Origin of the sequence: Albidovulum salinarum, from assembly GCF_025673475.1 — a bacterium.
In the GTDB taxonomy this organism is placed as follows: Bacteria; Pseudomonadota; Alphaproteobacteria; order Rhodobacterales; family Rhodobacteraceae; genus Albidovulum; species Albidovulum salinarum.
The window spans coordinates 52,620-110,290 of the sequence record NZ_JAOVQO010000018.1; the positions used below are offsets into that span (position 1 = coordinate 52,620).

Genomic DNA, 57,671 nt, shown 5'->3' on the forward strand with positions numbered 1-57,671 from the left:
CGCCGCCGATGGGGCGCAGGTCGAACATCACCGAGGCGAGCATCTGCGCCTCGGGGCTCGGGGTCTGAATCCAGCCGCGGAAATAGTCGCGCCAGACCCGGACCGGCTGGCGCCAGCGCGGATTCGTCGCCATCATGTCGCCGGGGCAGTAGACATAGCCGCAGGTGTCGAGCCCGTCCGAGACGACTTTCGCGAGCTTTTCGAAATAGGGCATATCCGACGCCGTCACCGCGTCGTCGAGCATCAGGCAGTTGTCCTGGTCGGAAACGCCGGTCTGCTCCTGCCGGCCCTGGCTGCCGCAGGCGAGCCAGAGATACGGAACCGGCGGCGGCCCGAGTTCCTTCTCCGCGAGCGCGAGAAGCCGCCGCGTCACCCCGTCGGCGATGTCGGTGATGAGCCGCGTCGTCACCTCGTGAGCGTTGTGACCGCCGACGAGCTGGCGCAGGAGGCCCGGAATCCGCGCCGTCGTCTCGGCCATCTCGGAGGCGCTTTCGGCCAGAGCGATGTCGCGGATCAAGACGGCGGAGCTCACCGCCTGGTGGCGGGTCAGGTCGGTCTGGGTGATCATGCCCCTGAGCCGCCCCGCCTCGGTCACCGGCACATGGCCGATCCGGCGTTCGAGCATCAGGTGCAGGATGTCGGTGCCAAGCGCCTCGGGCGAGAGCGAGGCCGGGTCCACGGTCATGATCTCGGCCACCGGGGTGGCCGGGTCGCGGCCCTCGCCCAGCAGCCGGTGCGAGAGGTCGCGGGTGGTGACAATGCCGAGAAGCACGCCGTCGGGATCGGTGACGCCGAGGCTCGAGACATTGGCCTCGCGCATCATCCGCGCGGCCTCGGCGGCCGGGGTCTCGGGCGCGCAGGCGACCGGGTCGCGCGCCATGAGTTCGCCGACGCGGCGGGTGGCGAGGTCGCTGCCGCGTGGCTCCGCACCGCGGCCGCGGCTGAAGAACTTGGCGAAGCTCTCGACGGAACTCACGAGCCGGCGGAACTCGGCCACCGGCAGCACCAGAAGCGTCGCAGCGCCCGTGGTGCGCGCCGTCGTCGCGGCGCGGCCGTCGCGCATCAGCCCGCGTTCGCCGAAGGAGTTTCGGGGGCCGAGAAGCGAGACGAGTGCGCCGTTGGAATCGAGAATCTCGACCCCGCCCGACTCGATCAGGAAGAGGCCGGGCAGCTTGGCGCCATGTCCGTAGATCTCGGCACCCGCGCCGAGCTGCCTGCGGCCGAAGGAGCCGGCGACCCGCGCCAGCTCGTCCTGCGGCAGACTGTCATAGGGATGGACCGTTTCGAGGAAAGCCTGAATGGTCCGAACGTCCTCGCTCACGTGGTCCTCCGTGTCCGGGGTGGCGCGCCCCGTAGAGGGACGCGCCTTGATTGTAGGAGATCAGTGGCCGGTGGCCGCGCCGGCGCCTTTCGGCACGCGGATCGATTCCACCAGTTCCTGGATCTCGGCCGGGGTCTCTTCGGTCGCGTTCGAGACAACGAAGGCGACGATGAAGTTGATGATCGCACCAACCGCACCAAAGGCCTCCGGCGAGATCCCGAACACCGGCGTTTCGGCGAAGGCCGTGCCCGGGATGAAGAACCAGCCCTTGTAGGCGAAGATGTAGAGCAGCGTCGAGATAAGACCCGCGAGCATCCCCGCGATGGCGCCCTGCTTGTTGATCCGCTTGGAGAAGATGCCAAGGAGGATCACCGGGAAGAGCGAAGCCGCCGCGATGCCGAAGGCCAGCGCCACGACCTGGGCCGCGAAGCCCGGCGGGTTGAGGCCGAGGATCGTCGCGATGACGATCGCCACCAGCATCGAGACCCGCGCCGCCATCAGTTCGCTCTTTTCCGAGATGTTCGGATTGAAGACGCCCTTGATGAGGTCGTGGGAGACGGCCGAGGAGATCGCCATCAGCAGGCCCGCCGCGGTCGAGAGCGCCGCGGCGAGACCGCCGGCGACCACGAGCGCGATGACCCAGCCCGGCAGGCCCGCGATTTCCGGGTTCGCGAGAACCATGATATCGCGGTCGAGCTTGGTCACTTCGTTGGTGGCTTCATCGGCGGTGAACTCGATCTTGCCGTCACCGTTCTTGTCCTCGATCGCCAGGAGGCCGGTGGCTTCCCAGTTCTTCATCCAGTTCGGACGCGCTTCCAGCTCGAGCGGCTGGGTGATGTCGCCACCCGGATAGACCGTGGTGATGAAGTTCAGACGGGCCATCGCGCCGACGGCCGGGGCCGTGGTGTAGAGGATCGCGATGAAGACCAGCGCCCAGCCAGCCGACCAGCGGGCATCGGCGACGCGCGGCACGGTGAAGAAGCGCACGATGACGTGCGGCAGGCCCGCGGTGCCGATCATCAGCGACGCGGTGTAGAGCACCATGTTCAGCGTGCTCGTGGTATGCGCCGTGTACTGGTTGAAGCCGAGTTGGGTCACCACCTCGTCGAGCTTGGCCAGAAGCGGCTGGCCGCTTTCCAGGTGCGTGCCGAAGAGGCCGAGCTGCGGCAGGAAATTGCCGGTGAGCTGCAGCGAGATGAAGATCGCCGGAATGGTGTAGGCGAAGATCAACACGACATACTGCGCCACCTGGGTATAGGTGATGCCCTTCATGCCGCCGAGCACCGCGTAGACCGCGACGATGCCCGCGCCGATCCAGAGACCGGTCGAGTAGCTGATGTTCAGGAAGCCCGAGAACGCCACGCCGACGCCCTTCATCTGGCCAATGACGTAGGTGATCGAGGCCGCGAGAAGGCAGATCACCGCCACGATGCGCGCCGCTTTCGAGTAGAAGCGGTCACCCACGAATTCCGGCACGGTGTACTTGCCGAACTTGCGCAGGTACGGCGCGAGCAGCAGCGCCAGAAGCACGTAGCCGCCGGTCCAGCCCATCAGGAACAGCGAGGTCTGGTAGCCGCCGAAGGCGAGCAGGCCCGCCATCGAGATGAACGAGGCCGCCGACATCCAGTCGGCCGCCGTGGCCATGCCGTTGACGACCGGATGGACGCCACGGCCGGCGGCATAGAACTCGCTCGTGGAGCCCGCGCGGGCCCAGATCGCGATGCCGACATAGAGCGCGAAGCTCAGGCCGACGACGATGATGTTAAGGGTATACTGTTCCATTCCGTCTTACTCCTCGACGCCGTGTTCGCGGTCGAGCTGGTTCATGCGCCAGGCATAGAAAAAGATCAGGACCAGAAAGACCAGGATCGAGCCCTGCTGGGCAAACCAGAAGCCGAGATCGGCGCCGCCGACATTGATGCCCATCAGCATCGGCCGCAGGATGATCCCGAAGCCGAAGGAGACCAGTGCCCAGATCACCAGACAGACCTGAATGAGCCGAATGTTGGCCTTCCAATAGGCGTTGGACGAAGATTTGTCCGCCATTTGTGTTACTCCCTTGAGTTCCCTCGTTTCCCGCCGGCGCCCCCTTCAGTCGGGGCGCCGTCTCCCTCAGGCCGTCACGCGGCGCAGGATGAGCCCGAGCGCCGAGGCGATCCCGGCGATGGAACCCATCGCGTCGACCGTCTCGAGCACCCCCATCTTGCGATAATGCGCGATCAGCGGCGCCGTCTGGGCGTGATAGGCCTTGAGCCTCTCGCGCACCGTCTCGGCATTGTCGTCGGCCCGGCGCTTGAACTCCGTGCCGCCGCATTTGTCACAAACGTCCGCCTTCGCGGGTCGCTTGTGGGTATCGTGGTATCCCTCTCCGCAACTGGCGCAGGTGAAGCGCCCTGCAACCCGGCCGACCATCGCCTCGTCGTCAACCTCGAGGCTGATCGCGGCCGAAACCTTCTGGCCGGCATCGGCCAGAAGCCCGTCCAGCGCCGCGGCCTGTCCGGCCGTGCGCGGGAACCCGTCGAGGATGACGCCGGCCTTCACATCCGGCTCGGCCATCCGGTCCTTGAGGATCGCCAGCACGATCTCGTCGGAGACGAGACCACCCGCCTCCATCACCGATTTCGCGGCGAGCCCGGCCGGCGTGCCCGCCGCGACCGCGGCGCGCAGCAGATCGCCGGTCGAGAGCTGGATCAGGCCAAACTCTTCCTCCAGCATCCGAGCCTGGGTGCCCTTGCCGGCACCCGGAGGCCCGAGCAGGATCAGTACGGCCGGAGTGGTAGTCGTATCGCTCATGCGCTCAGCCCCGGTTCATGCGGTTGTCGATGAGGTCGTCCACGACCGAGGGGTCGGCGAGCGTCGAGGTGTCGCCGAGCGCGCCGTAGTCGTTCTCGGCGATCTTCCTCAGGATCCGGCGCATGATCTTGCCCGAGCGGGTCTTGGGCAGGCCCGGCGCCCACTGGATAAGGTCGGGCGAGGCGATCGGGCCGATCTCGGTGCGGACCCACTTCACCAGTTCCTTGCGCAGATCGTCGGTCGGCTCGACGCCCTTCATCAGCGTGACATAGGCGTAGATGCCCTGGCCCTTGATCTCGTGCGGATAACCCACCACGGCGGCCTCGGCGACCTTCTCGTGCGCGACGAGCGCGCTTTCGACCTCGGCCGTGCCCATGCGGTGGCCCGAGACGTTGATCACGTCATCGACGCGGCCAGTGATCCAGTAATAGCCGTCCTCGTCCCGGCGGCAGCCGTCGCCGGTGAAGTAGTAGCCCTTGTACTGCTGGAAATAGGTTTCCTGGAAGCGCTGGTGGTCACCCCAGACGGTACGCATCTGGCCGGGCCAGCTGTCGCCGATGCAGAGGACGCCCTCTACGCCGTTGCCTTCGACCACCTTGCCGCTCTCGGCCTCGAGCACCACTGGCTTGACGCCGAAGAACGGCAGGGTCGCGGAACCCGGCTTGGTCTCGGTGGCGCCCGGCAGCGGCGTGATCAGGTGGCCGCCGGTCTCGGTCTGCCACCAAGTGTCGACGATCGGGCATTTGCCCTTGCCGACATGCTTGTCGTACCAGGTCCAGGCTTCCGGGTTGATCGGCTCGCCCACGGTGCCGAGAATCCGCAGGTCGCTGAGGTCGTGCTTCTCGACCCATTCCGGCCCCTGCCCCATCAGCGCGCGGATCGCGGTCGGCGCGGTGTAGAACTGGTTGACCTTGTGCTTGGCGCAGACCTCCCAGAAGCGACCGGCATCGGGATAGGTCGGCACGCCCTCGAACATCACCGTGGTCGCGCCGTTCGCGAGCGGCCCGTAGATGATGTAGCTGTGGCCGGTGACCCAGCCGACATCGGCGGTGCACCAGAAGATGTCGCCGTCCTTGTAGTCGAACGTGTACTGATGTGTCATTGCGGCATAGACGAGATAGCCGCCCGAAGTATGCACCACGCCCTTCGGCTTGCCGGTCGAGCCGGAGGTGTAGAGGATGAAGAGCGGGTCCTCCGCGCCCATCGGCCGCACCGGGCAATCGGGGGCGGCGGTCTGCATCAGCGCGAGCACGTCGACGTCGCGGCCATCGATCCAGGTCGTCTGGTCGCCGGTATGCTTGACGACGAGGCAGCGCACCCTGTCCGAACAATGCAGGAGTGCCGCGTCGGTGTTCGCCTTCAGCGGCGTCCGGCGGCCACCGCGCGGCGCGGTGTCGGCGGTGATGACGAGCTTGGCGCCGCAGTCATTGATCCGGTTGGCGAGCGCATCCGGCGAGAAGCCCGCGAAGACGATCGAATGGATCGCGCCGATCCGGGCGCAGGCGAGCATCGCGTAGGCCGCCTCGGGGATCATCGGCAGGTAGATCACCACGCGGTCTCCGCGCATCACGCCCTGGCTCAGGAACACGTTCGCCATGCGGCAGACGTTCTCGTGAAGCTCTCGGTAGGTGATGTGCTTGGCCGGCGTTGCCGGATCGTCCGGCTCCCAGATGATCGCGACCTGGTCGCCGCGGGTGTCAAGGTGACGGTCGATGCAGTTCGCCGCGACGTTGAGGACGCCGTCCTCGAACCACTTGATCGAGACCGAACCAAAGTCGAAGTTGGTGTCCTTCACCTTGCTGTAGGGCTGGATCCAGTCGAGGCGCTTGCCCTCCTCACCCCAGAAGGCGGCTGGGTCCGAGACCGACGTCTCGTACATGTTGCGGTAGCCGTCCGGTGTGACATGCGCGCTCTCAAATCCCGCCGGAATCGCCCGTTTCGCCGCTGTATCCGTTGCGCCCATCATCGCCTCCTGTGCCGATTTCCCCCCGGGAAGGCCCGCGACCAGCAGCGCAAAGCCACCAGAGGGCCGCGAAGCCCGCTCAGCCGCCACTGTAAACCATTGTCGGATTTTTGTGTAACCTATTTTATCTACTGGATTTTTTTGTAAAAAAATTGACAGATAATCGGAAAATTATGTAAATATTTTCGCACCAAAGCAACGATTGCCGTGGATTATCAATTCATTGGTTGTTGACGGATGCGAAGCGGCCGACGGAGCGCCCTGCCTTCAACCTCCAGGCTGTCCGGTCCCACATTCCGTGCAGATAGCCCGGCGAGGCGAATCAACCCGCGCTGACGGGGCCATGTGATTCGCGGTCAGGGCGATCCGGCCGGGCAAACGCGCCGCGCTTGCCGGCCCGGGCCGCGATTGGTACCGCTTGAACGCCACGAAAGATGCAAGCGGGGACCGGCGATGCGCGACAAGATCAATCCGATCCGCGAGACCGACGACGAGGCGCGCGGCCTTGCCCGCGAACTCCTGACCGCGGCGACAACCGCGGCTCTCGGGGTGATCGAGCCCGAGACAGGCGCACCATTCGTCAGCCGCATCGCCTTCGGCCTCGGTCCCGAGGGAAAGCCGATGACGCTGGTCTCCGACCTCGCGGTCCACGCCCGCGCGCTGCACACCGATCCGCGCGCCTCGCTGCTGATCGGCGAACCCGGAGCAAAGGGCGATCCGCTCACCCATCCGCGCCTCACGCTGCGGGCGAGCGCCCGCTTCTTCGCCCGCGAAGACGGTCGACGCGACGCGCTCCGGGCAGCGTGGCTCGGGCATCACCCCAAGGCGAAGCTCTACGTCGACTTCGCCGATTTCCACTTTGTCCTCTTCGACATAGCGGGCGGACTTCTCAACGGCGGCTTCGCGAAAGCCTATGCACTCGACTCGAATGACCTTAGAGTGACTTGAGACACGGAACCTCCGGCGCGGGAGCGCATCAGACCACATGACGCCCAGATCAGCGACGAGCGAGTATGGCTGACCGAGCGATTTGGCTGGACGAGATGTCGCGTCAGGGAAAGCGACTCGAGGCGGATCTCGTCGTTCGCCAGGTCGGGATCGCGCTGAGTTGCGTGCTGTTCGGCGTGCTCCTGCCGTTCTGGCTCGTGTTCTTCACCTACCTGCTCTGCGTCGGCTGCGACATCCTGCAACTCCGCCTGCAAGCGGCGTTCGCGGCCAACCCGACCCGGTTCCGGCATGCGCTGATCCTCGCCAATTCGACGGCCATCGTCGCGTTCTACTGCGTTCCGGCGCTTTTCCTCGCGATGATCCCCGGCCCGCTGGTCAAGTTCGCGGCGCTTCTGCCGCTCGTCGGGGCGCTCCTCAACGTGTCGATCGTACGATCGATTCATCTGCCAATGGGCATTCTCAGCAGCGTCCCGCCGGCGCTGGTCCTCTTGTGGATTCCGGCGCAAAGCCTTGGCGACCCAACGGCGGCGCATGTCGGTCTTGCGATCGCGGGTGGGGTCGCTCTGGTCGGCTACTTCATCGCCTCACTGGTGCAGAACCACCGCGCCCAGACCGCGCTCATTACCGCGATCGAGGATGCCAACGCCGCGAACCGCGCCAAGAGCCGGTTCCTTTCGGCGATGAGCCACGAGTTGCGGACCCCGCTCAACGGCGTGCTCGGGCACAGCCAGCTCCTGCGCGAGGCGGGCGATCTCGACACCGCGCGGCGCCACGCCGCGGAAGTTGAAGCCGCGGCGCGCATCCTGCGGATGCTGGCGGAGGACGTGATCGACCTCGCGTCGCTCAGCGAGGGCGAGATCCGGTTCCACCCGGTGACCGCCGCGATCCGCGCCGAACTAGAGGCGGTGGCGTCGATGAAGCTGCCGGTAAAGGGCGGAAAAGACCCGGTCATGTCGATCGAGATCGCCCCGGAAGTGCCGGAATTCGGACGCTTCGACCCGATCCTGTTGCGCAAGTGCCTGACCCATCTCAGCGCCGCCGTGATGTCGGACCATTCCTCGGACAGCCCGGCACGGATCGACATGCGCTGCTCACTGGCGCCGGGACGAATGGATCGGCTCCGGATCACCATCGCCGCGCGCGGTCCCGGCTGCGCGCCGGAGGACCGCGTCGCGATACCGGGCGGCGAAGGTCTCGCGACGACGCTCGTGCACCGCATCGCCGAAGTGATGGGCGCCCGCGCCGCGGTGCTGCGCGCGCCGGACGGCAGCCCCGTCGCGCGGATCGAGGTTCCCTTCGTGATGGTGCCAGACCCACCCGAGACCGGCGCCGAAAGCATCTACGGCCGGCTTCGCGTTCTGGTCGTCGACGACATCGCGACCAACCGCCTCATCGTCGTTCAGATGCTGCGCAGCCTGCGAATTGAGGCCTTCGAGGCCGAAAGTGGCGGCGACGCGCTCGACCGGCTCGCGGATGAGGAATTCGACCTCGTCCTTCTGGACATGAACATGCCCGACATGGACGGCGAGGCGACCTTCCGCGAGATCCGTACCGCGGGCACCGGCTGGGCAGGTATTCCCGTCGTCGCGCTCACCGCCGATGCCGCGGTCACACAGCGCGAACACTACATGGCGCTGGATCTGGACGGATTCATTTCGAAGCCCGTCGACAAGCGGCTTCTCTGGGCCGAGATCCTTTCCGCGGTACCACCGCCCCCCCCGCTCTAGAAGGGATCCGGGCGGCACTCGCGCCCGCCCGAACCGCCTAGGGCCGCGAACGACAGCTCAGATCGGATTGTCCATACGCACCTTCACCTGGACCCGCCCTTTCGACGCCGCCGCCCAGTTGAGCGTGACTTGCTGTTTCGTGGCACCCTGAGTGACCTGGACATAGGGCTGGTCCGAGCGCCGCTCACCTGACGGGCCGGTGATCATGCCCTCGGGCATCACCGACTCCACGGTACGTGCCCAGCCGCCGAACGGCAGATAGGCGCCGGCATCGACGATCCAGCTCGTTGCCGCGGAACTCTGGTTGAACTCGTAGATCACCGGGTTGGCAATCGACTGGGTGACCCCGGTGAAGGTGTTGCCCTCGAACCAGACGCTGCGCATCCGCCCGTTATCGAGCGACGCGTAGGTCGTATCCACCTTGTCGACCCTGTCGACCGAACCGTTGAACGACTTGAACACGTTCGCGGTGACGTTGAGGCTCTGGATGAAATGGCCCGCCCCATAGGGCTTGATCACGATCCAGCTGAACCACGGCGCGACGTCCGAGGCCGTGAATACGTTGCCGGTGATCGTCAGCCCGCCGAACGAGAGCTGGTTGAGAAAGCCCGGATCGACCTCGTGCTCGTTCGTCCATTCGACGAAGCAGTTGTCGATCGAATTGCCGGTGATCGTGGTCCTGAGATCGGTGCCGACCAGCACCAGCCCGGCTAGCCGCACCCCCGCGGCATTTCCGTCTCCCTGGAAGAAGTGGTTGCCGCTGATCAGGTTGCCGGCGCCCGTCATCACTGCGAAATGGCGGAAGTTGAGCGCCCGGCAGTCACGCACCTTGACGTCGTTGGCATTGGTGTTGAAGGCAATGCTCTGGCGATCCTGCGCCCGAAGCGGACCCTCGGCCGAAAGGAACTGGCAGCGGTCGATCATCAGCCCCTGGCAACCGCTCCCCGTCGACGTGATGCCGCGGCTCCTCGGGTTCGAGATGAAACTGTCGCGGATCTGGAAGACGATCCCCGACGGCGGCAGCAGGATCCCGCTCGAATATCCGTTGCAGGCGACGTCGATGTTTTCGAGCGCCATCTGCGACAGCGAGGCGAAGCCACCGAAATCGAGCGCATACTTGAACCGGGTGAATGTGTAGACTTGTGTGCCGGCCGCACCGCAGGGCGGCTTCGACAGCGTCAGCGTGCCGGCGCCGACATTGACCGACGTCACATATACCTCGCGCCCGACGCCGGTGCCCTCGACGAGCGCCCCGGCCGGGATGTTGGCGATGTTGGCGACCGAACTCAGAGTCGTCGGGTTCGCCGATGAAAAGTTCGCCTGCGAGGTCACGATCGTCGGAACCCAGGCCGGGCCGTCGATCACGTTGAACTGGCCGTTGCGGATCACCCTGCGGGTGGCGAAGGTGGTCTTGTTGTTGACTGCCGCCTGCATGTCGATCGGCGCGGTGACCTCGATCCGCCGCCCCTTGAGGTCGAGCGAGTCGTGGTCGGAAAAGTTCAGCAGCGCCTGGAACGCCTTCTTGAAGCCGAGTTCCTCGTCGCCGAAGGCCGCCGCGTAACTCGGCAGATCGAAGTTGCGGGTCAGAGCCAGCCTGCGGTTCACCGGCATCGTCACCCGGCCCTCGAACCGCACCGGCGCCTCGAGCGTGACATCGGCGTTGAGGTGATAGGTTCCGGCAGAAACGAGAAGCGTCCGACCCGCCGCATCGGCGGCGGCATCCGCCGCCTCGAAGGCCGCCGCGGCGTTGGTCACGCCGTCGCCCTTGGCGCCGTAGTCACGCACGTCGATCCAGTCCATCATTGTCCGCAGGAAGACCGAGGTCACGTCCTCGATCTCGATGTCGTCGATCCGGACCACGCCGCCGTTCGGGCCGGTGAGATCGAGCCCGAGATGCCCGTAGAGCGTGCCTTTGCCCCACTCCATGTCGACCCCGGTGCGATAGCCAGTGCCGACAATTGCCTCGACGGTTTCGACCCGTCCGTAGCTCGTGAGCTGGACACTCGGCCCGGTCTCGACGACGCCCGAAACATGAGCCCCGCCCGCGCCACCGGCCCAGCCCGCGATCCGCACGGCGGGAAGGTTGCCGCTCATCGCCTTGACCCGCGCCCTCACGCGCAGGTAGCAGCCGGGCAGCAGCGGCGTCTCGCCGGTGAAGCGCAGCTTGGTGACCGAGGTTGTCTTGACCACTTCGAGACAGGAACCGAAATCCTGTTCCGCCGTCACCAGCGCGGCCTCGGGCGATCCGGCCCACGTCGACGAGCCCGGCGTGCCATCGCCGCTCGACCAGACATCGAGCCCGTATTCGAAAGCGGGCGGCATGAGAACCAGCCCGTCTGTGATCGCCTTGTTCATCGCTTAAGACCCCTTGTCCTACTTGGCTTCCGATCGAGCTATCCCTGGGCCGACCGCAGCTGGCGGCCGAGAGCCTCCGCGCCGGAAGTCGTACCGGGAATGCTCGATTGGGGAAGGTTCCGGGCCGCTCAGGGCCTCGGCCCCAAGGTCTAGCGCAGACAGGTGAGGCGCGCGTTAGCCGGGCGTACGCTGTCCTCAGGCACCGACCTCGGGTGCGGCGACGGGGTGAACGCCGTTGATCCGCCAGCCGTTGCTGCTTCGCACCATGTCGTAATCGAAGAGGTGGAGCCGCCCTTCGCCATCGACGAAGCCCATCCGCTGCAGCATCCGCCCGCCCTCCTCACGCAGCCCGAGGTATCGGACCTCGCCGGGGCGCCAAATCATCGGGTAGCCTTGGCGCACCATGTTTGCGAAGTTCTCGGGCGTCTGGAACATGTGCCGGATCATCGGCGAGGCGAATCCGAACGCCTCCGCGAAATCGTCCACCGTGAAGGCTTCGATCTGCGCGCCGATCACGCCTCGGATGTCCGCACCGTCCTCTCCATGCGCAGGAAAGCTTGGGACGAGCAGCATAAGCACAAAGGCCGGACTGCAGAGCCAGTTCCGCATTTTGCCTCCCGTCACGCAGGTATTACATGAATGCAATATAGCCCCCACGGGCTTTCGGGACCAAACCGGCCCCGGACCGACCGGATTATGACACCATGGCATTCGCTTTCGAACTTGCAGACAGGAACGCCGCGAAGGCGGTTCGCCGGATCGTGCGCGACCGACTCGCGGCCTCAAGCGCGCTGATCGCGGATCGGTCGCTGCCGCCGGCCGAACTGGTCCACGAGCTGCGCAAGAACATCAAGAAATCGCGCGCGGCACTTCGACTCGTCCGCCCCGGCCTCAAGGCTTTCGGCCGCGAGAACGACGCGCTGAGGGAGGCCGCGCGCCTCATGGAGCCGCTGCGCGATGCCGACGTCTTGTCGCAGACCTTCGACCGGATCGCGGCCAAGCTCCATCTACCGCAGGCTACCCAGATCCGCCTCCGCGAGGCGCTTGCTGCACCGCAAGGTGACGCACCGGACACCGAGGCCGTTTACGCTGCCCATGCCGAGGCGATCAACGAGATCGCGGCCCGCGCCAAGGGCTGGAAAGCGCATGGCAGCGGCTTCGACGCGCTTTCCGGCGGGCTGGAACGGAGCTGGGAAGACGCCCGGGACGCGCTTGAGAAGGCCGCCAGTTCGCCCACGCCCGAACGGCTCCATCGCTGGCGCAGACGGGTCAAGGACCATTGGTACCACGCCCGCCTTCTGGCGCCGGTCTGGCCCGAGATGATGCATCCCCATGTCATGGCGGCGGACACGCTTGGCGAGATGCTCGGCGACGTGCGCGACCTCGCCACGCTGATCGAGGCGCTTGCCGGAATCGAGGGCGGTGACGAGGTCTGTGCCCAGGCCGCGCGCGAGGAAGCGCGACTGCGGACCGACGCATTCGCGCTCGGCTTGCGTTTCTTCAGGGAACCCGCGCACGGCCTGTCCCGCCGCTGGCGCGGCTGGTGGGAGATCTGGACCGACCGGTCCGGGCAGTCGTCCGAGTAACGAAACAGGGCGGCGTCAAGCACCGCCCCTTCGGCATCAGGCCGCGAGTTCGCCCGCCAGCGCCCGCTCGATGAGCGCCACGGTCTCGCCCACGCCGTAAAGCGCGATGAACCCGCCGAAGCGCGGTCCCTGGCTCGCACCGAGAAGCACCTCGTAAAGCGCCGTGAACCAGTCGCGCAGGGGCTCGAACCCGTGCTCCTTGCCGATGGCGAAGACCATCGACTGCAGCGCCTCGGCATCGAGCCCGCCGTCCCAAGCCCTGAGCCGGGCCACGAGTTCCTCCATCGCCACTCGCTCCTTGTCGGAGGGCGCGCGGAAGACCCGTGTCGGCGCGACGTGGTCGTTGAAGTACCGCACCGCGAATTCCGCGGCCTGGTCGAGCTGCGGGTTCGCCTCGGGCGTGGCCTCGGGGGCGTACCGCTTGATGAAGCCCCAGAGCCCCGACTTGTCCTTGGCTCCCGCCACGCTGGCGAGGTTGAGGAGCATCGCGAAGGGCACCACCATGTCCGAGGCCGGCGGGTTGCCGTTGTGGATGTGCCAGACCGGGTTCGCCAGCCGCTGGGCATCGTCCTGGTCGGGGAAGGCGCGCAGCTGCTGGTGATACTCGTCCACCGCCTTCGGAATCACGTCCCACCAGAGCCGCTTCGCGGTCTTCGGCTTCTGGTACATGAAATAGCCCAGGGACTCGGTCGAGGCATAGGTCAGCCACTCGTCGATCGTGAGGCCATTGCCCTTCGACTTCGAGATCTTCTGGCCTTGCTCGTCGAGGAAAAGCTCGTAGGTGAAATGCTCCGGCGCCTTGACGCCCAGAACCTCACAGATCCCGTCATAAATCGGCGTGTTGGTCGAGTGGTCCTTGCCGTACATCTCGAAATCGACGCCGAGTGCCGCCCAGCGCGCGCCGAAATCCGGCTTCCACTGCAGCTTCACCTGTCCGCCGGTCACGGGCAGCGTCCATTCGCGGCCCTCCTCGTCGTCGAAGGTGATCTCGCCCCGCGCCGCATCGACGTTCTTCATGGGGACATAGAGAACCCGGCCGGTTTCGGGATGGATCGGCAGGAAGCAGGAATAGGACTGCTGCCGCTCCTCCCGGAGCGAGGCCAGCATGATCTCCATGATCGCGTCGTACTTTTCGCAGCAGCGCAGCAGAATCTCGTCGAACCGGCCCGAACGGTAGAAGTCGGTGGCGGAGATGAACTCGTACTCGAAGCCGAAGGTGTCGAGGAAGCGCCTGAGCATCGCGTTGTTGTGATGGCCGAAGCTCTCGTATTCGCCGAACGGATCGGGGACCGAGGTCAGCGGCCGCTGCAGGTTTTCCTTCAGCATCGCCTGCTCGGGCACGTTGTCCGGCACCTTCCGCATCCCGTCGAGATCGTCGGAAAAGCAGATGAGCTTCGTCGGAATGTCCGAGATGATTTCGAACGCCCGGCGGATCATCGTCGTCCGCTGCACCTCGCCGAAGGTGCCGATATGCGGCAGTCCGCTCGGTCCGTAGCCGGTCTCGAACAGCACATAGCCCTTTTCCGGCGGCGCCTTCTCGTAGCGTTTCAGCACGCGGCGCGCTTCCTCGAAAGGCCAGGCTTTGGAGTTCATCGCGGCGTCGCGCAGAGGAGACATGACATTCATCCCGTAGAGACGGCACCCCATGTGCCGCAAGGTCCGTCTCCTATTGAACGGGGGGCGGATCGTCAATAATTTGCCTGGCAAAGCATGAAGGACAAAGACAGTGACCCATACCCTCCCCGCCTTCTCCGCCCAGGATGCGCTCGTCGCGATCATGGTCACGGTCTCGGTCTCGGATGAATCGATCCGCACCTCGGAACTCGTCGCCATCGAGCGGCAGGTGAATCACCTGCCGGTCTTCGCCGATTACGACATGGATGCGGTGAAGGAGGTCGCGCAGACCGTCTACCAGCTCATGGAGGAAGAGGACGGGCTCGACACGCTCTTCGCGATGGTGCGCGACGCGCTCCCCGAACGGCTCTGGGAGACCGCCTATGCGCTGGCCTGCGACGTGGCCGCCGCCGACGGCAAGCTGCGCCAGGCCGAACTGCGGCTCCTCGAGGAGGTCCGCCACGAACTGACCGTCGACCGCCTGCACGCCGCCGCCATCGAATGGGGCGCGCGGGTGCGGCACCTGACACTCTGACATCCGGCATGGTGACCGCTCCCCGGTAGATGGGCTAGACTGGCCGCGCAACCGATCCCAAGGAGGCCACCATGCTCTACTCCCTCGCCCATCTGGAACCCGAGAAGCTCGCCACGATCCAGCGGCTGGAGAATGAGATCGGCAGCCCGCTCCTCGCGATGGAGGGGGTCGAGGCCGATACCGCCACCCTGCCCGCCGAAAACGTGAAGAAGCTCAAGGATGCCGAGGAAGAGCTCGGGGTCATTCTCGTCGCCGTCAAGCCCAACTGAGCGCAAGTCCCTGACGCCACGCAGTCCAGTTTTTGCGGCCCGATAAGACCAGCCGCCGATCCGAATTGCCGCACCAGCCATGCTATGGTAGCGCGCGGACCGGAATCAGCGGGGACAGGACCATGAAGATCGTCGTAATGGGCGCCGGTGTGATCGGCGTGACGACTGCCTACTATCTCGCCCGTCAGGGCGCCGAGGTCGTGGTTCTCGACCGTCAGCCCGGTCCGGGGCTGGAGACGAGCTACGCCAATGCGGGCGAGCTTTCCTATGGCATGACCTCGCCCTGGGCCGCGCCCGGCGTGCCGATGAAGGCGCTGAAGTGGCTCTTCATGAAGCGCCGCCCCCTTTTCATCTGGCCGCTCATCAGCCCCAAGATGTGGAAATGGGGCGCGCAGATGCTGACCAACTGCAACGAGTCCGCCTATGCGCTCAATAAGTCGCGCATGGTCCGCATCTCGAACTATTCGCGCGACGTGATGCCCGAGCTCATCGCCGACACCGGTATCGACTATGACGGCCGAGAGCAGGGCACGTTGCAGCTCTTCCGCACCGAGAAGCAGCTCAAGGGCTCCAAGGCCGACCAGGAGGTTCTGGCCGAGTTCGACAGCCCCTTCGAGGTCCTCGACCGCGACGGCTGCATCGCCGCCGAACCCGCGCTCGCAGAGGTGAAGGACAAGTTCGTCGGTGGCCTCCGCCTCACCGCCGACCGCACCGGCGACTGCCGGTTGTTCACCATCGCACTCGCCGAGAAGGCGGCCGAACTCGGCGCGTCCTTCCACTACGGCCAGAAGATCGAGATGATCGCGGTCGAGGGCGAGAAGGTGAAGGGTGTCAGGACCGACAAGCTCGGCCTCGTCACCGGCGACGCCTATGTCTGCGCGCTCGGCAGCTACGCGCCGAACCTCCTCAACCCGATCGACATCCGTCTGCCTGTCTACCCGGTGAAGGGCTATTCGGTGACGCTGCCGGTCACCGACGACCGCTTCGCGCCACAATCGACGATCATGGACGAGACCCACAAGGTCGCGATCACCCGGCTCGGCGACCGCATCCGCGTCGCCGGCACCGCCGAGATCGCGGGTTATTCGAACCGCCTCGGGCCGCATGCAACCGACACCGTGCGCCATGTGATCGGCGACCTCTTCCCCAAGGGCGGCGACCTCAGCCAGGCCGAGGGCTGGACCGGGCTCCGGCCGATGACGCCGGACGGCACGCCGATCCTCGGCCCGTCGCGCTACCGCAACCTCTATCTCAACACCGGCCACGGAACGCTCGGCTGGACGATGGCGGCGGGTTCGGGCCGCGCGGTCGCCGATCTGGTGATGGGCAAGAAGCCCGAGATCGACTTCGACGGTCTGACCGCCGAGCGCTACGGGCGCTGACCCAGGCTTCAGGCGCGGACGTACTTCCGGGTGGCGTCATCCGCCACCCGGTAGTCCCAGGCAGTGCCATTCGCCGCCATCGCGGCATTGACGACCGCCTTCTGGGGTAGACGCGCCCAGACATCGGCCTCGATCGCCGCGAGGTCGAACCGACCGCCGGTGACGACCGCGTTCAACTCCGCCTCGATCCCGGCCACGGTGGGGTCGCCGGCGCGGTTTACCCATTCGCCCGGATCCTCGCGCAGATTGAAGAGCTGCGGCGCCGAGCGGTGGCAGTAGAGATATTTCCACGGCCCCTTCCGCACCATGAAGCTTGGCCGCATGATGCCCTCGCCGTGGTACTCGCCGATAACCGGCACCTCCTCCAGCGTCCCGCCCTCCAAAGCCGGCACCAGCGTGCGCCCCTCCATCGCCCGCGCCTGCTCCTGTCCGGCCAGATCGACCAGTGTCGCCGGCAGATCGAGCAGCGAGACTGGCGTCGTGATGTCGCGCCGCGCACCGCCGGGCATCGCCACGATCAGGGGAATGCGCGCCGACCACTCGTAGAGACTGCGCTTCTGGATCAGCCCCTTCTCGCCCAGCATCTCGCCATGATCCGAGGTGAAGATGACGATTGTGTCGTCGGTCAGACCCTGCTCGTCCAGCAAATCCATCAACTCGCCGACCTTGTCGTCGACATAATGCGCGAGCGCGGCAAAGCCCCGGCGCATCGCGATCAGGTGCTCCGGTTCCCGGATCGACTTCCGGTCGAGCCCGTACCAGCGGATGAAGGCCCGGTCGAAATCGGAGTACTTCGCATCCATATCCTCTGGATAGTGCGGCAGCGGCAGGTCGGCGTCCTTGTAAATCTCCCAGTAGCGGCGCGGCACCACATAGGGTGGATGCGGGTTGGTGAAGCTCACCGTCAGCATCCAGGGCCGGTCCTTCGGCGCATGGCGCAGGTATTCGAGCGACCGGAACTGCGTTTCCTCGTCATACTGCAGCTCGGCCGTCCATCCCGGCCCGATATTCTCCGCCCGGTATTGCGGCGCGAAGTCGAAGGCCATGGCCTCCGGATCGTCCTCGGGCAGCAGCGGATAGGACCAGAGGAAGCCCGACGGGTAGATATCGGTGTTCAGCCGTCTCGCATATCCATGCAACTGATCGGCACCGATGAAATGCATCTTGCCCGACAGCACCGCGTCATAGCCTGCATTCGTCAGGTAATGCGCGAAGGTGGGGATGAAGCTGGGGTAAGGATCGCCGTTGTCGTAGCACCCGGTCGTCGAGGTCAGAAGCCCGGTCATCAGGCAGGACCGCGCGGGCACGCAGATCGGGCTCGGTGTATAGGCGTTGGTGAAGTTCACCGCCCGGTCCGCCAACGCCGATATGTGCCGCGTGCGCGCGCCGCGATGGCCGCAGGCCTCCAGCATGAACGGCGTCATCTGGTCCGCGATGATCAGCAGGATGTTCGGCAAACCGCCATTCGTCGCCATGTCGCCCCCGTTTCCCGACGGGCCCGGTCAGGCCGGCGCTCCCGAGGTTATCCTGCCGACCGACCTGCGCCCTTCGCGCCCCTTCGCGACAAATGTGTCGCGATCAAGCCGAGTAGACTGCCGCCCAGCGTTCGATCAAGTCCTGCTGCAGCCGCCGCGAGCGGCCGATCCAGGCGCGGCTGCCCTCTGGCCGCTCGCGTTGCGCCTCCGGTACCGCATCGCGGCGAGCGATGTCGCCGGTGAAGATCGCGAAGGCGAGTTCCCGCTCGCCCGGCGCCGTCACATAGCCAGCAAGCGTCGAGACGAAGTTGAGCGTCCCGGTCTTGGCCACCGCCTTGACCGGCGGGTTGGCAACCCGGCGCCCCTTGCCGTCCTTGAACTTCACCGGCTTCATGAGCCCTTGGATCCCCGCCCCGCGACCGAGCCGCACAAGCACTTGCACCATGTCCGCCGCCGAGATCCGCGACGCCCCGGCCAGCCCCGAATGATCGGCGAACCGCGCCGTCGTCGTCCCGGCCTCGGCCCCGAGCCACGCCGCCATCTCGCGCCCCGAGGCGACATGGCTCGATGCACCCCGCCGGAGCGAGGCCGCCATGCCGACCGCCTCGGCGGTCATGTTGGTGGAATATTTCATCATGTCGCGCAGGATCGTGACCAACTCGCGGCTTTCCCGCTGCGCGACCACCGTGCCTGTCGGCATCGCCGTGGCCACCTCCGGCTCCGCCAGCGCCACGCCCTGCGCCCGCGCAAGCGTGTGGAACACGTCGCCGGCATAGAGGTCGGGCCGCCGCACCGGCAGCCAGCGGCTGCCCTCCTTGCCGAGCGCGGCACGCGCCACGGTCCATTCCTCGACCGAACCGCCGTTCTGGTAGGTATAGATCGGTCCCGACCGGTCCGCGACCTTCACCGTCGCCGAATGGACCTCGGGCGCGAACCGCGCGGCGCGGGCGTCCATGCCGACATTGTAGCCCGAGCCTTCACGCTTCCAGACGAAGTTCACCCGGTTGAAGTTCAGGTTCAGCCCCGACACCGCCGGATTGTAGCCGAGCCAGTCCGGCTGGCTGACGTCGATCGCCTCCAGATAGGGCAGCGCGCCGCCCCAGACGAGGAACCGCCCGCTCACCTCCCGGACCCCCGACGCCGCCAGAGCCGCCACCATGTCACCGAGATCGTCGGTCGAAAGCTCCGGATCGCCGCCGCCGGCGAGCACGAGATCGCCCTCCACCCTGCCGCCCGAGACTGGCCCCATCGCGATCAGCCGCGTCGTGAACCGGTGCGCCGCACCGAGATGGGCGAGCGCGTAAAGCGAGGTGATGACCTTCGCGGTCGAGGCCGGCGGCATCGGCCGGTCGCCGCCCCGCGCCTCCAGCACCTCGCCGGTCGCAGCATCGGCCACCACATAGCCAACGTCGCCCGTGAGCCGCGCCGCCGCGATGAGATCCGCGGCCACCGGCGCATTCGCCGGCGCACCGGCAAGCCCCGCCCGCGCCACCGGGCGCGGCGAGGACAGCGGCGCCTCGGCCCACGCGGCGCCCGCCCCGCAGGCCGCGAGACCGCTGAGCACGAAACGCCGCGAGACGCGGGTGGCTGGATCCTCCGTCATGGCGCAAATCTGGCGCAGCCCGCCGCGCACGGCAAGCCCCCGCCGCCGTCAGCGGCTGTCCGTGTCGCCTTTGCGCCAGTCACCACGCGCCCGGATCGCGCTCGACGACAGGCGCAGCATGGGCATGTCGAGGAAGCACCAGGCCGGTGTCATGCGACGCGGCAAGAGCCGCGCGGTCTCCGCCGGCAGCCGGTAGCGCGCATATTCCTCCGCCGCCCGCGCGCCCCGCGCGGCCAGCCGCGTGTCCGGCCGCGCGAAGATCCCGACGGGCACGTTCTGCATGATCCAGTCCCAGTCCTTCCAGAGGTGGAACTGGGCAAGGTTGTCGGCCCCCATCAGCCAGACGAACCTTACGCCGGGATAAAGCGCCATCAGGTGTTGCAGCGTCTCGGCGGTGTAGCGCGTACCGAGCCGCGCCTCGACATCGGTGACGACGACCCTTGGGTGATCCATCACCGCCCGCGCCCGTGCGATCCGCTTCGCCATCGGCGCTGGCCCATGCGCCTTCAGCGGATTGCCCGGCGAGACCAGCCACCAGACCCGGTCGAGCCCGAACCGTTTCAGCGCCTCACGCGTGATATGAGCATGACCCTCGTGGGCCGGGTCGAAGGACCCGCCGAGCAGCCCGACCGTCTGGCCCGGCCCCGCCACCGGCATTCCCGACCGCATCGAATACCTCTCTCGCACTCTGCCGGACCATCTGCTATCGCGCGGGGAGTATTGTCAAATCCACCGAACGCCGTCTCGTGCCCAAGACCTGTACGACAGGCTATGATGGAGCCTCCTCCGCCCGACAAGTGGAGCCACCCGCCATGACGTCTTTCCAGGACCGCATAACGATCCTCCGCGTCGATCCGGAAGCGCCCGAGGCACGCCGTTGCCTCGCGGCGTATCTCTATCTCTTGTCCGAGCGGATTGAGGGCATGCCCGCCTCGCATGTACCCGATCCCGACCCCGAAGCGGCCTCCTACCGCCCACCGGGGGGCGCCTTCCTGATCGCGCAACGCGACGATGGCCAACCCGTCGCCTGCGTCGCGCTCAAGACGCTTTCGCCCGGTGTGGGCGAGGTGAAGCGGCTCTGGGTCGACGCGTCGGCGCGCGGCCACGGCCTTGCCCGCCGCATGATGCGCGCGATCGAGGACGAGGCCCGCACCATGGGCCTCGCCCGTCTCCGGCTCGACACCAACGAGTCATTGACCGAAGCGATTGCGCTCTACCGTTCAGAAGGCTGGGGCGACATCACCGCCTACACCGGCTGGCCGGCGACGCACTGGTTCGGCAAGACGCTGACCTGAGCGCCGCGCTCATTCGCCCTTGGCGAAGCGGAACATCCCGCCGCTCGACGGCCGCAATCCGTGACAGACCGTACAGGCACCTGTGAAGCTCTCGAACTCACCCATGTAGGTCTCCCGGTCGCCCGTCGCTGCCGCCGCTGCCATCGCCGCCGTGGCCTCCTGGAAGGTCCCGACGGCGCTGGCGAAGGTCTCAGGCTCACTCCAGACCTCCGGCTTCGCCCGCGATCCCGGCGCTTCGCCGCGCGCCGTGCCCGGCTCCAGCAGCGACACGAACCGCGCCATCAGCGCCGACATCTCCCGCGCCGCCGCCGAGGCGGCCGCGAAATCCTCGCTGTCGCCCTTGTTGACGTTGAACAGAACCCAGTAGTTGTCCTGGAGATCGCCCATCACCGGTTTGCGCTCGGCAACGATCTGCGCGCGCTCGTACTCGCTCGACTGACCCGTGGCCGCCCCCGCCAGCAGCAGCAGCACGGCAACCGACGCGAGGACGCTCGAATGGCTTCCCCCGATCATCTCGTTTCCCTTTCCTGAGGCCACGATCCTACCACGGATGCCGATTCCCGCGAAAAGCCGCGCCGATGCCCCGTTGCGCCACCCCGCCCACCCAGCTAGAACGCCGCGAACCCAGATTTCAGCGGCGCGAGGCATCCCATGGCATCCTACCAGTACGTCTACCACATGGATGGCGTCTCCAAGACCTATCCCGGCGGCAAGAAATGCTTCGAGAACATCCGCCTGAACTTCCTGCCCGGCGTGAAGATCGGCGTCGTCGGCGTCAACGGCGCGGGTAAGTCCACGCTCCTCAGGATCATGGCCGGCATCGACAAGGACTTCTCCGGCGAGGCCTGGGCCGCCAAGGGCGCGACCGTCGGCTACCTGCCGCAGGAACCCCAGCTCGACGCCTCGCTCAACGTCCGCGACAACGTCATGCTCGGGGTCGCCGCCAAGAAGGCCAAGCTCGACCGCTACAACGAGCTTGCGATGAACTATTCCGACGAGACCGCCGACGAGATGGCGAAGCTCCAGGACGAGATCGACGCAGAGAACCTGTGGGATCTCGACAGCCAGATCGACGTCGCGATGGAGGCGCTGCGCTGCCCGCCCGACGAGGCCAATGTCGACACGCTCTCGGGCGGTGAGCGCCGCCGGGTCGCGCTCTGCAAGCTTCTTCTCGAAGCGCCCGACATGCTCCTTCTCGACGAGCCGACCAACCACCTCGACGCCGAAACCATCGCCTGGCTGCAGAAACACCTGATCGAATACACCGGCACGATCCTTTGCGTCACCCACGACCGCTACTTCCTCGACGACATCACCGGCTGGATCCTCGAGCTCGACCGCGGCCGCGGCATCCCCTACGAGGGCAACTACTCCGCCTGGCTCGAACAGAAGGCCAAGCGGCTCGCCCAAGAGGCGCGCGAAGACAAGGCCCGCCAGAAGGTGCTCGAACGCGAACTGGAATGGATCCGCGCCGGCGCCAAGGCGCGGCAGGCCAAGCAGAAGGCCCGGATCAACAAGTACAACGAGCTCGCCGACCAGTCCGAGCGCGACAAGCTCTCCCGCGCCCAGATCATCATCCCGAACGGACCCCGCCTCGGCGGCAAGGTGATCGAGGTCGAGGGGCTGAAGAAGCACATGGGCGACAAGCAGCTGATCGAGGACCTCTCCTTCGCGCTGCCGCCCGGCGGCATCGTCGGCGTCATCGGCCCGAACGGCGCCGGCAAGACCACGCTCTTCCGCATGCTCACGGGGCAGGAACAGCCCGACGCGGGCAGCGTCTCCTACGGCGACACGGTGAAGCTCTCCTATGTCGACCAGTCGCGCGACGCGCTCGACGCCAACAAGACCGTGTGGGAGGAGATCTCCGGCGGCGCCGAGCAGATCGAGCTCGGCGACGCCACCGTGAACTCGCGCGCCTATTGCTCGTCCTTTAACTTCAAGGGCGGCGACCAGCAGAAGAAGGTGGGGCTCCTCTCGGGCGGCGAACGCAATCGCGTCCACATGGCGAAACTGCTGAAATCCGGCGGCAACGTCCTCCTCCTCGACGAACCGACCAACGACCTCGACGTGGAAACGCTGCAGGCGCTCGAAGCCGCCCTCGACGACTTCGCCGGCTGCGCCGTCATCATCTCGCACGACCGCTTCTTCCTCGACCGCCTCTGCACCCATATCCTCGCCTTCGAGGGCGAGGCCCATGTCGAATGGTTCGAGGGCAACTTCGAGGCCTACGAGGAAGACAAGATCCGGCGGCTGGGGCCGGATTCGGTGGAGCCGAAGCGGGTGAAGTACAAGAAATTCACGAGGTGAGTTGTACTTAAGCGGTTTTTGAGCAGTATGTTGCTTTAGCGTTATTCGCCCGCCGCGCAAGCGGTGGGCCTAGTGATTATCGCAAGCAGACTGGTTGCGCGCGCACAGGAGTACTGGTTCACATGCGGGGCGTACGAGGCATCATTTATGCTGCGGCGATCCTCTTGATCGCCTTGAAAGGCCACTTGGTGGATTCTTGGCTGACACCAGTCGGCGCCGTGCTGTCTGGCGCCGCAACTGCCGGTGGGCTTTTTCTTCTGGTAGCACCCGCCTCAATCCTGCCCAAGGTCTTGCCGCTTATCTTGCTGGCATCCGCGCTCGTTCTATCCACCGTACAATCAGATTCTGATGCTTGGGGTCTGTTCACGACTTCATCCCTGGCGGGCTTGTTGCTCTCCAACTTTTTCCTTGAGAAGAACCCGACTTCGTAAGCACAGGGTATCATCCGGTCCAATCGAGTATTCGGCGGATCGACTAACACGGGTGGCCTGCCCGACCGGATCCGAAGCCCCAAACGCAAGCCAAGACCCGCGGCGGAAGCCCGATCCGCTAACGGGCTTCCGCGCGGCGCCTAGATCAGAGGCACAGGAACAGGTGCTCGGACTGGTTGTCCGGCAGTTCGCGCGTGGAGGCGTATTCGGCGCGCTTGCGGTGGCCGATGGCGCAGATCCGGTCCGCCTCCTTCTGCGCGGCCGCCTTGGTTTCCTCGTCGGAGCCGCGCGTCGGCGTCACGACCTTCACGCTGTCGCCGTTGTAGTCGGACACGGCGGGCGCGTCTTTCGCGCAGGCCGACAGCATCAGCAGAGCAAGCAAACCTGCACTCACGTTCTTCATTTGGCGTCCCTTTGTTCAGGATTCGATATTCGGGGTGATTCCCGCGCGGACCACACACAGACGCCGTGACAAGGTCAAGCGCCCTTGATTGGAGTGCCCCCACTGAGATGGTCCGCCAACCGGGATAGATTTGTCCCGACGAGAAGGACCGGAAGACGCACTGGACACCAAGATTAAGCGCCTTGTACCGAGAACTTGATCCCTATACGTTCTCCCCATGTCTTTGAAAGCGATCGCGTTATGCATGGAGTTACCGAGCACGGCAATCCGAGGCGGAAGGAATTTCATGTAGGTAGATGGATGAAACGCGCCATCAAGGAACCTCTGCTGCACTTCACTCTGATCGGTGCATTGCTGTTCTGGCTTTATGACCAGAACAATACCGATCCGAAACCGGACGCGCCCAATGTCATTGACATCAGCGCCAGCGAGCTGGACCGCCTTTCGAGCCAGTTCAGAGGAACATGGAACCGGGCGCCGACAACGGATGAACTCGCCGCGTTGATCGATGGATACGTGCGCGATGAGGTCTATTACCGCGAGGCGCTCGCGCTCGGACTTGACCAGGACGACGCGGTGATCCGTCAAAGGCTTCGGCTCAAGATGGAGTTTCTCACCGCCGGCGTCGCCGACAGCCTGGAAGCAGATGGCGCCGCGCTGGCGGCGTACTATGAGGCGAACAAGTCGCAGTTCACCCGTCCGCCACAGGTGACCTTTCGGCAGGTCATGCTCGCGGAAGACGACGACCCCGACGAGATCAGCGCCCGCCTTGCAAGCGGCACGGATCCGATGTCTCTGGGGCGGCCATCGCTGTTACCGAATACGATGGAGAACGCACAGGAGACGGCCGTCGACGGCACATTCGGTTCCGAATTCTTCGCGCGGATCAGCGCCGCTCCGGCCGGGGTCTGGACCGGGCCTGTTCCATCCGCATACGGATATCATCTTGTTCATGTCGACGAGATGAAGCGCCCGGCGGCTCCGGAACTTTCCGAGATCCGAGAGCAGGTCGAGCAGTCCTGGCGGCACGATCAAGCCGAAGCCTTGCTTGAAGGCCAATATCGGGCGTTCCTGTCAAGTTACGAGGTCCGGATGCCGGAGACAGGCAGCCAATGAGACTGGTTGCGCTCGCCTCGGTCGTTCTGGCCCTCGTTCTTTGGGCGGTGCCGGCGCTTCCGCATGCACTCGACCCGGGCTTTCTCGAGCTTCGCCTGGTCGGTGCCGAGACCTGGCGGGCTTTCTGGAAGGTTCCCAGCGTGAACGGCAAACCGATGCCGATCGATGCTGTCCTGCCGGAGAACTGCTCCCCGCGCCGGGTGCCGCAGCTGAAGTTCGACGGGCGGGCATTCAGCGGCTCCTGGAACGTCGACTGCCCGGGCGGCCTTCAGGGCGGCGAGATCGCCGTCGAAGGCCTGGAGAGTACAGCGACCGACGTGCTCATCCGCTACGAGCTTTCGCCGGGCGTGGCGGATAACAGGCGCCTGACGCCGGCATCCACCGCGTTCCTTATCCCGGCGCCTCAGGGCAAGCTGGGCGTCCTGACCACCTATGTCGCGCTCGGGATAGAGCACATTCTCGCGGGCGCCGACCACCTTCTGTTCGTCTTCGCGCTTCTCCTGCTGATCAGATCTCCTGGGCCCCTTGTAGGGGCGATCACGGCATTTACCGCGGCGCATTCTCTCACCCTCGCATCCGCCACACTGGGCTGGATCTCGCTCCCCGGACCGCCGGTCGAGGCGGTGATTGCGCTGTCGATCATGTTTCTGGCAAGCGAACTCCTGCGCTTCGACTCGGGCGAGGTACGGCTGTCTCAACGCTACCCCTGGGCGGTTTCCTTTGGCTTCGGGCTATTGCATGGCCTCGGGTTTGCGGGCGCACTGCAGGAGATCGGCCTTCCGCAACGGGAGATTCCGCTCGCGCTCTTGTCCTTCAATGTCGGCGTCGAAATCGGCCAGCTCATGTTCATTGCTGCGGTCTTGGCTGCCACCTGGCTCGCGGGTCGACTCGTGCCCCGGCTCGCGGAGCTTGCGCTGCGGCGAACAGGATATGGGATTCGGATCGTGAGCTATGCGATAGGGGGAACGTCCGCATTCTGGTTCCTGAGCCGCGTGGCCGCATTCTGAGGTTTGCAACCGGGATCATGACCCGGAGCGTGTTGTTGCGGAACTCTGGCGATGCAGGTTTCACATCGTGAATCCATGCGGTTAGCGGTAGATTGAGCAAGCCTCCTCCCGCCAACGCACGACGATCTGGTCCCGCTATCGAGCCATGCGGCGTCATTGGCTCGAACTCAATGGCCAAGGAGGCGCGGAGGATGCGCGGGTCACGGCTGATTTGGCTGGATGGCACGGCTCGCGCAGCGGAAGGGACAACTGCGGGAATTCTCGAACACGGCGATCCCTGCCTGACGCCGGCAGGGGGCTGAACAGTCCTGCATAGATCAGCCCAGCCCGGCCACTCCAACGTGCCTGCAGCCGATCCGGCTGTTTGGCGCAAGGGCAGGCAGAACCGGATCGCGCCCGGAGCAAGTCGCGGGATGGTCACGCTTGCCGGTCTTCCCGGCGCACCAATCCATCGGCGGAGCGAACCGGGCCGACAACGAGCCCCGGCGGCGCTGCGATGCGTTAGCTCCGAGGGATTGGGATCGGTGGCGCGTGCAAAATGGCTTCGGCATGCGCCAGAGCTACCGCGCCGGGTTCGAAGTGTGAATCTTGCTCAATGACAAGTGCAGCAACGCCTTGACGACACTCCGTTCCGTCACCTGCAGCCACTTTGGGCCCAGACCCTGAGGTTCCGCTTCAGCGCGCCCCCGAACGGATGCTCCTTGGACAGCGACCGCTCGCCGTTCTGCGTAAGGTAGGTCTTGGCCTGGTCGCAGAGCCGCTCCTGGTTCCACTGGTGGCAATTGGAACAGGATTTGTCCTTCCAGAACGAATCCGGCAGGCCTTCGACCGGCGGGTACATCGGTGACCCGGTGATGATCTGCGCCAGCGACTTGCCGATGATGGCGTCGTTGCCGACCGTCAGCGGCGTGTCGAACGTGACGTCGGTCGGCTCCGGACCGGGCGCCGGCGCCGCGGCCTCGACCGCGGGCTCGGACTCGGCGTGGTCACGCCCGACCGGGTCATGGCCCGCCGCCGCATTCAGCGCGGCAATCTCGCCCTGGGCGAATTCGGCGAACGTGCCGGTCGGGTAGGTATCGAGATAAGTCTGCCACGCCTCGACGCTGGCTTCGGCCTGCGCGGCCTCGAACATGCGCCGCTCGGCATCGGATGCGGTGGGTTCGGTCACGGCCGGCATCTTGGGCGCGCCGGTCAGTTCCTCCTGCATCACCGTTTCCAGAAGCGCCCGCGCCTCGTCGGCAAAGGCATTGTCGGGATAGGCGCGCAGGAACAGCATGATCTGCACCGGATCGCGGGTCTGCTCGACCGAGGCCCAAAGCTGTCGGTCAGCCAGTTCCTGGGCCGAGGGCTTGTCCGCTTCGGCGAAGACGAAATTGGAGGTAAGCGACGAGGTGTCCCACGGCGTCTGCTGGCCGCGCGTCGCCTCCAGAACGGCGACCCGGACCTGCTTGAACATCTGTTCGATCGGCAGGCCTGGGATCCGCATCTGCTCGGCCAGCGCATGGGTGAAGGGGCTGTTGCTGCCGGTCCCGTCCAGCGCCACGCTGCCCGGCGCGGTGGCGTAGGCAAGGAACGTTCCGGTCGGCGCCTTCATCTCGGCCAGGCCGTTGTCGTTGATCTCCGGTATGTCGGTGAACGGATTGTTGCGGCACGCATCGAGGATCATGATGTTCGTGCGGTTGCGCGCCGACGACATCTGCCGCAGCACCGTCTGCGCCTCGATCGCCGCCAGATCGAGATCGGCGGCATCCGTCAGCGCGACGTCGACGGGCAGCAGATAGTTGGACCCGAAGCTCTGGACACCGTGACCCGCGTAGTAGAACAGACCCGTGGCATCCGGCCCGGCCTCCCTTAGCCGGCGGCCGAACTGCGAGATCCCGCGCCGCATTTCCTGTTGCGTGGCGTCGATCAGCGTCGTCACCTCGAAACCGAGATCGCCGAGCGCGGCAGCGATCACACCGGCGTCGCGGGACGGGTTTTCGAGCTGCGCCACGCTGCCATACGCGGAATTGCCCATCACGAGCGCAATGCGTTCTTCGGCCTGAAGCGGTCCCGCGACGGTGGCCAGGACCAGGCCCAGAAGTAGCGCGGCAAGTTTCAAGAAGCAGGTCCTGTTGTTGGTCTCGGGCCGGGGTTCGGCCGATTTCAAGGGGGTTCGCCAGGCGCGCGTCGCAGTAAAACCCGAAAAAACTATGTCTTTTCCCATTTCAGGATGCAAGATTAGGTTGCCGATGGCTTTGATTTGCCCAGACGATTGTGGGGACATCTTGTTGATTGCGTGACCACGACGGGAAACCTATGACACGACATTCATTTCGCGATCTCATCACGTTGGTTCTGCTCGCCCTCGGCCTGATGCTGGGCTCGGCAGCGCGATCGGAGGCGCAAGACGCGGATCCGTTCGAACACGGCTGGATCCTTGACGCCGGCGCGTCGGACCTGCAGTTCCTGTCCGTCAAGAAGAGCGTCATTGCCGAAACCAGTTCGTTCGCGACCCTGTCGGGGCTGATCACCGATACCGGCGCGGCGCAAATCCGGGTGCTGATGGATTCCGTCGACACCAAGATCGACCTGCGCAACGTGCGCATGCGGTTCCTGTTCTTCGAAACCTTCCTGTTCCCGGAAGCCACGATCTCGGCGCAGCTCGATGCCGGTCAGCTGCGCGACCTGCACACGACCCGCCGCAAGGTGATCGACTTGCCGTTCACGCTGAACCTGCACGGTGTCACGGTCGAGCGCACCGCCGAGGTGGCGGTGACGCTGATGTCGAACGACCGGGTGACGGTCGCGTCCACCAATCCGATCGTGCTGGCGCTGCAGGAATTCAATCTCGAGGAGGGGCGCGCCAAGCTGCAGGAAGCCGCCAATGTCGACATCCTGCCGATGGGCATGGTCAGCTTCTCCTTCGTCTTTGACCGCGCCCAGCCCGGGACCCCGCCGGACCTGCAATCGGTGACCGCGCCGGTGACGCCCGGCTCTGCCGCCCTGGAAACGCAAGGCGACTTCGACCGCGAGGCCTGTCTCGGCCGCTTCGAGATCCTGTCGCGCACCGGCAACATCTACTTCGGCCCCGGCAGCGCCAGGCTCGACGACAAGAGCGTGCCGCTTCTCGAAAACCTCCACGACATCGTCCGCCGCTGCCCCGATCTCAGGATCGAGATTTCCGGCCACACCGATTCCATCGGCTCGGACGCGAGCAACCAGCGGCTGAGCGAGCGCCGCGCCCAGTCGGTCCGCGACTGGCTCGCGGCCAAGGGCATCCCCGCCGATCGCCTCCTCGCGGTCGGATACGGTGAAACCCGGCCCGCCTTCTCCAACGACACCGAGGAAGACCGCCGTCGCAACCGTCGCATCGAGTTCGCCGAAATCGGCGGGTGATCAGGCGAAGCTCACGTTCCGGCAGATGCGATCGCGGGCTTCGCTTTCGATCTAGAATGCCGCGGCAAGTGCCCGTGACGCCACGGGTCTCTTGCGCCCAAATTGCAACACAGCCCATCCGATAACCAAGGCGGCACGCCGCTCCGGGACGAACTCCCGTTTTTCTGTTGATCGGCTGATGAAATTGGCAAATGTAATGATTGGTGAAGAATATTTTCCAAACTTTGGTGCCAAAACCAAGTGCTACGGGGTTATGAGCGAATGCCGACAACAGGTTCCGCCAACGGCCTAGGCATGTGGCGCGGACGGCGGATTTTGGGCGCCGTTCTGGCGGTGGGCATGGCGATCGACGCCGGCGCGGCCGCGGCGCAGAGCGCCAGCGAGGTCACGCCGGAAAGCTTCCAGCCTCCCCTGCAACGCCTGAGCGGTGCCGTTGTCTTCACAGGCGAACCAGGCACGAAGGCGCCTCCGGGATCCGAGGGCATCTCGGTGACGCTTTCGGGCGTGGCGATCGAAGGCGGCCTGCCGCAAATGGCGGCGGCGCAAACCGCGTTCACCGCGCGCCTGACCCGCGGCGCGATCCCGGTCTCGGAAATCTTCGAGGCGACCACCGCGCTCGAAGAGGCCTATGCCAATGCCGGCTTCGTCCTGAGCCGCGTGGTGCTTCCGCAGCAGTCGCTGCGCGACAACGGCACGCTCAAGGTGACGGTGATCAACGGCTATGTCGAGGCCATCGACACGACGAATGCGCCGCCCGAAGTGCGCGCCCGGATCGAGGCGCTGACCGGCAAGCTAGTCGGCCGCAGCGGCCTCACGATGGCGGAGCTGGAGCGCCAGCTCCTGCTTGCCGGCGACGTCTCTGGCGTTGCGCTTGGCTCGGCGCTTGCGGCGGGCAACCGGCCGGGCGGCACGGTCATCGCGCTCGACCCCGAGTTCCGGAAGGTGACCGGCTTTCTCGGCTTCGACAACTTCGTGGGCGACGATCTCTCGCCGCCGACGCTGAACGCCGGCATCGAACTGAACAGCCCGTTCAGCTACGGCGAGACGATCTATGGCCGTCTCAGCTTTTCGCCCGAACTGGCCTTGTCGAGCGATCCGCGCTACCGCATCGCGGCGCTCGGCGCGGTTGTGCCGGTCGGCACCTCGGGCCTCAGCCTGAACGTCGAGGCGACCGCCAGCGACACGACGCCGGACACCCCACTGACACCGACGCGGAGCAACTTTGACCGACAGTCGGTGCGTCTGGTCTATCCCTACATCCGGACCCGCCAGACCAACGTGACGGCCCAGTTCGCGCTGGACCATCAGGAGGACAGCCAGGACCTGATCGCCGTCAGCACCCGGTTCCCGATCTACCGCGACGAAGCCAGCATCCTGCGGCTCGGGGGAAGTCTCTCCCATACCCATGATGATGGCGCCTTCTCGGAAGTCGGCGCGTTCCTGTCGCGCGGCGTGGACATCCTGGGCGCCCGGACGCTGTCGGACGTCGGCGCGGGCACGCCGCTGTCGCGGCAGGGTGCGGATGCGGAGTTCTCGAAGCTTACCGGGTCGTTCTATCACCAGCGTGCGCTGGTCGAGAACCTCTCGCTGTCGCTGGCCGGGCGGTTCCAGTCCGCGTTCGGCGACCCGCTGCTGACGGCGGAACAGTTCAGCATCGTCGGCGCGCGCGAGCTGTCGACCTTCGATTCCGGCGAGCTTCGCGGCGACAGCGGCTGGGTGGTGCGGGCCGAACTCGCGACCGCGCGCGACGTCACCATTGCAGGCAGGCCGATCACGCTCAGCCCCAACATCTTCGCCGGCACTGGCGAGGTGTCGCTGGAACAGCCCAGCGCGGTCGAGTCAGCTCATGTCCGGGCCCATGCCTACGGCATCGGCATGGATCTCATTTCGAATACGGAGTCGAGATACCGCTCCAGTTTCATGCGGGTCGAATTTGGCAGAGGAGAACGGAACGATGGCGGACCCGATGGCGAACGGTTCAGCATTTCCGGGAACTTCCGCTTCTAGACGCCGGCTGCGCCAGACCACCGCGCTAACGGCCGTGATGCTGGCCGCGGCGCTGCCGGCCGCGGCCGAACAACTGCCGACGGGCGGCACAGTGGTCCAAGGCTCCGCCGCGATCGCGACGCCGAACGCCCAGAACATGATCATCAACCAGTCGAGCGGCAATGCCATCGTCAACTGGCAGGGCTTCTCGATCGGCCAGAACGCGCAGGTCACGATCAACCAGCCCGGGACCGGCAGCGCGATCCTGAACCGGGTGACCGGCGGAGCAAGCAGCGATATCCACGGCCAGCTGAACGCCAACGGCCAGGTATTCCTGGTCAACCCCAACGGCATCTTCATCGGCCCGAGCGGCCGGATCAGCAGCTCCGGGTTCGTCGGCTCGACCCTCGACATCAACGACGAGGATTTCATGGCGGGCCGCCTGAAATTCTCGGGCAACGGCGCGTCGGCCAAGGTCACGAATGCCGGGCGGATCACGATCGGCCAGGGCGGCTACGCCGCGCTTCTGGGCGGCCGGGTCGAGAATTCGGGCGTGGTGAGCGTGCCACTTGGGCGGGTGGGCTTCGGCGCGGGAGAGCGCGCGACGCTCGATCTCAGCGGCGACCGGTTCCTGCAGGTCGCGCTGCCTTCGGCCGATGACGGCGACGGCGAGGCGCTCATCGTCAACAGCGGCACGGTGACGGCCGAGGGCGGCCGGATCGAGATGCTGGCCGCCACTGCGCGCGACGCGGCGCGCAACGCAATCAACATGTCGGGCGTGGCCGAGGCGACCTCGGTCAGCGTGCGCGACGGCGTGATCATGCTCGGGGGCGGCAGCGGCGGTACCGTCACCGTCACCGGCCGGGTTTCGACCGCGGCGCTCGACAGCTCTCCGCGGCCGCCGGAGCGGCCGGCCCAAGGCGGCGAGATCACCGTGACCGGCGCCCGGATCGTTCTGGACGGCGCGCAGATAGACGCGAGCGGCCCGGAGGGCGGCGGCACGATCCGCATCGGCGGCGACTTCGGCGGCGCCGGCGCCCTGCCCCATGCCCAGACGGTGACGGCCGACGCCGACACGGTGATCCGCGCCGATGCGACAAAGGTGGGGGACGGCGGGCGGATCGTCCTCTGGTCAGACCTGTTCACCGATGCCAGCGCGCGGTTTTCGGCGCGCGGCGGTGCGAGCGGCGGCGACGGCGGTTTCGTCGAGGTGTCGAGCGCCGGACGGCTCCGCTACAACGGCATCGCCGATCTGCGCGCGCCGGCGGGAAGCTGGGGCATGCTGTGGCTGGACCCCGACGACATCTCCGTGCCCGGCACAATCGCCGAGGCGACGCTCGAGGCGCAGCTGAACCTCGGTGATGTCACGCTCGACACGGCCAATCCCAGCGGACCCGACGTCGGCAATATCACCATCAACGCGTCGATCGACTGGACCGCGGCGACCACGCTCGCGCTGATTGCCGATAACAACATCATCCTCAACGGCGCGATCAACGCGGCCAACGGCATCCTCGAGCTCGATGCGGCGGGCTCGATCTTCACCGGCTCCGGCGGCGCGATCAACGTCGCCGATTTCCGGCTTTTAAGCGGCGCCTGGCAGCAGGTCGGCGCGACGCTTCCGGCGTTTTCGGCCGACAACTTCTTCATCTCCTTCTCGGCGTCCTTCCTGCGGGCGCTCGGCGGCGACGGGTCGGCGGCCAATCCCTACCAGCTGACCGATGTCTACGGTCTGCAGGGCGTCGGCTCGAGCGGCATGAACAACTCAAGCTACATCCTCGCGAACAATATCGACGCCAACAGCACCGGCGCCTGGACCTTCCCCTTCGGGGGCAGCAGCGCCGGTTTCGAACCGATCTTCGACTTCGGCGGAACGCTCGACGGCAATGGTCACACGATCGACGGTCTGTTCATCGACACGTTCAACGGCGAAGGCTACAACGACGCGGGCCTCTTCGCTTCGATCACCTCGACAGGCACGGTCCACGATCTTCTCCTGACCGGGGCCGACGTGACCGGCGCCTGGACCGGCGTGCTCGCCGGGTCGAACGCGGGCACGATCTTCAACGTCTGGGCGGAAGGCACAATCCTTGGCAATGATGGACGGGTTGGCGGCCTTGTTGGCAGCAACAGCGGAACGATCGGCGACAGCATCGCCGACGTGAGCGTCGGCGCGAGCATCGACCCGTTCATCTCCTTCTCGAGCGACTACAACATCGGCGGGTTCGTTGGATTCAACGACGGCACCATCGTCCGTTCGCACGCGCTCGGCGACGTGACCGTGAACAACATCGAGCCGGTGACGACGATCTCGGCCGGCGGCTTCGTCGGCCAGACCAGCGGCGGCACGATCAGCGATTCCTATGCCCATGGCGACGTCGCCGTGACGAGCAATGTCGGACCGCAGGTCACGGTCAACGCCGGCGGCTTCGTTGGGCTCAGCGCGGGCGAGGTGAGCCGCTCCTACTCGATCGGCAGCGCCACAGCCAGCGGCGATGCCTTCAGGACTGTTGGCGGTTTCGCCGGGAGCGCCTCGCTTCTGCCCACCGGCGCCGCGTCGAATTTCTGGGACCGGCAAAGCTCGGGCCTGGCGACGAGCGCCTACGGCACGGCGCTGAACACGTCGGACTTCCAGACCACTGCGACCTTCGTCTCGCTTGGCTCCGCGCGGGGGTGGAACTTCACCAATGTCTGGGCGCCTGGAGATACCGGGTTCTACCCGGTCAACTACACGACGAGCCCGGTCATCTATGCCCGGCCGGATCCGGTCGTCGTGCCGTTCGGCCAAACCGGAAGCGCGACCACCACCGGCACCTATTCGGGCGGCCCCTCCCTCTACGTGTTCGATCTGCCCGGCAACAGCCTGAATACCGGCCCGCTGTTCAGCGCACTCAACTTCTCGGGGACCAGCCCGGGGCCACAGACCTTCACGTTGGCGACGACCTCGCTCTCGAGTTCGACCGGTCCGAACTTCCGCGTCGTGGATCTGCCGGGGACCGCGACGATCTTGCCGCCCCCGCCCACGCCGACACCCCCGACCCTGACGCCGCCTCCGCCGCCGCCCCCGCCGGTGGTGTTCACCCTGCCGAACCCGACCGACACGATCACCGGCACCCCGTCGCTTCCGACGGACACCGGGACGACGCTCGTGACATCGACCCCGGGCAAGGCCGGCGAAACCCTGTCCAAGGTCCAGGACGTCGCCACCACGCTCGAGATCGCAGCCCAGAGCTGCGCGGAAAGCGATTCCGACGTGTCGCGCTACCTCGCCTGCCTGTCGGATGCGTTGAACGACTTCGCCAACGAGCTCGACAAGCTGTCGACCGACCTGCCGCCGGGGCTGGAGAATGTGGCCCGGATCGTGCAGGATGCGCGGGCAGGAGTCGATCAGGCACGGGCCCGCGCCGAACAGCGCCTCGCCTCGGCGACGACCGATGCCGAACGCGAAGCGATCCGCACGGATGCGATCAACGAGGCACGGACGGCGATCGATACCGCGTCGACCGAGATCCGCAAGGCGATCCGCCTGGTCCGGGCCGACGACCCCGAGCTTGCGAACCTGCAGCGCGAGCAGATCGTGACGATCGCCGCGGCGGTCGACAGCGTCGGGATCGAGCTGTCGCGGGCCGTCGGGCTCTGACCGGAGAGAGGAATGCGAAGGTTGGTGCGATCGATGGCCGGACTGGCCGTCCTTGTGGTGCTGGTCTCGTCCAGCGCCGCGCTGGCCGCTGAACGGGTCGCGCTGATCGTCGGCAATTCCAACTACCAGCATGTCGGATCGCTGGAAAATCCCGTTAACGACGCGTCCGACATCGCGATTGCGCTCGAAGGGCTCGGCTTCGAGGTGATCCTCGGCAACGACCTGACCCATTCCGAGATGGCCGACGCCGCCGCCCGGTTCTCCGAGGCGGCGAAAGACGCGGATGCCGCGATCTTCTACTATGCCGGGCACGGCTTCCAGGTCGGCGGGCAGAACTACCTCGTGCCAACGGACGCGGCGATCGCCGGCGCCGAGGACGTCGCGTCGCAAACCACCCCTCTGGGCACGGTGCTTCAGGCGCTCGAACAGTCGAAGGGGCTGAAGCTTGTCTTCCTCGATGCCTGCCGCGACAACCCCTTCGGCGCGGCGCTGCAATCTGTTCCGGGTGGCGGCAATGGCCTCGCGCGGGTGGGCACGGCCGCCGATTTCCTCTTCGCCTATGCCACCCAGCCCGACAACGTCGCCTATGACGGCACCGGGCGGAACAGCTTCTTCACCGAGGCGATGCTGAACCATATCTACACGCCGGGGCAGGACATTGCCGACCTCATGATCGCGGTGCGCCGCGACGTGCTGGCCGCGACCGGCGGGCGGCAGATCCCCTGGGAAAACTCGTCGCTGACGCGGCAGTTCCGCTTCGACAACCGCCCGGTGACCGCTTCGGAGGAGACGCTGCTGTGGCAGGTGGCCGCGGATGCCGGCGATCCGCAGCTCATGCAGCTCTATGTCGACCGCTACCCGCAAGGCTCCCATGTCGACGACGTGGTCGCCTTTCTCGACGCGGAACAGACCGGCACGAGGACGCGCACGGTGGGCCTCGGCGATGCGGACGAGCAGGCCGAGCGGCTGTGGAACCTCGCCCGCCGCAACCGGATGCGGCCCCTGCTCGAATTCTACATCAACCAGTACCCCGAGGGCGCCCATGTCGCGCAGGCCCAGCAACTGCTGCAGGTGATCCCGCGGGCCGAGGATGCGACGCCGGGCGGCATCTGCGAGCGCCTGACGACCCATCCCCGCGACGCGACCGCCGGCAATGCCGGGGTGCCCTACGAACGGCTGCAGCGCAACGCGCTTGCGGCGGTGCAGGCCTGCAGCGCCGCGGTGGCGCAATCGCCCGAACTGCCGCATTACGTCGCGCTCCTGGCCCGCGCGACCGCGGCCTCGGGCGACATGGAGCGCGCCGCCCAGCTCTATCGCAGCGCCGCGGCGCAGGGCGACCTGCGCGCGATGGTCAGCCTTGCCCAGCTGATGGAAAGCGGCACCGCCATGCCGGCCGACCCGGCCGGCGCGCTGGCGCTTTACGAGAAGGCGGCCGAGGCCGGCAGCACCGACGCGATGATCAACCTCGCGGTCAGCCTGTTCCAGGGCGCGGGCCTGCCCAAGGACGAGGCGCGGGCAATCACGCTCCTGAAGCGGGCGGCGTCGGAAGGCTCACCCAAGGCCCGCTACAACCTCGGGGTGCTGGCGCAGGATGGCGTCGTCGACAGCCCGCAGGATGCGCTCGCCTATTTCGAGAGCGCGGCGCGCGACGGCGAATATGACGGCTACCGGGCGGCGGCGGTGCTTCTGGACGAGGGGCGCGGCGTGCCGCGCGATCCGGCCAAGGCAGCCAACATGCTGCTCCGGGGCGCGGCGGAGGACCGCGGGGCGGTCCTGTCGGCGCTGACCGAATATGCCGGCGACTGGTCGCGCGAGACGATCACCGCGGTGCAGGAACGTCTGAAGGCCGCCGGCTACTACGAAAGCACGGTCGACGGATTGCCCGGCCCGAACTTCACCGCCGCCCTGGAGCGCTGGCGCAATGGCGGGTTCACCGCCGAGGTTCTGGTGAACTGAGCTCCGCGCCTCAAAGGCTGCCGGCGTCGATCCATTCCTGCAGCTTCTGGCGGCTGACCTCGAAATGCATCGAATCCTCGCGCTGCCAGGCCGCACCCCAGAGCCAGCCCTCCGCCTTGAAGAAATCCGCCATGATCGTCAGGCCTAACTGCGTGCGGCCATCGCCCAGCGTGTCGAGCCGGCCGTCGACGTTCAGATCGACGGCAAGCCCGTAGGCATGGCTCGACGCGCGGTTGGCGGAGCCGCGGATCAGCCGCACGCAGAGCGAGCCGGCGGTGCTGAGCCGGTCATAGAGATCGGGATCGGTCTTGCGCACATTGTCGAACACGGTCCGCAGGGAATCGATCGCCGGCTTCAGCATCCGCACGGTGATCGGTCCGACGTTTTCGGTCACAAGTTTGGCCGATAGCCGGGGATTGGTCATGTCCTGGCACTGGTCGGTCAGATCCTCGCGCGGCAGGCCGAAGTTCTGCACGAGAAACCCGGGATCGGCCAGAAGCAGCCCGTCGTTCACCTTGAGCCGGTTGGCGATCAGTACAACCTGGGCATAGGCGTCGATGATCTCGTTCGGACCCGACGGCACCGGCTGCTCCTCCAGCGACGGATCGAGCGCGCCGCCCTGCATGCCGTCGGTCGCGCCGCGCATGCCGAGATTGCGCACCGCCTCGTCGAGCTGCTCGACCCGGTTGCCGAGGTCCTCGACCTGCTGGCTCAGCATCTCGATGTCGATCCGCGCGCCGGAATCGATCGCCGTCCCCTGAAAGTCTTCCGGGTTCTCGAACAGCTTCGGCAGCGCGAACCACAGGACCGGCGCCAGCACAATGGCGATCGCGATAATGATGGCGGGCAGGAGACGCATGAGACAAGCCGGAACAATGACAGGCCGGGTCGGCCGGGTGCCGCCATTAAGCCGGTTCGATGGCCGGGTTTCAAGCCGGAGCAATACCCTCCCCCGCCCCATCAAACTTATTGTGACGCGGGGACCGCTGCGCTAGGGTTGGAGCGAATTTAAGCTCAACGCGTGGATATCGAACATGAAAGCCTTTCGGGGATCTCTTGCGCTCGTGCTGGCCGCGACCGTTTTTTCCGCCTCGTCCGCAGCGGCGCAGAGTGCCGACGACATGACGGCCGACGAAATCATCGACGCCTTCGAAAAGCAGAAGACGCGCGGCCTCGTCCTAGTGCCTGCGGACGAAGCCGCGGCGGGTGAAACGGCGGCGGGGACAGACGCCGCGACCAGCGGGGAGACCGTGGTCGCCACCGATCCGGCAACCACCGAGCCGGCAGCCACCGAGACCACGCAGGTCGTTGCCGCCCCGCAGTACCAGCCCGTCGCCGCCGACGAGCAGGTCTATCTGAACATCTCGTTCGATTTCGACTCCGCCGCGCTCCGCGAGGATCAGAAGCCGAGGCTCGTGACGATGTGCGAGGTGATGAAATCGGTCGACGTCCAGCTGTTCCAGATCGTCGGCCATACCGACAGTTCCGGTTCGGACGAGTACAACGAGGCGCTGTCGCTCCTGCGCGCCGAGGAGATCAAGCGCCACCTGGTCGGCTGCGGCGTCGCGCCGGAGCGGCTGCAGGCGATCGGCATGGGCGAAAGCACACCCCTGAACGCCGATGACCCCGCAGGCGAGGAAAACCGTCGCGTCGAATTCCAGGCGCTCAGCTGACGCCCTGCCCCTGCCACTCTTCAACCTGTAGGGGGAGCCATGACCGACGCACGCCCCGGTGATCTCTTCAAACCCGGCGACCTGGTGAACAACACCTACCGGATCGAGGCGCTCCTGGGGCGGGGCGGCGTGTCCGACGTCTACCGCGCCCGTAGCGAGATCTCGGGACGTCTGGTGGCGATCAAGGTGCTGAAGTCGGAGTTTTCCGGCAATGACGACTACCTCACGCTCCTGAAGCGCGAGGAGGAGATCCGCGAGATCCGCCACGATGCAGTGGTCCGCTATTCGGAGAACCACCGTACACCCGACGGTCATGTCTATCTCCTGATGGACTACGTCGACGGGCCGGGGCTCGACCGCAAGCTCAAGGAAGGGCCGATGTCGGCCGAGGACGTGCTCGTTGTCTGCCGTCGGGTTGCCGAGGGCCTGAAGGCCGCCCATGCCCGCAACATCGTCCACCGCGATCTCTCGCCCGACAACATCATCCTGCGTGGCGGCAATCCGGCCGAGGCGGTGATCATCGACTTCGGCATCGCCAAGGACACAAATCCGGGCGCGGAAACCATCGTCGGCAACGAATTCGCCGGCAAGTACGCCTATGCCGCGCCGGAACAGCTCGCCGGGAAGACCGACGCGCGCACCGACATCTATTCGCTCGGCGCACTGCTTCTGGCCTGTTTCCGCGGCAAGTCCCCCTCGATCGGCAAGAACCCGATGGAGGTCGTACAGAACAAGGCCAAGCCACTCGATCTCGACGGCGTGCCGGAGCCGTTGCGGGCCATCCTCGCGCGCATGACCCATCCCGATCCCGGCAGCCGCTTTCAAAGCGCCGCCGAGCTTCTCACCGCGCTGCCGGGCGGCGGTCGCGCGCCGGTGCCCGGCCCTGCGGACGACCGCGACGACAAGACGGTGATCGCCCCGAGGCAGCAAGTGCGCGAGGAATTCGCCGGGGTCGCGGCCGAACCCGGCCCGAGCCGCCCCGCCAAGGCGGAGCCCGCGCGCAGCGGGTCGCGCGGCCCGCTCATCGCTGTTCTTCTGGTGGTGCTTGCGCTGGCCGGCGCCGGCGGCGCCTATTTCGCCGGCGTCTTCGGGCCGCGCTACGCGGCGGTGTCGCCCTTCACGCTGACGCTCGTCAAACGCGCGGGCGCACCGCTCAACGTTTCCGGTTATGCGCCGTCCGAGGAGATGAAGCAATCGCTCGAACGGCTCGCCGCGCAGGAGGGCGGGACCGCCCAGGTGACGCTCGCCTCGTCGGACGCGATCGGCGAAGGCTGGGCCGGCGGGGTTCTCGACCTCGTCGCGATGGCAGGCGGCCTCGACGGCTGGCAGATGGAGGTCAACGACCGCGCGGTGCGGCTGAGCGGCCGGACGTCGAGCCGCGACGTCCATGACCAGATCATGAGCGCCCTTGAGGGCGGGCTTCCGGGCGGGCTCGAGGGCACGCCGGAGATCGCCTATATCGCGCCGGTTCTCAGCGCCGAGGTGCTGAAGCCGATCCTCTCGCAGTTCTCCGATTGTGGGCCGCTCAAACTGGTCGATGCGCCCGCGACCGGCTATGGCGCGGACGCGGCGATCCGGGTGGCGGGCACGATCTCCGGCGCCGGTCAGCGCGACGCGCTGGCGGCCGCGCTCAAGGCCGCGGCGGGCGAGCGTCAGGTAGCGCTCGACGCCGAACTGCTGAATCCCACCCTGTGCCTGATCGAAAACTACCTGCCCAAGGCGCCGCCGAGCGACATTGGCATCCGGCTCGGCTTCGGTGACAAGGGCGGAGAGGAGAACACCTCTGGCGACTTCGTCGTGGGCGAGAATCCGGTGATCGACGTGCTGCTGCCTGACGATGTCACCGACGGCTATCTCTCGGTCTCGATCCTCGACGTGTCAGGCAACGTCTTCCACCTGCTGCCCAACATCGGCCGGACCGACAATTCGGTCGCGGCGCTGCGCGGCGAGCAGTCGGGCACGGTCCCGGTGCGGGTCGCCTACACGGTCGCGGAAAGCGGCGCTGGCAAGGGGCTCGCCTTCCGGGTCGACGACAGCACGCTCGGTGAAAGCAAGATCGTGGTGATCCGGTCCAGTGGCCCGCTCTTCAAGCAGTTGCGGCCGACGACCGAAAGCGCCTCGGGCTACGCGGAAGCCCTGCGCGACCAGAGCCGGAACGTGGAGACGCGGATCTATTCGCTCGACAGCCGGATCCTGACAACCGTGACCCAGTAACGGGCGGCGGGCTCAGCCGATATCGACGACGATGACGCTGATGTTGTCGGCCCCGCCGCCGTCGAGGGCGATCTGCACCAGCCGGTCCGAGATCGTTTCGATCGGGGCTTCCCGCAGTACCTTCTCGAGCATGGCGAAGGTCGCGTATTTCGTCAGCCCGTCGGAGCATAGGAGGAACCGGTCGCCGGGCTGGGCGTCGCCGCGGACCTTGTCGAGAACCAGTTCGTCGCCCACGCCCACCGCGCGGGTGATCGCATTCGACTGGGGAAGGCGTTCGGCCTCGTCCCAGCTTATGTGGCCAGCCTCGACCAGTTCGGCCACCAGCGAATGGTCGCGGCTGAGCATCTGGATCGCGCCGTCGCGCAGCCGGTAAAGGCGGCTGTCGCCGGCCCAAAGCGCAACGAAATGCCCGTCGGCCAGCATCAGGCTCACCACCGTCGCGCCGATCGTCTCCACCCCGCGCTCGACGGCGGTCTCCTGGATGATGCCATGTGCCTTCTGGATCAGCGCCCGGAGCGCGTGCATCCGGTCCGATGGCAGCAGTCCGGGCTCGATCGTCGCCACCAGATCGGCGATCAGCCGGCTGGCATAGTCGCCGGCGTCATGCCCGCCCATCCCGTCCGAAACGAGCCAGAGTTCCTCGTCGGGCAGCGCCAGGATCGAGTCCTCGTTGACCGGGCGCTTCAGCCCGACATGTGTCCGCGCGCTGTAGCGCACCCGCCCTGTGGTCATGGTATCGGCCTCGCTTCGGTCCAGATTGCGGCGTTCAGGCTCATCAGCGCCTGCATGTCGGGCCCCCGAGGAAGGCCGTCGCAAACCATGACATGGGCCACGCCGTCGATCTCGGTGCTCCAGATGCTGGGATGGGCAAAGCGGCCGTCCAGAAGCGTCCCGGCAAACCCGCCATTCGGATCGTAGCGGAAGGTCACCGTCTGCCCCCGCCCCTGCGTCAACCTGGCGCCTGAGGCCACCACCGGCGCGGGAAGCACTGCGAGCGCCTCCTCAAGCGCCGGACGGCCCAGGTCGTCGAGCGTGGCCAGCGCGAGATCCTCGAGCCGGCCGAAGAGCGCCTCGTTCAGGAAATGCCCCGCGACCACGTCGGCCCCGGCAGGCAGCGCCGCGACCAAGGTCAGCGGAAAGCGCCGCCCGACCCGGTCAACCGACGGCATCAGCACGCCCGTCGCCGGCTGCGGCCCGGCGAGCCCGCCTGAGATGCCGAAACGCCAGATCGGCGCCGACATGAACGCCGCATCCCAAGCGGCGCCGAAGGCCTGCTGGCAGTCGAGCATACCGCCCTGAAGCCAGGCGTCCCACGCCGCCACGAAGCCGGGCGGCGTACCGGCGCGGATGAAGTCCCCCGCCGCCGGCATCTTGCCGAATGCGCCGAACCCCGCCGCCATCGTCAGAACGAGCCGGGGCAGCTGAACTTGCCCAGCGCCGGCAGCGAGAACGGGTTGAGGACCGAACCCGACTGCAATTCGAAGATCGCGATCCGGCCGCCGATGTTGAAGATCACCCGCTTGCGGTCCGAGACATTCGTGCGCCGCACCTCGGCAGCGTCGAAGAGGCGGAAGAGCGCCCAGGGCCCGTCGCGCGACATCACGCTTTCGGTCTGCGACTGCGCCGGTTCGAAACTGACCCGCGCGAGCCCGACCGGCCCCGGCCAGGTGACCGCCATCGGCGTCGGCAAGCCGCCGCGATGCGCGAACGCGACGTTCTGGCCGTCGATTTCGAGGAGCACCGATTTGGCCTTGGGGTCGAGCGCCTCGGGGGTGATCTGGAACTGCACCGCCGGATTGGCGCCGCCGCCGAAGAAGGCGTCGCGGATCTGGGCGGCGTTCTGCAGCTGCTCCAGCACCGCCTGCGAGATGCCGAGGTCCGCGTCGTTCACGCGCTTCCAGGTCCAGGGCCGCGTGCTGACATCGACATGCGCCACCAGGTTTTCCTGGAAGAACGCGTCGATCAGCCCGCCCGGCCCGAACAGCCGCTGGAAATCGGCCATCGCGACGTCGGCGCTGGCGCGGCGGTTGAACGGATAGCGGTTCTCGGTCACCTGCTGGCAGAAAGGCAGGACGCCGGCCTGCCAGCGGGCATTGATCGAAGCGCGCGTGCCGCCGGCGGTGATGCCCGAAGAGGTCGCGGAAATCTGCTTCGACCAGCGTTGCAGCGGCCCCTCGATCCGCGCGGCCTGCTCCTGGAAGCGGATCAGCGCCCCACCCCCCTCGCCGCCCGGCGCGACGCCGCTGAACGACATCTTGTTCAGCTCCTGGTAGACCTCGGTCAGCGCGAGGATGAGCCCGTCGAGCTGAGAGGCCTGCCCGTCGGGCCGCGCCACGAGCTGGTGCAGCCACGCGAAGCGCTGCTGGACATAGTCGCCCGGCGGCGGAGGCGGTGCGCCACCCTCGCCGGTCGCCGTCCGCGCCAGCGCCTCAAGCAGGATCTGCGTCTGGATGCTCACGTTCGACTGCAGCTCCATCCCCGCGACGTTGGAGACCCCCTCGGACAGCTCCGAGTTCGCCAAGAGGCCGCGCTGTTCGGCCAGCTTGGTTTCCTCCGAAATTGACTCGAGGATATTGACGATCGGCGAGGTCGGCCCCGACAGGACGTTGGTCACCTCCACCGCATGGCTGAGGCTTTCCATCGGAATGATGTCGATGTCGCCGAGCAGCGCGTCATAGCGGCCGACATAATCGTTGTAATAGAGGTTCAGGACGTCGCGGCTGAGCTTGGCGAGCGCCTGCTCGGTCTGCTCCGCCTCGCCACGCGCGCCGAGGACCCAGCTCTCGCTCTGGATGCGCTTGGCCACGCCCAGCGCCTCGCCGAGAAAGACGTTGTGGAACCCGTCATAGGTGAAGATCCCCTCGATCCCCTCGGTGAGGGGCTTGCCCGACGACCGCACCAGCACCCGCGACACCGCCGGGCCACCGACATCGGACAGCCGCCATTCCGGCAGCTGGGTGGCCGATGCGCTGGAAATGATGCCGTTGTAGACGCGCTGCGCCAGCGGCATCTCGGAGAGCACGCCCTGCACCTGGTCGACCAGCGGCCCGTTTAGCTCGATCTTCTGCATCGGCTGGCCGAGCAGCGCCGTCAGGTGGTCGTTGAGATCGGCGCGAAGCTGTTCGCGCCCCGGCCCGGAATACGAGACCGTCCAGTCGATGTTCATCCATTCGCGGACCAGATCGGCGTTCATCGGCCCTTCGAGGCCAAGCATCAGGTAGACCTTCAGCGCCTCGTAGAGCACGTCGGGATTGTTCATGTTGGCGCTGATCTGGTCTTCGAGCCGGAGCAGGAGCCGCGGCAGGAACCGCTGGTTCAGCGCCGCGCGGTAGGTCTGCGCCGCGGCGGTGCCGACGACCTCGCCCTGGTAGAGGCCGTATCTCAGGCTTCCCTCCGGCTCGGGATCGGAAAGCGCGGGGTTGGCCGGCATGTCGCGCAGGATGTTCAGCGCGTCGACGACCGGCGGCAGGTCGGTGTCGCCGATCGGGCTTGGCGGCAGGGTCGCCGCGGCGGCCTGATAGGCATCGATCTTGTCCTGCGCCTCCGCGATCAGCGCGCTGTTGCCGAGGAAGCTGCGCACCAGCAGCGTTCCGATTGTTGCGGCAATGACGACGGTTGCGGCAATCGCCGCCCATTTGGTGATCTTGTAGCGACGCTCGACCTTGTCATCGGCCGAGACCAGCCCGGCTTCGGGGAAGATCACCTGCTCGAAGAGTCGTGTCAGGAAGAACGACCGGCCCGAGCCCTTGCCGCTGCCGATCGCCTGCCGGCCGATGCCGAAGGTCCGCGCCATCGACAGCATCAGCCGGTCGATCGGCGTGCCTTCCTGGGTGCCGGAGGTGAAATAGACCCCGCGCAGGAGGTGGCGCTGCTCGTAGCGGTTGTCCTGGAAGGTCTCGTTGAGGAAATCGCGCGCGACCCGGCGCATCGAGGCGACCTGCGCCGGGAAGCCCGCGACAAGCGAGCGCCGCTGGCGGTCGGTTTCCGTCTGCATCCGTTCCAGCGACTGGGCGTTCAGCCGCTCCAGCAGGCCGGCGAACTCCTCGTCGAACCGCGCCACCGGCGCGACCTCGGCCTTGGCGCTGTCGAGCGGCAAGGTGAATCCCCAGACCTGTTCGCGATCCTCCTTGCCGAGATGGTCGAAGAACTCGGTGAAGCCGGCAATCAGGTCGGCCTTGGTGAAGAGCACATAGACCGGAAAGCGGACGCCGAGCTTCTCGCGCAGTTCGTTGAGCCGGCGCCGCACCGCCTTGGCGTGCTCGGCGCGGGTCTGCTCGTCCTGCAGCAGGAGGTCCGAGAGGCTGATCGCGACCATCGCCCCGTTGATCGGCTGGCGCTTTCTGTACTTCTTCAGAAGGCTGAGGAAGCCGAGCCAGGCGGCGTTGTCGATCTGGGCGTCGCTTTCCTGGGTCGTGTAGCGCCCGGCGGTATCGATCAGGACGGCGTTGTTGGTGAACCACCAGTCGCAGTTGCGCGTGCCCCCGACGCCGCCGATCGCGGTCTTGCCCATCTCGCCGGCAAGCGGGAACTGCAGGCCCGAATTGACGATCGCCGTCGTCTTCCCGGCGCCCGGCGGGCCGATCATCACATACCAGGGCAGCTCGTTGAGGTGACGCCGGCCGCCCTTGGACTTGCGCAGCGACGACATCGCCGCCTTGAGCTTGCCGCGGAGCTCGGCGATCTCCGAGGTCGCAACGTCCTCGCTCGTGTCGACCGTCTCGGCGATCTCCTCGGTCATCTTCTTCTCGCGCCGGCGTCGGACGAGGAAGATCGTCAGCATGATCAGGCCGAAGACGACGAAGATCGCGGCGCTGGCCACGAGGCGGCTGGTCAGGCTGTCGAGCGGCCGCCACTCGGACGTCCCGAGGAAGGGGCCGAAATAGAGCACCAGCCCCGAGAGAACGAGCGCGGCGAAGAACAGTGCCGAGTAGATCGACAGGAAGACGAGGTAGAGAATCTTGCGAACCATCAGCCCTGCTCCTGCACGAGGAGGATCTCGATCCGGCGGTTGGCCGCCCGGCCCTCCGCGGTGGCATTGTCGGCGATTGGTTCCGCGTCGGCGCGGCCTTCGGCGCTGAGGCGCGAGGGATCCGTGAGTGTCTTGGCCATGGATTGCATCACCGATTTTGCCCGCGCGAGCGACAGGTGCATGTTTGACGGGAACCGCGAGGAGCGGATCGGCACATTGTCGGAATGGCCGGCGATGATGATCGGTCCCGGCTCGTCGTTCAGCGCGTTCGCCACCCGCTCCACCGGGGCCACGAAGTCCGGCTGCAGCGCGTCGGAGCCCGAGCCGAACATGCCCGAACCGCTGAGGCGGATCGTCAGCACGTTGCCCTTCTGGAACACCTTGACGATCCCCTCGTCGATTTCAGGCTGAAGGAACTTGCTGATCTTCACCAGCTTTTCCTCGACCGGCGGCGCGGGCGGTGCCGGTGGCGGCGGCGGCGCGCGCCGTTCCAGCGCCGCCGGTAGACCGGCGTCGATCACCGAGAACTGCCCGGTCAGGTTCTCCGACCGGTTGGCCAGCGCGAAGGACAGGCCGATGTATTGCGCGGTCAGGATCACCCCGGTCACGCCGAGCGCGATCCAGACCAGTCGCCAGGCCGACAGCGCCCGGAACGGCCGGTCGAGCCCCTTCCAGTTCGGCGCGAGGTCGCGCTCGACCGGTCCGCGCTGCGCCCGGATCAGCCGCGCCAGCGCGCCGCGGATCTGCAGATGCTTGTCCGGCCCGCCCTGCTCCACCCGGAGCCGCCCCTCGAAGCCGAGGGACAGACACATGTAGATGAACTCGAGAAGTTCGAGGTTGTTCGCGGGCTCCTTTTCCAGCCGCGCAAGCAGATCGAAAAACCGGTCGCCGCCCACCGTCTCACGATGGAAGGTGCCGACCATCGACTGCAGCCCCCAGCTCGACTGGCCGCCCCAGGGGGTGTTGAGAACCACGTCGTCGAGAACGGCGCAGAGCGCGTAGCGGGCAATCTTGACGGTCTGCGCCGGAATGCCCGCCTGCAGGGCGCGGTTCTCGAAGGCGCGGACCTCGGCCACCACGCTTTGCCGCAGCTTATCGGGATCGAGATGCTGCGCCCGGTTGCCGATCCGGCTGATCAGCGAGAATAGGGGCGACGCGCAGGCGTTGAGCCGGTTCATCCCGGTCATCACCAGCTCTTCGGCCTCGCCGCCAGAGGGGCGCGCGGCCTGAGCGCCGGCAGAAGGGGTCGGCACGCCGAACGCATCCTGACCCGCCGCAGCGGGCGCGACCGGCGCGGGCTCGGCCGCCGGGGTCGGGCTCGGTGCCGCGGCCGGGCTCCGCCGTCCGCCGGGATTGGGCCGGATCACGGTCTTGTCGGTGTCATCGGGTTCGCTGAAGGGATCGTCAATCATGGCTTCGTGCCTTGCGCTTTAGCTGTTCCGGATCGCCCAGAGCTCCATCTTCAATCCCGGGTACTGCCCCGAGACATGTACCGCGATCCCCCCCGAAGTGGTCATCTTGGCCCAGGAGGGATTGGCGGAGTCGAGTTCGAAATAGACCAGCCCGGCATGGTAGGGGATCTGCCGCGGCGCCACCGGCAGCGGCCGGAGCGTGATGCCGGGCAGGGCCGAGTTCACCAGCTGGCGGATCTCCTCGACCGGGCCGACCTTGGCCTGGCCGGCGAAGTGGCGGCGCACGTCCTCGCTCGGGATATCGGCGCTGACGGCCAGCACGAAGCCGGAGTTGCCGATCAGCTTGCGGTCGGCGATCACGCCGACGCTGATGCCGTACTTGCGCTCCTCCAGCGGGATCGCGATTGCGGTCTGCTCCAGGACCGAGCTCAGGTACTGCCTGAGCACCCGGATCACCGGGGCGAAACAGGCGGTCAGGTTGTCGTGGGTATAGGGCGGGAAATCCGGCACTTCCTTGCTGGCCGCCATGAAGGTCGCAAGCTCCCCCGCCAGCGCGATGCAGGCGCGGAAGGCCGTCTCCGGGTGCAGGTTCTCGATCCGGCCGAAATGGCGGAAGACCGGGATCGCCCGGTTCACAGCCTGCAGAAGCAGGAAATCCGTGACCTCGGCCGCGCCGCGCGCCGGTCCGCTTTCGACCAGCCGCCCGGCCAGCGCCTTCATCCGGTGCGAGAGGAGCCCTTCCAGCTCGTTCAGGAACGAACTCAGCGGCGCCGCGGCGCGGACATCGGTGCAGCTTGGCAGGAAGCCGCGATCGAGAACGATCTCGCGGTCGGGTCGCACCTCGATGATCCGCGCGATCGGAATCGCCAGCTTGTCGGCCATGTCATCGACCGCCAGCGCGAACTGGAGGCGGAGCTTGCCGACTCCGAGAACCACCGGCTTCTTGTGCTGGCTCATCGTGTCGGTGACTTCCTGCTCGGCCGGACGCAACCGGCTCGCCGACTGTTCAGCCCCGGTCAGGTCGACCTCGCTCGCGCCCTGGCGGCGCTGCGGCACGGTCAGGTAGACCACGCAATCCTTGATCGTCGTCGGCACCTCCAGCGCCGGCGGATGGCTGTCCGACTGCGGCACCCGGAAGACGGTGCCGTCATGGGTCAGCCCGGCGCAGCCCTTCAGCGCGAACTTCCCGACCTTCAGCACCTCTTCGTCGATCTCGAGCGCGTTCACGCCCCAGGCATAGGGCGTCAGGCGACGCGCCAGCCCCGCCACCAGCGCCTCCGTGTAGCGGTCGGCCTGCTGGAAATGGTGCGGCTGAAGAAACAGCCCCTCCGTCCAAAGCACCTTGCTGTCCCAGGACATTCATGCCCTCCCGTCTGGTTCTCTCGTCCTGCCCTGCCTCGGGCGGTCATTCTTTCAGCTTGTTCAGCTGATCCTTGTAGGCCCGCGCGAATTCCCGGCTGAAGAGGTCGTGGAAATCGTTCTCCGCCTGGTCCGAGATCTGCGCGTACATCTTCTCGTAGACTTCCCAGTAGCGCGCCTTCTTGCCCTTGAAGAGCGAGCCGAGCTTGCCCGAGGTCTCGATCTGCTCGGCCAGAACCTCGGGATCGAGCTTTGCGAGGATGCCCTTCAACGCGGCCTCCATGCCGGTCACCATCGCGACCTCGTGCGCCTTGATGTCGCGAAGCGCCTCCGCGGTCGCGGCCTCGGCATCTAGGTAGCCCTTGGTGCGCGGCCGGACCAGCGCCTCGATCGCCTGTTCCGGGCTGATCGAGAACTTCAAGGGGTTGTTGCCCGCCGCGCCGATCATCGTCTGGTCGATACGGAACTCGCTCTTGATCGAGGTGCGGGTCATCAGGACCTCGCGTAGGCCGGTGATCATGGCCCGCAGGATCCGGCCCATGCGGGTCATGGTCTCGGCCAGTTCGGCGTCGGGCAGGTCGAACCCTTCAACCTCGAGCGCCGCGACGAAGGCCCGCGCGGCCGACGGGTCGGCGGAAGCGGCCGGAGGGGCCGCCGGAGCAGGGGCGCGGGATGGCGCGGGAACGGTGGTCTCCTCCATCGCCGGGGCCGGTGCCAGAGGCTCTGGCGGCGGAGAAGGAGGAGGCGCGACCGGCTTCGGGGCCGGCGCGGCGGCCGGCGGTTCGGTCCCGCCGCCGGGCAGGTCGAGGTCCCAGTCCTCCGGAATCTGGTTGCCGCTTGCGCCACCCGATCTGAAACTGTCCCGCATCGTGCCGCCATGAAGCAGCGCGCTGTCGCTGCCCGCGTCCGCGCGCGGCGCGGGGCTGCCGGTGATCGGGTCGTCCTCGTCCTCGCCGAGGGGCGGCAGCAATTCGTCGATCGGGTCCGGGATCTTGAGCTGTCCCGGCCCCTTCGGGCCGCCCTCGGCGCCGAGAAGATCGTCGAGGAAATCCCCGCCCGGCGGCGCATCGTCGAGTAGTGCCAGCGGATCGGGCGCCCGTTCGGCCGCCCCGTGCGACACGCGATCCTCCGCCGCGGGCGCCGGGATCAGGTCGTCCATCTCGGGCAGGGTCTGGCCGATCTCGACCACGAGTTCGTAGCCGCCGAGCGTCAGAACGTCACCGTTGTTGAGCGGCGTCGGGGTGCGCCCGAGCGGGATCTTGGAATAGTTGAGGAAGGTGCCGTTGGTCGACAGGTCGACGATCACGACGTTGCCGTTGTGATCCTCGATCACGCAATGGCTCTTGGACAACATCCGGTCGGGGTCGGGCAGAACGAGATCATTCGCCGGTCCGCGCCCGACCGTCAGGCTGCCGCCCCGCATCGCGACGGGACGCCCATCGCCGGGCACCATGCCCGATGACTGGAATTTCAGAGTGACGGTCATTCTTCCGGTCAGCCTCCTACGAGCACGGTAAAGCAGCCGAGCACGATGGCCCCGCCGCAAGCGCAGGTGTCGCCGATCCGCGCCGCGGGCAGGTTGCCGATCAGCACCGTCGCCGAACCCTTGAGGATCGGGTGCGGCGGCGCCGCCGCGGTCATGTCGGTCATGCGCGCCGCCGGCAGGCAACCCACCAGCACGGTCGGCAGGCAGGGCGGCGCGATCGGCAGTGGAACCGGCAGCACCGGCGGCGGCGGGATCGACGGCAGCGAACATGCGTGCATGTCCGTGACGCGCGCCTGTGGCTGTCCCATCTTATCCCTCCTGCGCGTCCGGTTCGAGCTTTTCGACCCGGCCATTGCCGCCGCGCGCGATATCGACCGCACGTTCGACCAGCAGCTGGCCATATTCCTGAAACCTATCAGAGTGTTCGCCCAATGCCACGACGTTCATCGCAAATGCGGAAACTTCCGACGCGCCCGCCGGTGCGGGGTGCTGCGCCAGGGAGCCGGGGCCAAGCGTGCCGTCGGCAAAGAGCGCCGCGGTGGCGCAGTGGACTGTGTCGTCATGGATCAGGGCGTGGTCGATAGCGACGCGGGCCGCCTCGCGGTTGTCCTGGCTGGGCTTGCGAACCCAGGCCTCCGCCGCGAGCAACGAGGGCGTGTTTCCGGCCGGCGCCGCGCCGACGACATCGCGCGCCGCGAGGCAGGCCCACCAGACCCGCTCGCGCGGGGGCAAGAGCACCGACATCAGCCGCAGGAGATCGACGAGCGCCCCCTTCCGGTCGAGCTCCGCCAGGACCACCTCGGGCAGGGCGCTGGCCGGCGCCTCGAGCGGAGTCTGAAGCCGCGTATTGGTTCCGGCGAGAATCTTCGCGGCCGGTTCCTTCGCGACCTTGACCATGTTGTCGAACCGATTGCTCATTCTAGTGCTCCTAGTTGATCTTCGTCAGAGCGCCATTGAGGGTCAGGATGCCGTCCGCCTTGACGGTGGTCAGCGGGCTCGAGACATCGACCTTGGCGTCGCCGGTGATCGTGATCATCGGCCCTTTGATCGTCACTCCGGAAGGATCGATCTTGATCGACGATCCGGCGACCTTAAGCTCGATGCTCTGCGCCGCCTCCACCGTGATCTTGCCGGCGCTGGCCTGGACGTCGATGTTGCCGACCGACACCGTGTTGGACTGGTTGCCCTGGCTGACGGTGTTGGTCTGGTCGCCCTCTTTGATCTCTGTGGTGTCGTCGCCGGTGATGGTCCGGGTGTTCTTGCCTTCGACGGTCTGGGTCTTGTCCTTGTGGATCGTGACGGTCTTGTCGGTCTTGATGTCGACGATCTGGCTGCCGGTCTCGATCGTGAAGGTGTGGTCGCCCTCCTTGATGGTTTCGGTGACGTGGTTCTTCACCGTCATCGTCAGGTCGCCGGCATCGGCCTTTTCCATCCCCACCGTGATCGTGGCGTTGTTCTTGACGATCTGGTCATAGTTTTTCTCGGCCTGGAAGAAGACCCGTTCCTCGTCTTTCTTGTCCTCGAAGGTCAGCTCATTGAACCCGCCGCCGCCTTTCGAGGTGTTTGTCCGGATCCCGGATTGGGTCTTGTTGGCGGGATAGTCGTAGGGCGGCGGCGTCTCGGGGTTGTAGAGCATGCCGGTGCAGATCGGCCGGTCCGGATCGCCCTCCTCGAACTGGATGACGACCTCCTGCCCGATCCTCGGCACGGCGATCATGCCCCAGCCCTTGCCCGACCAGGGGGTGACGACGCGCACCCAGCAGGTGGTGTTTTCGTCGCGCTGACCGTCGCGGTCCCAGTGGAACTGGACCTTGATCCGCGCGTGTTCATCGGTGTAGATCTCCTCCCCCGACGGCCCGGTGACCATCGCGGTGTGCAGGCCCGGGATCTGCGGCCAGGGTGTCGTCAGCGGCGCCCGGTACGGTTCGGTCTTGGGGATCGCCTTGAACTTGCAGGAATAGAGCTCCTTGGCGTCCGAGGGGAAGCCGAACTCGTCCTTCACCAGGTCGGTGCGCTCCGTATCGGCGCCGAAGCTTGCCGTCGTCTGGAGATAGTGCGCCGCCTCGGTGATGAGGTATTCGCCGGCGACGTCCTTGACCTTCAGTTGATCGGCATTCTCGAACGCGAACGTGCCCCCTACCCCCATGGCCCGCACCGTCGCGGCGCCGCGCCAGGTCGAGAACCTGACCGCCTCCGCCTCCATACGAACCCGCGCGCGCGCGGTTCCCAGCGTCGTGTCGCGCCGGTAGCGGCCGGGAAAGTCATAGATTTCCTTGGTCTTGTAGCTATGAGTGCCCTTGGCGATGTTGCGCGCGACGGTCAGGTCGGCCGAGGGCGTCTCGAAGTCGAAATCCCTGAGCGATACCGATCCGGTCTGGATCCGCTGTTCGCTGATGAACTCGTAGACATGATCGCCCCGCCGGGCCGCACTCTGGTCACGGTCCATGAACTCGACATCTGGGGTAACCGGGATCGCGGAATGCGCCCCCGGCCCGTCGCTGAAGACGAGCGTCTCGCCCGCTCCGTCGGAGTCGGCATGGTCGAAGAAATAGTATATGCCCTCCTCCTCCATCAGGCGGCTGATGAAGTCGAAGTCGCTCTCGCGGTACTGAACGCAATATTCCCGCTCGCCGTAGGTCTCGCTGGTGCTGTTCCGGGTGCGGGTGATCCCGTGATCACTGAGGATCGAATCGATGATCGCCGGCGCCGTCATGTTCTGAAAGATCCGCGAATTCCGCCGCCGGGTCAGAAGCCACAGCTTCGGCCGAAGCTCGGCCTCGATCAGAAGCTCGCTTTCGTGGATCGTGACGACGCGCGCCGAAACCACGAGCCCGGTGAAGAGCCGTTCGGTGCCCTCCTGCGATGTCTCGAGGTGCAGCGTCATCAGCTTGCCGAGGAAGGTCTCGATCTTGACGTCGAGCTTGGCCCAGAGAAACTCGAGCTTGACCTCGTAGATCTGGCTCAGCCCCTCGCGGACGACGGCGCGCCGGAAACTGATGTCGTCCGGCGAGAAATCCCCCGTGAGCCGGATCGGTTCGTTATCTCTCGTGGCCATCGTTCCTCCTATCCGGTCGCGGGTGGTGCAGCCGGAGGTATGTTTTCGTCATTTACAGATCGGCAAGCAAGGCCGCGAGTTCGGCGTCGATCTCGTCATCCCCGTCGCCGCTCTCGTCACCACTTTCATCGTCATCGCCGAACCCGGCCAGCAGCGCGTCGAGATCGTCGCCGCCGAGGTCCACCTCCCCGAGGTCCAGCTCCCCAACATCGACCTCTTCGAGTTCCGCCTCGCCCAGATCGGCTTGCCCGAGATCCATCTCGCCAAGGTCGAGATCATCGGCCGGCGCATCGTCTTCGGTTGCCACTTCCGGCGCCACCTTGCCCGGGCGCGTGGGTTTGGGCGGCGACGGCGGCGGGGGCGGCACCTTCGACCAGGGGCCGAGGATCTCAGCCCCCGAGACCGAGTTGAACGAGCCGAGGCGGATCTCGTCCCGCCCCTTGACCGACAGGACCGGCATGTAGCCGCGCTGCACCGTGAAGGCGTGTTTGTCGACGCTCAGGTTGCGCTCGGTGCAGGGCAGCGCCACCTGGTCGCCGTAGCGGTCGGTGACATAGTGATAGGGCATGCCGCCGAGCGACATGATCTTTCCGAGCTGCAGGCCCGGACCATGCTGCTTGAACGAGCGCGCCATGAGGATCGCCACCAGCACCGCCGGATTGGCCCAGAGCATGCCGCCCAGGCCCTCTGACATGGTGAATTCCTCGAAATCGAACTCGTAGATCGGTTCGGATTTCGCGCCGTAGGGACGCCGGAGCAGGAAGCGCGGGCTGGCAAGGCCGAGATGCCCGGCCTCGGGCATCGCGCGCAGCGTGTCCCAGGCCTCGGCCACCAGCTTGTGCCGATCCTCGATCCTGGTGTCGAGATACCCCGGCGTGATCGCCGCTATGAAGGGCGCGTCGACATGCGCCGCCACCCGTGCGATCCTGCCCAGAAGCTCGGCATGGGGCGGGGTTTCCTCGAACGTGTAGAGCCCGATCAGCACCGAGTAGCCGCCGCGGCCGTTTTCCTCGTCGAGCGGTTCCTCGGTCAGGAGCCGCACCAGCCCTGACTGCGCCAGATCATCCGCCGAGGCGAGATCGGCGGCGATCTCCTCGGCCGAGACGTCGTAGAGCACGACGTCGAGCTTGTCGTCGGTCTCGATGCTGCGCGCGATCAGGTCGAGCGTGCGCCATTGCGCCTCGATCGCCTGGAACTCGGGGTGGTGCAGGACCAGGCGCATCGCCGCCGAGATCGACGCGTCCACCGCCGCCTTCATCGCCGCGACATCGGCGCCCGGCACCTTGCGGATATGCGGGCCGACCACCCGCGCGATCATGTCGTCGACCGGCGAGGCCGCCACCGGCGGCCGCGTGGCGCCGATCAGCTTCTGGAAGTCGGTGAGCTTCAGGTCGGCGCGCACCGTGGTCGCCGCCGAAACCTTGCGCGCCGGCGCCGCCTTCTGCCCGTGCGCCTCGGCCCAGGCCTGCAGCTGCTTCTGCGCATTGGCCGCCGTCGCGCCGGCCTGAAGCTGGCGCTTCAGGCCGACCAGTTCGGAGAAGAGCGGCATGGCCTCGTAAAGCTCGTCGGGGTGGAGGGCATCGAGCCCTTTGAGTGCGACCTCGATCCCTGCCCCATCCTTGCCGATCGGCAGGACGAGCGAGGTGGCAAAGCTTTCGATCACGTCCTCAACCGTGTCGGGGTCGAGCGTCACGCCCCGGCGCGCCGCCAGCCCGTCGCCGGTTTCCAGTTCGCCGCGTGCCGCCCGGCCGGTGAAATCGCCGAAAAGAGCGATGCGGAACCGCTGCCGCTTCAACTTCTGCGGCCCGGGACGCTCGGCGCTGATCTGGCCGAAGGCAAATTCGGGATCCCCCGTCATCTCGGCGCCCTCACCTGCGTCGGTACTGGTCTCGCCGAGCAGGTCGTCGAGATTAACCTCCTCCGTCCCGGCCTCGCCCTCCGCGTCCGGCGCCTCCTCCGATCCGGTGGCCTTCTCCTCAAGCGTCAACTCACCGAGCAGATCGTCGAGATCGACCCCCTCCGCCCCGGTCTCGCCCTTCGCGTCCGACGCCTCCTCCGATCCGGTGACCTTCTCCTCAAGCGTCAACTCACCGAGCAGATCGTCGAGATCGACCCCCTCCGCCCCGGCCTCGCCCTTCGCATCCGACTCCTCGTCCGATCCGGTGGCCTCCTCATCGAATGTCAGTTCGCCAAGAAGGTCATCTAGATCGACCTCCGCCGCCTCGTCGCCTTCAGAGGCGTCCTCCGATTCCGACAGTGCCGCCAATATGTCGTCGGCCCCCTCCTCCTCAGGAGCTTCGGGAGCCGATCCGGCGAGCCCGGCAAGAACCTCGTCACTCCCGTCGTTCCCGGGCAGATCCTCGGGTGCTGATGCCGCCAATCCGGCAAGAACATTGCCGGATAGGTCATCATCCCGAGCGTCTTCGGGCGCGGCCGCCGCCAGGGCGCCTAGAATGTCGCTGGACAGGTCTTGCTCTTGACCTTCGGGAGCCGCGGCGGCCAGCCCGGCGAGCACGTCAGCCGAACCGTCATCCCCGGGCACGTCGTTGGGCGCGTCGGAGGCCAGTGCGCCGAGGACGTCGCTTGACCGGTCTTCCGCCTCTTCCACTTCTGCTTCGGGCAGGCTCGCGAGCGCATCGGCGGCCGACGTGTCCTTCTCATCCTCCGGGGCCGCGGCGGCAAGCCCGGCGAGCACGTCATCGGATCCATCATCCCCGGGCACGTCGTCGGGCGCGTCGGAGGCCAATGCGCCGAGGATGTCGCTTGACCGGTCTTCCGCCTCGTCCACTTCTGCTTCGGGCAGGCTCGCGAGCGCATCGGCGACCGACGTGTCCTTCTCATCCTCCGGGGCCGCGGCGGCGAGCCCGGCCAGCACGTCATCGGATCCATCATCCCCGGGCACGTCGTCGGGCGCGTCGGAGGCCAGCGCGCCGAGGATGTCATCCGACCGGTCTTCCGCCTCTTCCACTTCCGCCTCGGGCAGGCTCGCGAGCGCATCGGCGACCGACGTGTCGGGCTCCGGCGTGTCAGGCTGGTTGTCACGCAGGGACTGCAACGCGTCTTCTGTCTCACCCTGGTCGGAGGCGGCGCCCAGCGCGGCGATCGCGGCCAGGGCGCCGCGGTCGTTCAGGATCCGCTCGATCAGCGCCTCCGCCCCGGACTTGCCGTCCATATAGGCCATCAGGTTCGCAAGCTCGGTCCGCGCCTCGAGCAGGAGGCGAAGGGGTTCGATCTTGCGGGCGATCTCGGCGGGCGCGAAGTCCTCCATCTTCTCGAAGGTCAGGTCGACCTCGAGATTGCCGTCCCCCGTCAGCGTGTTCGGCACCGTGAAGGCCGCGCGCGGGGCCATGGCCTTCATCCGGTCGTCGAACGTGTCGACGTCGATCTCGAGGAACTTGCGGTCGTCAACGGACGGCTGCGGCCCCGAGGACTTGCCGGTCAGGTCGCTCATCACGCCAACGACGAAAGGCAGCTGGACCTTCTTCTGCGCCCCGTAAAGCTCCACATCGTATTCGATCTGGACCCGCGGGGCGCGATTGCGCGCGATGAACTTCTGGCTATTGCCTGCCATCCTCTCCTCCCCGCAAACCTGAAAGTTCCGCCCGGAGCGCGCGGATCTCCTCGTGCAGCGCCTTCACATGGTCCGCGACGATCTCGGTCTCGTCGCGCACGAGATCGCGCAGCTGGTCGAACTGGGCCTCCTCATCGGCCTCCACCGCCGACTGCATGGTGTTGACGAGAAGGCCGATGAAGAGATTAAGCACCGAGAACGCGGTGATGACGATGAAGGGCACGAAGAACACCCAGGCCGTCGGGTAGACCTCCATAACCGGGCGGACGATGCCCATCGACCAGCTTTCCAGTGTCATGACCTGGAAGAGCGTGTAGGCCGAGCGGCCGAGCGTGCCGAACCAATCGTCGAAAACCGGGCCATACATCAGCGTCGCCATCACCGAGAAGACGTAGAAGACGATCGAGATCATGATGATCACCGCCCCCATGCCCGGCAGCGCGTCCAAGAGCGCCTGAACCACCGCCCGCATCTGCGGGATCACCGACAGAAGCCGCATCGCCCGGATGACACGGAGCCCCCTCAGCGCCGAGAGCCCGTCGCGGTTCGGCAGGAGGCCAAGGCCTACGACCAAGAGGTCGAAGATGTTCCAGGCATTTGCAAAGAACCGCAGCCGGTAGGCATAGAGTTTAAGGAGGAGTTCGATCACGAAGATTGTCAGCGCGACATTGTCAACGAGGCCGATGAGCCCGCCGGAATACTCCATCGCCTTGTCCGAGGTGGACAACCCCAGCGTGATCGCATTGAAGATGATTACGGCCATGATGCCATTCGTCACCAGATCTCTCTCGACGAATGCGCGGACGCGGTCCCGCGAGGTTTCAGCAGTGCTGGCCGGACTG

43 protein-coding genes and 1 pseudogene (2 of these 44 cut by a window edge) are annotated in these 57,671 nt (G+C 66.5%); 17 read left to right on the plus strand and 27 right to left on the minus strand.

Annotated elements, in window-relative coordinates; genetic code table 11:
* The 5 genes from OEZ60_RS17705 to acs form a co-directional block, all read right to left on the minus strand.
* On the minus strand, positions 1-1,321 hold the 5' portion of the coding sequence (locus OEZ60_RS17705; RefSeq protein ID WP_263339090.1) for a DUF294 nucleotidyltransferase-like domain-containing protein. It extends 506 nt beyond the left edge of the window; 1,321 of the gene's 1,827 nt are visible here — the first part of the coding sequence; its start codon is at positions 1,319-1,321; its stop codon lies off the left edge, out of view.
* 60 nt (positions 1,322-1,381) lie between these two features.
* Complete coding sequence (locus tag OEZ60_RS17710) at positions 1,382-3,103, minus strand: sodium:solute symporter family protein (protein WP_263339093.1); 1,722 nt, start codon at positions 3,101-3,103, stop codon at positions 1,382-1,384.
* Positions 3,104-3,109: 6 nt separating this feature from the next.
* Positions 3,110-3,367, minus strand: a complete 258-nt coding sequence (locus OEZ60_RS17715) for a DUF4212 domain-containing protein (RefSeq protein ID WP_263339096.1) — start codon at positions 3,365-3,367, stop codon at positions 3,110-3,112.
* A 66-nt stretch (positions 3,368-3,433) separates the two neighbouring features.
* Positions 3,434-4,114 carry an adenylate kinase gene (locus OEZ60_RS17720; protein WP_263339098.1) on the minus strand — a complete coding sequence of 227 codons (681 nt, stop codon included), beginning with the start codon at positions 4,112-4,114 and terminating at the stop codon, positions 3,434-3,436.
* A 4-nt stretch (positions 4,115-4,118) separates the two neighbouring features.
* Positions 4,119-6,077 carry an acetate--CoA ligase gene (acs, locus tag OEZ60_RS17725; RefSeq protein ID WP_263339100.1) on the minus strand — a complete coding sequence of 653 codons (1,959 nt, stop codon included), beginning with the start codon at positions 6,075-6,077 and terminating at the stop codon, positions 4,119-4,121.
* Positions 6,078-6,530: 453 nt separating this feature from the next.
* On the opposite strand from acs, the gene OEZ60_RS17730 reads away from it, so the two are divergent.
* Both OEZ60_RS17730 and OEZ60_RS17735 read left to right on the plus strand, forming a co-directional pair.
* Positions 6,531-7,025 carry a HugZ family pyridoxamine 5'-phosphate oxidase gene (locus tag OEZ60_RS17730; RefSeq protein WP_263339102.1) on the plus strand — a complete coding sequence of 165 codons (495 nt, stop codon included), beginning with the start codon at positions 6,531-6,533 and terminating at the stop codon, positions 7,023-7,025.
* 65 nt (positions 7,026-7,090) lie between these two features.
* On the plus strand, positions 7,091-8,752 hold the full coding sequence (locus tag OEZ60_RS17735; protein ID WP_263339104.1) for a response regulator: 1,662 nt from the start codon (positions 7,091-7,093) through the stop codon (positions 8,750-8,752).
* Positions 8,753-8,809: 57 nt separating this feature from the next.
* On the opposite strand, the gene OEZ60_RS17740 is transcribed toward OEZ60_RS17735, so the two are convergent.
* Positions 8,810-11,107, minus strand: coding sequence for a glycosyl hydrolase family 28-related protein (locus tag OEZ60_RS17740; protein WP_263339107.1), 2,298 nt, complete (start codon positions 11,105-11,107; stop codon positions 8,810-8,812).
* Between the two features lie 195 nt (positions 11,108-11,302).
* Positions 11,303-11,680 carry a DUF4864 domain-containing protein gene (locus OEZ60_RS17745; protein ID WP_263339109.1) on the minus strand — a complete coding sequence of 126 codons (378 nt, stop codon included), beginning with the start codon at positions 11,678-11,680 and terminating at the stop codon, positions 11,303-11,305.
* A 131-nt stretch (positions 11,681-11,811) separates the two neighbouring features.
* Between OEZ60_RS17745 and OEZ60_RS17750 the strand changes: the two genes are divergently transcribed.
* Positions 11,812-12,693 (plus strand): CHAD domain-containing protein, encoded by an 882-nt coding sequence (locus OEZ60_RS17750; RefSeq protein ID WP_263339111.1) that lies wholly within the window; start codon positions 11,812-11,814, stop codon positions 12,691-12,693.
* A gap of 36 nt (positions 12,694-12,729) precedes the next feature.
* On the opposite strand, the gene OEZ60_RS17755 is transcribed toward OEZ60_RS17750, so the two are convergent.
* Positions 12,730-14,310, minus strand: coding sequence for a lysine--tRNA ligase (locus OEZ60_RS17755; RefSeq protein ID WP_263339115.1), 1,581 nt, complete (start codon positions 14,308-14,310; stop codon positions 12,730-12,732).
* Between the two features lie 160 nt (positions 14,311-14,470).
* Here OEZ60_RS17755 and OEZ60_RS17760 point away from each other — a divergent pair, with 160 nt between their 5' ends.
* The 3 genes from OEZ60_RS17760 (at position 14,471) to OEZ60_RS17770 (ending at position 16,493) form a co-directional block, all read left to right on the plus strand.
* A complete protein-coding gene (locus OEZ60_RS17760) occupies positions 14,471-14,842 on the plus strand; it encodes a tellurite resistance TerB family protein (RefSeq protein ID WP_290428743.1) in 372 nt (123 codons plus the stop codon).
* A 71-nt stretch (positions 14,843-14,913) separates the two neighbouring features.
* A complete protein-coding gene (locus tag OEZ60_RS17765) occupies positions 14,914-15,111 on the plus strand; it encodes a hypothetical protein (RefSeq protein ID WP_263339120.1) in 198 nt (65 codons plus the stop codon).
* Between the two features lie 65 nt (positions 15,112-15,176).
* Positions 15,177-16,493 carry a D-amino acid dehydrogenase gene (locus tag OEZ60_RS17770; protein WP_411709811.1) on the plus strand — a complete coding sequence of 439 codons (1,317 nt, stop codon included), beginning with the start codon at positions 15,177-15,179 and terminating at the stop codon, positions 16,491-16,493.
* 8 nt (positions 16,494-16,501) lie between these two features.
* On the opposite strand, the gene betC is transcribed toward OEZ60_RS17770, so the two are convergent.
* The 3 genes from betC to OEZ60_RS17785 form a co-directional block, all read right to left on the minus strand.
* Positions 16,502-17,968 carry a choline-sulfatase gene (gene betC / locus OEZ60_RS17775; protein WP_263339123.1) on the minus strand — a complete coding sequence of 489 codons (1,467 nt, stop codon included), beginning with the start codon at positions 17,966-17,968 and terminating at the stop codon, positions 16,502-16,504.
* 103 nt (positions 17,969-18,071) lie between these two features.
* Positions 18,072-19,571 carry a D-alanyl-D-alanine carboxypeptidase/D-alanyl-D-alanine endopeptidase gene (dacB, locus tag OEZ60_RS17780; protein ID WP_263339125.1) on the minus strand — a complete coding sequence of 500 codons (1,500 nt, stop codon included), beginning with the start codon at positions 19,569-19,571 and terminating at the stop codon, positions 18,072-18,074.
* Positions 19,572-19,619: 48 nt separating this feature from the next.
* Positions 19,620-20,240, minus strand: a complete 621-nt coding sequence (locus OEZ60_RS17785; protein ID WP_263339127.1) for a nicotinate-nucleotide adenylyltransferase — start codon at positions 20,238-20,240, stop codon at positions 19,620-19,622.
* Between the two features lie 143 nt (positions 20,241-20,383).
* Here OEZ60_RS17785 and OEZ60_RS17790 point away from each other — a divergent pair, with 143 nt between their 5' ends.
* The gene (locus OEZ60_RS17790) at positions 20,384-20,866 is read left to right on the plus strand and encodes a GNAT family N-acetyltransferase (RefSeq protein WP_263339129.1); all 483 of its coding nucleotides are present in this window, start codon (positions 20,384-20,386) and stop codon (positions 20,864-20,866) included.
* A gap of 9 nt (positions 20,867-20,875) precedes the next feature.
* Here the strand turns inward: OEZ60_RS17790 and OEZ60_RS17795 are convergent, their stop codons facing one another.
* Positions 20,876-21,379, minus strand: coding sequence for a cytochrome c (locus tag OEZ60_RS17795; protein ID WP_263339132.1), 504 nt, complete (start codon positions 21,377-21,379; stop codon positions 20,876-20,878).
* A 138-nt stretch (positions 21,380-21,517) separates the two neighbouring features.
* Between OEZ60_RS17795 and ettA the strand changes: the two genes are divergently transcribed.
* Both ettA and OEZ60_RS17805 read left to right on the plus strand, forming a co-directional pair.
* Positions 21,518-23,173: an energy-dependent translational throttle protein EttA gene (gene ettA / locus OEZ60_RS17800; RefSeq protein ID WP_263339134.1), complete on the plus strand. Its 1,656-nt coding sequence runs from the start codon at positions 21,518-21,520 to the stop codon at positions 23,171-23,173.
* A gap of 122 nt (positions 23,174-23,295) precedes the next feature.
* The gene (locus OEZ60_RS17805) at positions 23,296-23,604 is read left to right on the plus strand and encodes a hypothetical protein (RefSeq protein ID WP_263339136.1); all 309 of its coding nucleotides are present in this window, start codon (positions 23,296-23,298) and stop codon (positions 23,602-23,604) included.
* Positions 23,605-23,749: 145 nt separating this feature from the next.
* On the opposite strand, the gene OEZ60_RS17810 is transcribed toward OEZ60_RS17805, so the two are convergent.
* On the minus strand, positions 23,750-24,007 hold the full coding sequence (locus OEZ60_RS17810; protein WP_263339138.1) for a hypothetical protein: 258 nt from the start codon (positions 24,005-24,007) through the stop codon (positions 23,750-23,752).
* 300 nt (positions 24,008-24,307) lie between these two features.
* Between OEZ60_RS17810 and OEZ60_RS17815 the strand changes: the two genes are divergently transcribed.
* Together OEZ60_RS17815 and OEZ60_RS17820 are read left to right on the plus strand one after the other, a co-directional pair.
* Complete coding sequence (locus tag OEZ60_RS17815) at positions 24,308-25,123, plus strand: peptidylprolyl isomerase (protein WP_263339140.1); 816 nt, start codon at positions 24,308-24,310, stop codon at positions 25,121-25,123.
* A complete protein-coding gene (locus tag OEZ60_RS17820; protein ID WP_263339142.1) occupies positions 25,120-26,130 on the plus strand; it encodes a HupE/UreJ family protein in 1,011 nt (336 codons plus the stop codon). The genes OEZ60_RS17815 and OEZ60_RS17820 overlap by 4 nt, the downstream gene beginning before the upstream one ends.
* A gap of 634 nt (positions 26,131-26,764) precedes the next feature.
* On the opposite strand, the gene OEZ60_RS17825 is transcribed toward OEZ60_RS17820, so the two are convergent.
* The gene (locus OEZ60_RS17825) at positions 26,765-28,231 is read right to left on the minus strand and encodes a caspase family protein (RefSeq protein ID WP_263339145.1); all 1,467 of its coding nucleotides are present in this window, start codon (positions 28,229-28,231) and stop codon (positions 26,765-26,767) included.
* 197 nt (positions 28,232-28,428) lie between these two features.
* On the opposite strand from OEZ60_RS17825, the gene OEZ60_RS17830 reads away from it, so the two are divergent.
* The 4 genes from OEZ60_RS17830 (at position 28,429) to OEZ60_RS17845 (ending at position 37,090) form a co-directional block, all read left to right on the plus strand.
* A complete protein-coding gene (locus OEZ60_RS17830; RefSeq protein WP_317852846.1) occupies positions 28,429-29,508 on the plus strand; it encodes an OmpA family protein in 1,080 nt (359 codons plus the stop codon).
* A gap of 339 nt (positions 29,509-29,847) precedes the next feature.
* A complete protein-coding gene (locus OEZ60_RS17835; protein ID WP_263339147.1) occupies positions 29,848-31,515 on the plus strand; it encodes a ShlB/FhaC/HecB family hemolysin secretion/activation protein in 1,668 nt (555 codons plus the stop codon).
* Entirely contained in the window at positions 31,463-35,134 is a 3,672-nt protein-coding gene (locus tag OEZ60_RS17840) for a two-partner secretion domain-containing protein (RefSeq protein WP_263339149.1), read from the plus strand. The genes OEZ60_RS17835 and OEZ60_RS17840 overlap by 53 nt, the downstream gene beginning before the upstream one ends.
* A 33-nt stretch (positions 35,135-35,167) precedes the next feature.
* A complete protein-coding gene (locus OEZ60_RS17845) occupies positions 35,168-37,090 on the plus strand; it encodes a caspase family protein (RefSeq protein ID WP_263339151.1) in 1,923 nt (640 codons plus the stop codon).
* Between the two features lie 10 nt (positions 37,091-37,100).
* Here the strand turns inward: OEZ60_RS17845 and OEZ60_RS17850 are convergent, their stop codons facing one another.
* Positions 37,101-37,949, minus strand: coding sequence for a M15 family metallopeptidase (locus tag OEZ60_RS17850; protein WP_263339153.1), 849 nt, complete (start codon positions 37,947-37,949; stop codon positions 37,101-37,103).
* Positions 37,950-38,124: 175 nt separating this feature from the next.
* On the opposite strand from OEZ60_RS17850, the gene OEZ60_RS17855 reads away from it, so the two are divergent.
* Positions 38,125-38,763 carry an OmpA family protein gene (locus tag OEZ60_RS17855; RefSeq protein ID WP_263339156.1) on the plus strand — a complete coding sequence of 213 codons (639 nt, stop codon included), beginning with the start codon at positions 38,125-38,127 and terminating at the stop codon, positions 38,761-38,763.
* Between the two features lie 39 nt (positions 38,764-38,802).
* Complete coding sequence (locus OEZ60_RS17860) at positions 38,803-40,977, plus strand: serine/threonine-protein kinase (protein ID WP_263339158.1); 2,175 nt, start codon at positions 38,803-38,805, stop codon at positions 40,975-40,977.
* A gap of 12 nt (positions 40,978-40,989) precedes the next feature.
* Here OEZ60_RS17860 and OEZ60_RS17865 read toward each other — a convergent pair whose 3' ends face one another.
* The 12 genes and pseudogenes from OEZ60_RS17865 to OEZ60_RS17920 all read right to left on the minus strand — a co-directional run.
* Positions 40,990-41,709 (minus strand): PP2C family protein-serine/threonine phosphatase, encoded by a 720-nt coding sequence (locus OEZ60_RS17865; RefSeq protein ID WP_263339161.1) that lies wholly within the window; start codon positions 41,707-41,709, stop codon positions 40,990-40,992.
* Entirely contained in the window at positions 41,706-42,377 is a 672-nt protein-coding gene (gene tagF, locus OEZ60_RS17870; protein ID WP_263339164.1) for a type VI secretion system-associated protein TagF, read from the minus strand. Before tagF ends, OEZ60_RS17865 begins: the two co-directional genes overlap by 4 nt.
* Before the next feature lie 2 nt (positions 42,378-42,379).
* Positions 42,380-45,946 carry a type VI secretion system membrane subunit TssM gene (tssM, locus tag OEZ60_RS17875; RefSeq protein ID WP_263339166.1) on the minus strand — a complete coding sequence of 1,189 codons (3,567 nt, stop codon included), beginning with the start codon at positions 45,944-45,946 and terminating at the stop codon, positions 42,380-42,382.
* On the minus strand, positions 45,946-47,358 hold the full coding sequence (gene tssL, locus OEZ60_RS17880; RefSeq protein WP_263339168.1) for a type VI secretion system protein TssL, long form: 1,413 nt from the start codon (positions 47,356-47,358) through the stop codon (positions 45,946-45,948). The genes tssM and tssL overlap by 1 nt, the downstream gene beginning before the upstream one ends.
* 18 nt (positions 47,359-47,376) lie before the next feature.
* The gene (gene tssK, locus OEZ60_RS17885) at positions 47,377-48,717 is read right to left on the minus strand and encodes a type VI secretion system baseplate subunit TssK (RefSeq protein ID WP_263339170.1); all 1,341 of its coding nucleotides are present in this window, start codon (positions 48,715-48,717) and stop codon (positions 47,377-47,379) included.
* Positions 48,718-48,763: 46 nt separating this feature from the next.
* Positions 48,764-50,203 (minus strand): type VI secretion system-associated FHA domain protein TagH, encoded by a 1,440-nt coding sequence (gene tagH / locus OEZ60_RS17890; protein ID WP_263339173.1) that lies wholly within the window; start codon positions 50,201-50,203, stop codon positions 48,764-48,766.
* A gap of 8 nt (positions 50,204-50,211) precedes the next feature.
* The gene (locus OEZ60_RS17895) at positions 50,212-50,511 is read right to left on the minus strand and encodes a PAAR domain-containing protein (RefSeq protein ID WP_263339175.1); all 300 of its coding nucleotides are present in this window, start codon (positions 50,509-50,511) and stop codon (positions 50,212-50,214) included.
* Between the two features lies 1 nt (position 50,512).
* Entirely contained in the window at positions 50,513-51,121 is a 609-nt protein-coding gene (locus tag OEZ60_RS17900) for a DUF6931 family protein (protein ID WP_263339176.1), read from the minus strand.
* Between the two features lie 10 nt (positions 51,122-51,131).
* Entirely contained in the window at positions 51,132-53,258 is a 2,127-nt protein-coding gene (locus OEZ60_RS17905) for a type VI secretion system Vgr family protein (protein WP_263339178.1), read from the minus strand.
* A 52-nt stretch (positions 53,259-53,310) separates the two neighbouring features.
* Entirely contained in the window at positions 53,311-55,116 is a 1,806-nt protein-coding gene (locus tag OEZ60_RS17910; RefSeq protein WP_317852847.1) for a type VI secretion system contractile sheath domain-containing protein, read from the minus strand.
* A 1,236-nt stretch (positions 55,117-56,352) separates the two neighbouring features.
* Positions 56,353-56,829: pseudogene (gene tssB / locus OEZ60_RS17915) on the minus strand (type VI secretion system contractile sheath small subunit); the annotation flags it as partial.
* Positions 56,816-57,671 carry the 3' portion of an ion transporter gene (locus OEZ60_RS17920; RefSeq protein WP_411709812.1) on the minus strand. The gene runs 5 nt beyond the window's last position, so only the last 856 of its 861 coding nucleotides appear in the window; its start codon lies beyond the right edge, outside the window; the stop codon is at positions 56,816-56,818. The pseudogene tssB and the gene OEZ60_RS17920, both read right to left, overlap by 14 nt.

Excerpts from the sequence above, each read along its gene's own strand:
- OEZ60_RS17710 (WP_263339093.1), bottom strand. The coding sequence starts at position 3,103 with ATGGAACAGTATACCCTTAACATCATCGTCGTCGGCCTGAGCTTCGCG.
- OEZ60_RS17715 (WP_263339096.1), bottom strand. The coding sequence starts at position 3,367 with ATGGCGGACAAATCTTCGTCCAACGCCTATTGGAAGGCCAACATTCGG.
- OEZ60_RS17720 (WP_263339098.1), bottom strand. The coding sequence starts at position 4,114 with ATGAGCGATACGACTACCACTCCGGCCGTACTGATCCTGCTCGGGCCT.
- acs (WP_263339100.1), bottom strand. The coding sequence starts at position 6,077 with ATGGGCGCAACGGATACAGCGGCGAAACGGGCGATTCCGGCGGGATTT.
- OEZ60_RS17730 (WP_263339102.1), top strand. The coding sequence starts at position 6,531 with ATGCGCGACAAGATCAATCCGATCCGCGAGACCGACGACGAGGCGCGC.
- OEZ60_RS17735 (WP_263339104.1), top strand. The coding sequence starts at position 7,091 with ATGGCTGACCGAGCGATTTGGCTGGACGAGATGTCGCGTCAGGGAAAG.
- OEZ60_RS17740 (WP_263339107.1), bottom strand. The coding sequence starts at position 11,107 with ATGAACAAGGCGATCACAGACGGGCTGGTTCTCATGCCGCCCGCTTTC.
- OEZ60_RS17745 (WP_263339109.1), bottom strand. The coding sequence starts at position 11,680 with ATGCTGCTCGTCCCAAGCTTTCCTGCGCATGGAGAGGACGGTGCGGAC.
- OEZ60_RS17750 (WP_263339111.1), top strand. The coding sequence starts at position 11,812 with ATGGCATTCGCTTTCGAACTTGCAGACAGGAACGCCGCGAAGGCGGTT.
- OEZ60_RS17755 (WP_263339115.1), bottom strand. The coding sequence starts at position 14,310 with ATGTCTCCTCTGCGCGACGCCGCGATGAACTCCAAAGCCTGGCCTTTC.
- OEZ60_RS17760 (WP_290428743.1), top strand. The coding sequence starts at position 14,471 with ATGGTCACGGTCTCGGTCTCGGATGAATCGATCCGCACCTCGGAACTC.
- OEZ60_RS17765 (WP_263339120.1), top strand. The coding sequence starts at position 14,914 with ATGCTCTACTCCCTCGCCCATCTGGAACCCGAGAAGCTCGCCACGATC.
- betC (WP_263339123.1), bottom strand. The coding sequence starts at position 17,968 with ATGGCGACGAATGGCGGTTTGCCGAACATCCTGCTGATCATCGCGGAC.
- dacB (WP_263339125.1), bottom strand. The coding sequence starts at position 19,571 with ATGACGGAGGATCCAGCCACCCGCGTCTCGCGGCGTTTCGTGCTCAGC.
- OEZ60_RS17785 (WP_263339127.1), bottom strand. The coding sequence starts at position 20,240 with ATGCGGTCGGGAATGCCGGTGGCGGGGCCGGGCCAGACGGTCGGGCTG.
- OEZ60_RS17790 (WP_263339129.1), top strand. The coding sequence starts at position 20,384 with ATGACGTCTTTCCAGGACCGCATAACGATCCTCCGCGTCGATCCGGAA.
- OEZ60_RS17795 (WP_263339132.1), bottom strand. The coding sequence starts at position 21,379 with ATGATCGGGGGAAGCCATTCGAGCGTCCTCGCGTCGGTTGCCGTGCTG.
- ettA (WP_263339134.1), top strand. The coding sequence starts at position 21,518 with ATGGCATCCTACCAGTACGTCTACCACATGGATGGCGTCTCCAAGACC.
- OEZ60_RS17805 (WP_263339136.1), top strand. The coding sequence starts at position 23,296 with ATGCGGGGCGTACGAGGCATCATTTATGCTGCGGCGATCCTCTTGATC.
- OEZ60_RS17810 (WP_263339138.1), bottom strand. The coding sequence starts at position 24,007 with ATGAAGAACGTGAGTGCAGGTTTGCTTGCTCTGCTGATGCTGTCGGCC.
- OEZ60_RS17815 (WP_263339140.1), top strand. The coding sequence starts at position 24,308 with ATGAAACGCGCCATCAAGGAACCTCTGCTGCACTTCACTCTGATCGGT.
- OEZ60_RS17820 (WP_263339142.1), top strand. The coding sequence starts at position 25,120 with ATGAGACTGGTTGCGCTCGCCTCGGTCGTTCTGGCCCTCGTTCTTTGG.
- OEZ60_RS17830 (WP_317852846.1), top strand. The coding sequence starts at position 28,429 with ATGACACGACATTCATTTCGCGATCTCATCACGTTGGTTCTGCTCGCC.
- OEZ60_RS17835 (WP_263339147.1), top strand. The coding sequence starts at position 29,848 with ATGGCGATCGACGCCGGCGCGGCCGCGGCGCAGAGCGCCAGCGAGGTC.
- OEZ60_RS17840 (WP_263339149.1), top strand. The coding sequence starts at position 31,463 with ATGGCGGACCCGATGGCGAACGGTTCAGCATTTCCGGGAACTTCCGCT.
- OEZ60_RS17845 (WP_263339151.1), top strand. The coding sequence starts at position 35,168 with ATGGCCGGACTGGCCGTCCTTGTGGTGCTGGTCTCGTCCAGCGCCGCG.
- OEZ60_RS17850 (WP_263339153.1), bottom strand. The coding sequence starts at position 37,949 with ATGCGTCTCCTGCCCGCCATCATTATCGCGATCGCCATTGTGCTGGCG.
- OEZ60_RS17855 (WP_263339156.1), top strand. The coding sequence starts at position 38,125 with ATGAAAGCCTTTCGGGGATCTCTTGCGCTCGTGCTGGCCGCGACCGTT.
- OEZ60_RS17860 (WP_263339158.1), top strand. The coding sequence starts at position 38,803 with ATGACCGACGCACGCCCCGGTGATCTCTTCAAACCCGGCGACCTGGTG.
- OEZ60_RS17865 (WP_263339161.1), bottom strand. The coding sequence starts at position 41,709 with ATGACCACAGGGCGGGTGCGCTACAGCGCGCGGACACATGTCGGGCTG.
- tagF (WP_263339164.1), bottom strand. The coding sequence starts at position 42,377 with ATGGCGGCGGGGTTCGGCGCATTCGGCAAGATGCCGGCGGCGGGGGAC.
- tssM (WP_263339166.1), bottom strand. The coding sequence starts at position 45,946 with ATGGTTCGCAAGATTCTCTACCTCGTCTTCCTGTCGATCTACTCGGCA.
- tssL (WP_263339168.1), bottom strand. The coding sequence starts at position 47,358 with ATGATTGACGATCCCTTCAGCGAACCCGATGACACCGACAAGACCGTG.
- tssK (WP_263339170.1), bottom strand. The coding sequence starts at position 48,717 with ATGTCCTGGGACAGCAAGGTGCTTTGGACGGAGGGGCTGTTTCTTCAG.
- tagH (WP_263339173.1), bottom strand. The coding sequence starts at position 50,203 with ATGACCGTCACTCTGAAATTCCAGTCATCGGGCATGGTGCCCGGCGAT.
- OEZ60_RS17895 (WP_263339175.1), bottom strand. The coding sequence starts at position 50,511 with ATGGGACAGCCACAGGCGCGCGTCACGGACATGCACGCATGTTCGCTG.
- OEZ60_RS17900 (WP_263339176.1), bottom strand. The coding sequence starts at position 51,121 with ATGAGCAATCGGTTCGACAACATGGTCAAGGTCGCGAAGGAACCGGCC.
- OEZ60_RS17905 (WP_263339178.1), bottom strand. The coding sequence starts at position 53,258 with ATGGCCACGAGAGATAACGAACCGATCCGGCTCACGGGGGATTTCTCG.
- OEZ60_RS17910 (WP_317852847.1), bottom strand. The coding sequence starts at position 55,116 with ATGACGGGGGATCCCGAATTTGCCTTCGGCCAGATCAGCGCCGAGCGT.